We start from the raw sequence: 56131 nt of genomic DNA, 5'->3' as shown, positions 1-56131 counted from the left end.
GCTGCGCCGGGTCGGTGCCCTGCTGGCCACGGCCGGGGCGGCGGCCCGGGAGGGGCACAGCGTCGAGGAGGTGCTCTGGCGGGTCTGGCAGCAGTCCGGCCTGGCCGAGCGCTGGGCCTTGTCGAGCGGGCGCGGCGGGCCGGTCGGCGCCGCCGCCGACCGGGATCTCGACGCCGTCCTGGCCCTGTTCGACGCCGCCGCCCGCTACAGCGACCGGCTTCCGGGCGCCGATGTCGCCGGGTTCGCCGACTACCTCGCCGACCAGCAGCTCCCGGGCGACTCGATGGCCGCCCGCGCCCCCATGGGCGACGCCGTCTCGCTGCTCACCGCGCACGGCGCCCGCGGCCGGCAGTGGCAGGTCGTCGCCGTGCCCGGGGTGCAGGAGGGCTCGTGGCCCGACCTGCGGCTGCGCGGGAGCCTGCTCGGCACCGAGCGCCTCGTCGACCTGCTCGCGGGCATCGCCGAGCCCGACGCCCGCGTCTCGCGGGTCGCGCCGCTGCTCGCCGAGGAACGCAGGCTCTTCTACGTCGCGTGCACGCGCGCGGCGCACACGTTGCTGGTCAGCGCGGTGCAGGGGGAGGACGAGCAGCCGTCGCGCTTCCTCGACGAGCTCGACCCGCTGCCCGCCGGACCGGGTGAGGCGCGCACCGTGCACCGGCCGAGCCGGTCGCTCGTGCTGGCCGAGCTGGTCGGCGAGCTGCGCCGTGCGGTGTCGGCGCCAGGGGATCCCGGTCGCCGCGAGCGGGCCGCGGTCCAGCTGGCCCGGCTCGCCGCCGAGAACGTCCCCGGCGCGCATCCCGACGACTGGTACGGCCTCGCACCCGTCTCCACCGACGCGCCGCTTCGCGTGCCGGGCGAGGTCGTGCCGGTGTCGCCGTCCGACGTCGAACGGATCATGGCCTGCCCGCTGCGCTGGGTCCTCGAACGCCACGGCGGTGGCGACGTCGGCGCCCTCGCCGCGGTAACCGGGTCGCTGGTGCACGCGCTGGTGCAGTCGGCGTCCGCGGGCGCGCAGCCGGCCGAGCTGGAGCACGCGCTGCGCTCGGCCTGGGCCCGCCTCGACGCCGGCGCCCCCTGGTACGGGCGCCGCGAGCTCGACCGGGTCCGCGCGATGCTCGCGGCGTTCGACGAGTGGGTGCGCACCAGCCGGGCCGACGGGCTGCGGCTCGTCGCCGTCGAGGAGCCGGTGCGGCTCGACCTGCCCGTCGAGGGCGACGTGCCGGGGCAGCAGCCGGAGGTCGGCCGCGCGCAGGGGCCGTGGCTGCAGCTGCGCGGCCGGGTCGACAGGCTGGAGGTCGACGCGGAGGGGCGCCCGGTGGTCGTCGACGTGAAGACGGGCAAGACCGCGGTGAGCGCCCGCGTCGCCGCCGAGCATCCGCAGCTCGCGGTCTACCAGCTCGCGGCCGCGCTCGGCGCGTTCGGACGGCTGCTGGAGAAGGGTGTCACCCCGGGCGGTGCGCGGCTGGTCTACCTGGCCGACCGCAAGGCGAGCGGCCAGGCCAAGGAGCCCTCGCAGCCCCCGCTCGACGCGGCCGAGCTCGCGCGGTGGCGCGGGGTCGTCGCCACGTGCGCGCAGGACACGTCCGGGTCGGCGTTCGTCGCCCGGGTCAGCGCCGACTGCGACCGCTGCCCGGTCCGCACCAGCTGCCCCGCACGGGAGGCCGGCCGGCCGGTGACCGCGCCGTGACGCTCACCCCGGCAGCGCTGGCCGCGGCGCTCGGCCTGCACCCGCCCACCGACGAGCAGGCCGCCGTCATCGCCGCGCCGCCGCGTCCCGCCCTGGTCGTCGCCGGGGCCGGGGCGGGCAAGACCGAGACGATGGCCGCCCGCGTCGTGTGGCTGGTCGCCACCGGTCAGGTGCTGCCCGAGCAGGTCCTCGGGCTCACCTTCACCCGCAAGGCCGCGCAGCAGCTGGGCCAGCGGGTCCGGGCGCGGCTGCGTCGCCTCGCCGGGTCGCCGCTGCTCGACGAGCTCGACCCCACCGGTGTCCGACGCACCGCGGTCCTCGCCGGCGAACCGACGGTGTCGACCTACCACGCCTATGCCGGGCGGCTCGTCGCCGAGCACGCGCTGCGGCTGCCCGCCGAACCCGCCGCGCGGCTGCTCACCGAGACGGCGTCCTGGCAGCTGGCGCACCGCGTCGTGTCCACCTGGGCCGACGACCTCGAGATCGACCGCGTCCCCGCGACCGTCACGGGCTACCTGCTCGCGCTGGCGGGGGAGATCGGGGAGCACCTCGCCGACCCCGCCGACGTGCGCCGGCTGGCCGGTGAGATGGCCGACGTGCTGGAGAACGCGCCGCGGGCCAAGGGCCAGCGGGCGGAGCCGTCGCTGACCTACAAGCGCTGGATCGCGGCGCAGCGGATGCGGGTGGAGCTGTTGCCGCTGGTCGAGGCGTTCGCCGCGCGCAAGCGGGCCGAGCGCACGATCGACTTCGCCGACCAGATGGCCATCGCCGCGAGCGTCGCGGCCGACCATCCCGAGGTCGGCGCCGCCGAACGCACCACCTACCGCGCCGTGCTGCTCGACGAGTACCAGGACACCGGCCACGCCCAGCGCGTCCTGCTGCGCGCCCTGTTCGGGGGCATCCCCGGCGCCCCCGCCCGCGACGACGGCCTGTCGGTGACGGCCGTCGGCGACCCCTGCCAGTCGATCTACGGCTGGCGCGGCGCCAGCGCGGGCAACCTCGCCCGGTTCCGCACCGACTTCCCCGCGGGCGACGAGCCCGCCGACGAGTACGGCCTGCTCACCAGCTTCCGCAACCCGCCGGAGGTCCTCGCGCTGGCCAATGCCGTGTCCGAGCCGCTGCGCACCGGGCCCGGTGCCGTCGAGGTCGGGGAGCTGCGGGCCGGGCCGACCGCCGCCGACGGCGACGTCCGCGCGGCGCTGCTGCCCGACGTCGACGCCGAGGTCGCGTGGATGGCCGACGCCGTCGCCGCGCAGTGGGCCCTTTCGGAGGCGGAGGGGCGCCCCGCGCCGACGTCCGCCGTGCTGGTCCGCCGGCGCGCCGACATGGACGCCATCGCCGCCGCGCTGCGCGTCCGAGGGCTACCGGTCGAGGTGGTGGGTCTCGGCGGCCTGCTCGACACCCCCGAGGTGCGCGACCTGGTCAGCGCCCTGCGGCTCGTCGCCGACCCGCTGGCCGGGCCCGCCGCGATGCGGCTGCTCACCGGCGCGAGGTTCCGGCTCGGCGTCGCCGACCTCGCCGCGCTGTGGGCCCGCGCCCGGGAGCTCGCCCCACCCATGACCGGCACCGGACCCGGCCCGCTCAGCCCTGCCGAGCTCGCCCTCGGTGCGCTGCCCGGGGAGCAGGCCGAACAGGCCGGCATCGTCGACGCGCTCGACGACCCCGGCCCGCCCGAGCAGTACTCGCCCGCCGGCTTCGACCGCATCCGCCGCCTCGGGCGCGACCTGCTGTGGCTGCGGTCCCGGCTCTCGGCCCCGCTCACCGACCTCGTCGCCGACGCCGAACGCCTCCTGCTGCTCGACACCGAGGCCGCGTCGCGGCCCGGGCCGGTCGGACGGGCGCACCTCGACGCGTTCGCCGACGTCGTCGCCGAGTTCTCCGCCGGCGCCGAGGTCTCCTCGCTGACCGCCCTGCTCGACTACCTGGAGACGGCCGAGCAGGCCGAGGACGGCCTCACCCCCGGCGAGATAGAGGTCGTGCCCGACCGCGTGCAGGTGCTCACCGTGCACGCCGCCAAGGGTCTCGAATGGGAGGTCGTCGCCGTCCCGCACCTGGTCGCGCAGGTCTTCCCCGGCCGCAAGATCGGCGGCGACTGGCTCACCTCACCGGCCGACCTGCCCGTGCCGCTGCGCGGCGACGCCGCCGACCTCCCGTCGTTCGAGCTCCCCGCGGACGTCGACCGCAAGGAGGCGGAGCTGGCGGTCAAGGCGCACCAGGACGCGCTCGACGCCCGCCGGCTCGTCGAGGAACGCCGCCTGTTCTACGTCGCGCTCACCCGCGCCGAACGCGTCCTGCTGCTGTCCGGGCACCGCTGGGGCACCCTCGGCGACCGGCCGCGGGAGCCGTCGGAGTTCCTGCTGCAGGTGGCGGGCTCGATGCCGGCCGCGGGTGGGCGCGTCGAGGCGTGGGCGCAGGAGCCCGCCGAGGGGGAGACCAACCCCGCCAACGACCGCGTCGTCACCGCCGAGTGGCCGGCCGATCCGCTCGGCGCCCGCTCGGCCGACGTCCACGCCGGGGCCGACATGGTCCGGGCCGCGCTCCGCGGCCTCGCCGAGGCGCGGGAACACCATGCCGAGGCCCTCGCCGCCGCCGCGGATCCCGGGGCACAACTCGACCTGATGCCCCCGGACCCTCCCGAGGACCCCGGCGACGACCAGGGCGATCCCGAGGGCTGGGCCGCCGACGTCGACGTCCTGCTCGCCGAACGCGCCGCCGCCCGCGCCCGCCCCACCGTCGAGCTGCCCGCGCACTTCTCGGTCAGCCAGCTGGTGGAGCTCGCGGCCGACCCCGACGCCCTCGCCGCCCGGCTGCGCCGCCCGCTCCCGCTGCCGCCCAACCCGCACGCCCGCCGCGGCACGGCCTTCCACGCCTGGCTGGAGCAGCGGTTCGGCGCCGCGGGCCTGCTCGACCTCGACGACCTCCCCGGCGCCGCCGACGACGGCGCCGCCTCCGACGACGCGCTGGAGGACCTGCAGGCCGCGTTCCTCGGTTCGGAGTGGGCCGAGCGGCGGCCCGTCGAGGTCGAGGTGCCGTTCGAGACCGTGATCGCCGGGATCGCGGTGCGCGGACGGATGGACGCGGTGTTCCCCGACCCCGACGGTGGGTTCACCGTCGTCGACTGGAAGACGGGCCCGCCCCCCGACGAGGCGCGGCTGGGTCCGCTGGCCGTGCAGCTCGCGGCGTACCGGCTGGCCTGGGCCGCGCTCGCCGGGGTGGAGCCGGACCGGGTGCGGGCGGTGTTCCACTACGTCCGTTCGGGGCGAACCCTGCGCCCCGCCGACCTTCTCGACGCCGACGGCCTGCGTGCCCTCCTCGACGGTGTCCCGACGCCTGCCGGCTGACCCGCGCCCGGCCGAACAACCGCGCGCAACCCCACGGTCGCTGTCGGAGCCGTGGACAGCAGTGAGGTTGCGTGCGGCGAGGAGACGCCGGGGTCAGGCTGCCAGGTCGGCGAGGCAGGCTCCCCACGATCCATGCCGCGGCCGGTACGACAGCCGTCCTGTGCCGAGCGGCGAACCGGTGCGGAGCATTCCGACATTGAAATCTCAAGTAAAGAGATGCCTCGGTTACGCTCATCGAGTGGGCACGACCCCTGATCTCGATCCGGCCGCCGAGGCCGGCACCCGCTGGCTCGACGACGGCGAGCTGCAGAGCTGGCACTCGTTCAGCGGCATGCTGCTGACGTTGCCGGGCTTCCTCGATGCCCAGCTCCAGCGCGACGAGGACCTCTCGCTGTTCGGCTACCTCGTGATGGCGGGCCTGTCCGACGCACCGCAACGCACACTGCGGATGAGCGAACTGGCCGTCCTCACCCAGGGGTCGTTGTCGCGGCTCTCGCACGCCGTCGCGAAACTGGAACGCAACGGCTGGGTCGAGCGCCGCCCGTGCCCCGGCAACGGCCGGGTCACGATCGCGACACTCACCGACGACGGCGCGGCGAAGCTGGCCGCGGCGGCGCCCGGCCACGTCGCCGCGGTGCGCCGGCTGGTCACCGACCCGCTCGGTCCGGAGCTGTTCGCCCGGCTCGGGGAGGCGTCGCGCCGGATCCTCGACGTCACCGCCGGCCCCGGGTGCCCCGCGATCCCGCACCGGGCCGACGGCAGCGCCGACAACGCGGGCTGAAAGCCCCTAGGTTGCTGGCATGACCGGCAGGATCGTGCTCCTCGGCGCCACCGGATACACCGGCGGGCGCACCGCGCAGGCGATGGTCGACCGTGGCCTCGGCCCGGTCCTGGCTGGCCGCGACCCCGATCGGTTGGCCGGGATCGCGCACGGCCTCGGCGGCCTGCAGACAGCCCACGCCGACGTCACCGATCCCGCGTCGATCAGGGCGCTCGTCGAGAAGGGCGACGTGCTGGTCTCGACGGTCGGACCGTTCATGCGCCTCGGCGGCCCCGCGGTCGCGGCGGCGATCGAGGCGGGCGCGATCTACCTCGACTCGACAGGCGAGCCGCCGTTCATCCGCGCGGTCCACGAGACGCACGGCCCGGAGGCGGCGCGGACCGGCGCGGCCCTGCTCACCGCGTTCGGCAACGACTACGTCCCGGGTGTCCTCGCGGGTGCGCTGGCGCTGCGGGACGCGGGGGAGGCGGCGCGGCGGGTCGACGTCGGCTACTTCCTCAGCGGCGGCGGCCGGGGCCGCGCGTTCTCGCGCGGCACGCTCGACTCGGTCGCCGGGGTCATGGGCAGGCCCGCCTACGCGTTCCGCGACGGCGGCCTTCGCGAGGAACCTGCCGCGTCGCGGATGCGGACGTTCCACGTCGCGGGCCGGCCCCGGCCCGGGGTGACGATCGGGGCGTCGGAGCAGTTCGCGTTGCCGCGGCTGGCCCCGGGCCTGCGGACCGTCGACGTCTACCTCGGCTGGTTCGGCGGGGCGAGCGGGATGCTGCACGCGTCGAGCAGGGTGACCCCGGTGCTGGGCAGAGTCCCGTTGCTGACGGGCGGCGCGACCACGCTGCTGCAGAAGGCGATCTCCCGGATCCCGGCCGCCCCGGACGCGGCCACCCTGGAGCGGACGACGTCGCATTTCGTCGCCGAGGCCTTCGACGGGACCGGCACCCTGCTGGCCCGCACCCACCTGACCTCGCCCGACGGATACGCGATCACGGCCGGGCTGCTGGCGTGGGGTGCGGGGCACGCGGCGGAGCACGGCGTCGACGGCGTGGGCGCGCTCGACGCGGTCGGGGCCTTCGGGCTCGACACGCTCGTCGCCGGGGCCGCCGAGGCGGGCATCGTCGCTGATCGGTCGTCGCAGTGATCGTCGACGTCACGCATTGACGGCGGCGGCGGCGCGCTACCCTCCGCGGCGATGAACGAGCGGTTGCGGCGCAGGGTCCTCGACAAGGAGACCGCGGGGGCCCTGCGTATGCCGGACCCGACCGTCGGCCCGGTCGTGTCCCTGGTGCGGCGCCTGGCGATCGCGCTGGGCGCGCTGTTCGCGACCGCGCTGATCGTGTGGCTCTCGCGTGCGGGCTACGTCGACAACAACGACGACGGCAGCGGCATCTCGTTCCTCGACGCCCTCTACTACGCGACCGTGTCGCTCTCGACCACCGGCTACGGCGACATCGTGCCGGTCACCGACGCGACACGGCTGGTCACGACGGTCGTCATCACGCCGTTGCGGCTGCTCTTCCTCATCGTCCTGGTCGGCACCACCGTGGAACTGCTCACGGAGCGCTCGCGCCAGGCGTATCGCATCTCCCGCTGGAGGTCACGCGTGCGCGACCACACGATCGTCGTCGGCTACGGCACCAAGGGCCGGGCCGCGGTCGACACGCTGCTCGGGGACGGGGCGGACCCGTCCGAGATCGTCGTCGTCGACACCGACCGCACGCAGCTCGACGCCGCGTCCGCGCTCGGGTTGATCACGGTGAACGGCAACGCGACCCGGTCGAGCGTGCTGCGGGTCGCGGGCGTTCCGTACGCGTCGGCCATCGTGATCGCGACGAACCGCGACGACACCGCCGTCCTGGTCACGCTGACCGCCCGCGAGCTGGCACCGAGGATCACGATCGTGGTGGCGGTGCGGGAGTCGGAGAACGTGCACCTGCTGCGGCAGTCGGGCGCGAACTCGGTCATCGTCTCGGCGGAGACGGCGGGCCGGCTGCTCGGTGTGGCGACGACGGCCCCGAGCGTCGTCGAGGTCATCGAGGACCTGCTGACCCCGGACGCGGGCTTCGCGATCAGCGAGCGGCCCGTGGAGGAGACGGAGGTGGGCGGCTCCCCGCGGCACCTGCCCGACATCGTGCTGGGCGTGGTCCGCAACAACGAGCTGGTCCGGGTCGACCATTCGTCGGTCGACGCCCTCGAGCGCGGTGACCGCCTCCTCTACGTGCGTCGGGCGTCCCCGGCCGACGAGGACGACTGAACCCCTGCTCGTCGGAGCGGGACGCGGTCACGGCCCGACGAGGTCCCTGACGACGCCCAGCGCCGCGCCGTGCAGGGCGGCGTCGCGGGTGACCGCGGCGCGCAGCACCCGCACGGGCGGCCGGGCGACCACTCGTGACCGCAGGGCGTCGCGGACCCGCGTGCGCAGGGCGTCGCCGAGCCGGCCGTAGGTCCCGCCGAGGACGACGGCGGGCACGTCGAGCAGGTTGACCGCACCCGCGAGCGCGATGCCCAGCGCGGCACCGGCGACGTCGAGTGCCGCCCCCGGGCGGGCGACCAGGGCGTCGACGTCGGGGACGGCCGCCGCGCGCAGCAGGGCGGCGGTTCCGGCGACGGTCTCCAGGCAGCCCGTCCCACCGCAGGTGCAGTCACGCCCACCGGGATCGACGACGACGTGTCCCAGCTCCCCGGCGCGCCCGCCGGCGCCGCGGAACAGCCGGCCGTCGAGCACGATCCCGGCGCCGACGCCCACGCCGCCGGACACGAACAGCATGTCGCGCAGGCCCTGGCCGGTCCACAGCTCGGCGAGCGCGGCGAGGTCGGCCTCGTTGGCGGCGGTCACCGGGGCGTCGACGAGCGCGCCGAACAGCCCGGCCACCCCGACGTCCTGCCAGCGCGGCAGGTTGGGCGCGCGCTGCAGCACCCCGTCGGGGGTGACGACGCCCGGTAGCGCCACCCGCACGCCGGCGACGGCGAGCCCGGCTCCGGCCACGATCTCCGCGACGAGCGTGGCGGCCCGGCGCAGTCCTTCTTCCGGCGGGCGGCGGCGGTGGGAGGACGGCACGCGCCGCACCACGCGCACGGTCCCGGTGAGGTCGGCGATGCAGGCGGCGACCTCGTCGACACCGATCTCGACGCCGACCCCGCACGGCCCGGACGGGTTGAGCTGCAACGGGTTGGCCGGGCGGCCGCGGCCGCCGCGGCGAGCCTCCAGCTCGACGAGCATGCCGTCGGCGAGCAGGTCGTCGACGAGTGAGGAGACGGTGCCGCGGGTGAGGCCGGTCGCCGCGGCGACCGCGGCCCGTGACGCGGGCGCCGCCGCGACGGCGGCGAGCACCAGGCCCCGGTTGTGGCGCCGGACCGTCGGGGGCCCCGCCGGTGCCACCTGCGCAGCCGGCCCGACGGGGGACGGGCCGGCTGCGCCGAGGTCACCGGGGAGCGGTGTCATGTGAGCCGGACGGCGGTCATGTCGCGGACGGCGGCGTAGCGCTCGCGGACCGCGGGTGCCGGGTCGGCCTCGTGGACGACGGTGCCCGCGGCGTCCCACTCCGGCAGGTCGCCCGAGAGTGTCCACGCGGCCTGGCGGGCGGCGCCGTCGGCCACGTAGTCGCCGGGGGTGGGCACGACGACGGGTCTGCCGAACACCGCCGGCGCGATCCGCGCGACCGCCTCCGACCGTGCCGCCCCGCCGACCAGCAGGATCCGTTCGACGGGTACGCCCGCCTCGACCAGGGCGTCGAGGGCGTCGGCGAGCCCGCACAGCAGCCCCTCGACCGCGGCACGTGCGAGATGTGCAGGGTCGGCGGTGCCGAGGGTGAGGCCGTGCAGCGACCCTGTCGCGTCGGGGCGGTTGGGTGTCCGCTCGCCTTCCAGATAGGGGACGAGGACGAGCCCACCCGCACCCGCGGGGGCACTGAGTGCGAGGCCGGACAGCGACTCGTGGTCGACACGCAGCAGGGTCGCGGCCGCGTCGAGGACCCGCGCGGCGTTGAGCGTGCACACCAGCGGCAGGTGCTCCCCGGTCGCCGAGGCGAACCCGGCGATCACTCCCGTCGGGTCGGCGGTCGCGACCGGGCTGACCGCGCTCACGACGCCGGAGGTCCCCAGCGAGACGACGACGTCGCCGGGCCGCGCGCCCAGCCCGAGCGCGGCGGCGGCGTTGTCCCCGGCGCCGGGCCCGACGGCGACGCCGGCCGGGGTGCAGCCGACCCGCTCGGCAGGCGCCGCCACGCGCGGGACGAGCACGCCGGTCCGGCCGAGCGCCCGTTCCAGCAGGTCGAAGCGGTACTCGCCGGTCGCCGCCGAGAAGTAGCCGGTGCCGGAGGCGTCGCTGCGGTCGGTCACGAGGTCGTCCAGCGAGCCGGTGCCGCGCAGCCGCCAGCTCAGCCAGTCGTGGGGGAGCGCGACGGCCGCGGTCGCGGCGGCGTGGTCCGGTTCGTGCGTCGCCAGCCACCGCAGCTTCGTGACGGTGAACGACGCGACCGGCACGCTGCCCGTCGCGTCCGCCCACGCCTGGGCGCCGAGCTCGGCGACCAGCTCGTCGGCGGCCGCGGCGGAGCGGGTGTCGTTCCACAGCAGGGCGGGCCGGACCACCTCGCCCGCCGCGTCGAGGCACACCATCCCGTGCTGCTGCGCGCCGACCGAGATCGCGGAGACGTCGTCGATCCCGCCGGCGTCCTCGAGCGCGGCCTGCAGGGCGGACCACCACGCCGACGGGTCGATCGACGTCCCGGCCGGGTGCGGCGCCGCCCCACGCCGCACCGGCTCACCGGTCGATGCGTCCCGGATCACGACGGTGCACGACTGCGTCGACGAGTCCACCCCGGCGACGAGCACCCGCGTCACGCCGCGGCTCCCGGCCCGCCCGGTTGCAGGAACGGGGTGCTCACCTGGCCCCCAGGACGTGCTCGAGTGCCAGCTGGGCCAGCTTCGCGTAGCCGTAGCCGCGCTCGGCCTCCTTGTCGGCGTCGTAGTCCTCGAACGCGGTCCGGTCGGCGAGCAGGTCGGCGGCGGTCTCGCCGGGGTTGAGGGTCGGCTTGCCGAGGTCCGCGACACCCGAGACCTCGAGCGCCTCGACTACCGCGGGATCGGCGCGGAAGGCGGCGGCGCGCTCGCGCAGCAGCAGGTAGGTGCGCATGTTCGCGGCGGCGGAGGCCCACACGCCGTCGACGTCCTCGGTGCGCAGCGGCTTGTAGTCGAAGTGGCGCGGCCCGTCGTACACCGGGCCGCCCCCGGGGGCGCCGTTCTCCAGCAGGTCGACCAGGGAGAAGGCGTTGAGCAGGTCGCCGTGGCCGAAGATCAGGTCCTGGTCGTACTTGATGCCGCGCTGGCCGTTGAGGTCGAGGTGGAACAGCTTGCCCGCCCACAGCGCCTGCGCGATGCCGGCGGTGTAGTTGAGCCCGGCCATCTGCTCGTGCCCGACCTCGGGGTTCACCCCGACGATGTCGCCGTGCTCCAGCTCGGCGATGAACGCGAGGGCGTGCCCGAGGGTGGGCAGCAGGATGTCGCCGCGGGGCTCGTTGGGCTTGGGCTCGATGGCGAACCGGATGCCGTAGCCCTGCTCCTTGACGTAGGCGGCGAGCAGGTCGATGCCCTCGCGGTAGCGGTCGAGCGCGGCGCGGATGTCCTTGCCCTGGTCGACCTCGGCGCCCTCGCGGCCGCCCCAGAACACGTAGGTCGAGGCGCCGAGCTCGGCGGCGAGGTCGAGGTGGCGCAGCACCTTGCGCAGCGCGAACCGGCGGACGCCGCGGTCGTTACTGGTGAACGCGCCGTCCTTGAAGACGGGGTGGGTGAACAGGTTCGTCGTCATCATCGGGACGACGAGGCCGGTCTCGTCGAGCGCGCCGCGGAAACGGGCGATGATCCGGTCGCGCTCGCCCGCGTCGGTGCCGAAGGGGACGAGGTCGTCGTCGTGGAAGGTGACGCCCCATGCGCCCAGGTCGGAGAGGCGGCGCACGGACTCGACGGGGTCGAGGGCGGGGCGGGTGGCGTCGCCGAAGGGGTCGCGGGCGGGCCAGCCCACGGTCCACAGCCCGAAGCTGAACCTGTCCTCACGCGTCGGCTGTGTCGCCATGATCGCCCCTTTTGTTCGGCGTCCGAACTAATAGGGGAACGGTAGCGTGCCGTCCGTGCGTCTGGCCACATGGAACGTGAACTCCGCCAAGATCCGGCTCCCGCGGCTGCTGCCGTGGCTCGACCAGCGCGCGCCCGACGTCGTGTGCCTGCAGGAGACGAAGGCCTCCGACGCCGAGTGGTCCGAGTCCTACGACGCCGAGCTGCGCGACCGCGGCTACGAGGTCGCGCACTACGGGCAGGGCCGCTGGAACGGGGTCGCGCTGCTCTCCCGCGTCGGCCTCGACGACGTCGAGCGCGGCCTGCCCGGCGAGCCCCGCTTCCCCGACGAGGACTCCGCCCCGGAGGCCCGCGCCATCTCGGCGACGTGCGGGGGCCTGCGCGTGACGTCGGTCTACGTGCCCAACGGCCGCACTCCCGACGACCCGCACTACGCCTACAAGCTGCGCTGGCTCGACGCGTTGCAGGCCATGGTCTCCGACGGGCCGACGGCCAGCAGCGTCGTCGCCGGGGACATGAACATCGCCCCCACCGACGCCGACGTCTGGGACCCGTCGCTGTTCGTCGATGCCACCCACGTGACCCCGGCCGAGCGCAAGGCACTCGAAGGGCTGACCGGGCTGGGCCTGCACGACGTGGTGCGCGACCGCTGGCCCGGCGAGCGCGTCTTCTCCTACTGGGACTACCGCGCCGGACGGTTCCACCAGGACAAGGGCATGCGCATCGACCTCGTCCTCGTCGGCGACGACGCCGTCGGCCGGGTGCAGGCGGCGTGGATCGACCGCCAGGCGCGCAAGGGCTCCGGGCCCAGTGACCACGCCCCGGTGATGGTCGACCTCGACGAGGCCCCCGACGGTGACATCGGCCCGGTCGTCCCGCCGCCCACGACCCCCGCGAAGCTCCCGCACCTCAAGTGACCGTGAGCGCGACCGGCCCGATCGGTCGCACCGCTGGTCCGGGGCCTGCGACGTTTCGTCTGAAATATCCATTGTCAAGATCTGGTACGGGGCCGCGAGGTAGGGCAGGATTCGGTCCTGCCTGGTGGGGACACCGTGGTCCCCCTGCGCAGCACCGAGGGGGACGACGATGGTCGGAGCGCACCGCGAGTCCAAGCCGAGGCGACGCAGCGGGCGGTTCGCGCTCGCGAACATCGGGGTGGCGGCCGCCGCTGCGGTCCTCGTCGCGCCTTTCGTCGGACCCGCGACGCCGGCATCCGCTGCGCCCTCCGCCGCGCCCACGAGCCAGCAGTTCCCCTGCAACACGACCGACGGACAGCCCTACGCCTTCACCGTTCCCGACGGCGTGACCTCGCTGACGGTGTCGGCGGTCGGCGGTGCGGGACAGGGCCGTAGCGGGGCACGCGGGGGCGGGCTCGGCGGCACCGTGACCGCGACCGTGCCGGTGACGCCCGCGGAGGGCCTCACCGTCTACGTGGGATGTCAGGGCGACGTGTACCACAGCACCGGCTTCGGCCACGGCGGCGACCACGGCAGCGCGGACTCCTCCGACGCGCAGGACGGCGGGTACGGCGGAGGCGGGAGCGCGGTCGTCCGTTCGACCGGCGCCGAGCAGCTGGTCGTCGCCGGCGGCGGTGGTGGTGGCGGCGGCAACAGCGCCGGCGGCGGTGTCGCGGGCCAGGGTGGACTCGGCGGCGACGGCGGGATCGCCCCACAGGCCGGTGGCCGGGGCGGGGTCGGAACCTTCGGGGGCGGGACCGGGCCCGAAGGGGGCTGTGCCGCGTGCTCACACAGCTACACCTCCATCGACGGGGCCTCCGGTGAGGGCTCTTCCACCGCGGCGGGCGGTGGCGGTGGCGGCGGTGGCGGCGGCGGACACATCGGCGGCGGCGGCGGCCACGCCGGCAGCGCCTTCGCATCGCTCCAAGGTGGTGGCGGCGGAGGTGGTGGGTCGTCGTACGTGACCTCGGGTGCGACCGACGTCCGCCACGGCACGAACAACGCGGGTGGCAACGGCAGCGTCGTGCTCAGCTGGACACCCGCTCCCGCCTGCACGATCACCGGCACCGAGGGCGATGACGTCCTGACCGGTACGAACGGCTCCGACGTCATCTGCGGGCTCGGCGGAGACGACACGATCTCCGGCGGCAACGGCGACGACACGCTCATCGGGGGGGACGGCAACGACACGCTGCTCGGCGGCAACGGCGACGACACACTCCTCGGCGGTGACGGCAACGACACGCTCCGGGGTGGCAACGGCGACGACCAGCTGCGCGGGGGCGACGGGAACGACGTGCTCCACGGCGACAACGGGGACGACACGATGCTCGCCGGGCCGGGGAGCGACACCCTCCACGGGGGCAACGGCAACGACCTGCTCGACGCCCAGGACGGCGCGAGCGGGGACGTCCTGGACGGCGGGAACGGACGCGACGACTGCCGCCACGGGCCCGGTGACACGGCGCGAAGCTGCTGACGACCGGACGCAGGTCGACCCGATCGGGCTGATCATGGCCGGTCCGGGCGGTTCCGGCGTGCGCGGGCGTTAGGCCGGATGGAGTATTGCCGCGACGCACCATCCGCCGACCCGAACATGGAGCCCGCTCATGAGCCACCGTCGCGGCCGCAACGCCGCCGGAACCCTGATCGCAGGCCTCGCCCTCGTCGGTGCCGCGGCCTGTTCCTCGGGCACCGACGCCGACGCCCCCGCCCCCGGCGCCACCCCGCCGCCGGCCGCGTCGGCCCAGCCCGGTGCCGGCGGCCAGGCCACCGAGGCGCAGCGCGCCGCGTTCGGCCAGGCCCACCAGGGCGCGCTCGCCCTCATCGCGCTCGGCGGCCTCGGCACCAGCCAGGGCGACGGCGACCAGGTCAAGGGCCTCGCCCCCGACGTGACGTCCAACGGTCAGGCCCTCGACCAGGCGATCCGCGACCAGGCGACCGCTCAGGGCGTCGCGCTCACCGACGGGCTCACCGCCCAGCAGCAGCAGGTCATCAACGACCTGCAGGCCCGCAACGGCCAGCCGTTCGACCAGGCCTGGCTGCGCGCCGCGCTCGACATGGAGCAGCAGGCCCGCGACGCCGCGAACGCGATCCTCAACGACCCCGACGCCTCCCCGGAGGCCAAGGCTGCCGCCCAGGACGCGCTCGCCAAGCTGGACGCGCTCAAGACCAAGCTGACCTCGGCGTCGACCTCCTCCGGTTCGGCCGACCCGGGCTCGGTCAACGCGGGCACCGGCGGCCAGGCCGCCGCGTCCGACGACGTCCTGCCCGTCGCCCTCGTCGGCGGCGGCGCGATCCTCCTCGTCGGCGCCGGTCTCTGGCGTCGTCGCCAGGTCTGATGACGTCCCCTGCCGCCGGGCTCGGCTCCCGCCGGGCCTGGCGGTGGGTGGCGTTGCTCGGGGCGGTCAGCGTGCTCGTCGGGACGGTCATGCTGATCGCGCGCCCGGCGCACGACCTCGGCACGGTCCCCGTGGCCGCGGCCCCGCAGCTCGCCCCTGTCGCAGCCGGGGTCGTCCCTGCGACGGTGACGATCCGCGACGTCGCCGCCCCCGTCGTCCCCGTGTCGACGGCCCCCGACGGCTCGCTCACCCTCCCCGAGGAACCGAAGACCGTCGGCTGGTGGTCGCCCGGCGCGCTGCCCGGGTCCGGAGCGGGCTCGGTCGTGCTGGCCGGGCACGTCGACTCCCGGGTCGCCGGCCTCGGCACGTTCGCGGTGCTGCGCGAGCTGGGCGTCGGCGAGCAGATCACCGTGCGCGGCACCGACGGCCGCGACGTCCCGTACGACGTCGTCGCCCGCCGCGAATACCACAAGGCAGAGCTGCCACCCGACCTGTTCGCCCGCGACGGCGCCGCCCGCCTCGTCCTGATCACCTGCGGTGGCCGCTTCGACCCCGCCGCCCGCAGCTACGACGACAACGTGGTGGTGTTCGCACGTCCCGCGTGAGCCCGTGAGTGGCGGTGGCCGCGACGGCGACCGTCGCCACTCACGAGCGCGTCGCACCGAGCCGGGTACGGTTTTCGACCGTGAGCACCAGTCCCGCCGCCGATCAGCAGGCCCCCGAGTTCGCCGCCGTCCGCGCCGCCGCCGAGCGTGCCGCCGCGGCCGCCCCCGGAGTCCGCGCGGCCGGCGGCCCGGCCATCGACGCCGCCCTGCGTGAGGCGGCCGCCCTGCTGCGCGACCGTGCCGGGGTCCTGCTGGCCGCCAACGGCGCCGACGTCGATGCCGCCCGCCGGGGCGGGATGGCCGCGGGCCTGCTCGACCGGCTCACCCTCACCCCGGAGCGCCTGGCCGACATGGCCGTCCAGCTCGAGGTCCTCGCCGACACCCCGGAGCCGCCCACCGAGCGCGAGGTCCGCACGCTGCCGTCGGGCGAGCGGGTGTTCGAGCGGCGCATCCCCGTCGGCGTCATCGGCGCGGTGTTCGAGGCCCGCCCCAACGTGACCGTCGACGTCGCCTCCCAGGTCCTCAAGGCGCGCAGCGCGGCCGTCCTGCGCACCGGTGCCGCGGCACTGGGCAGCGCGACCGCGCTCGTCGAGCAGGTGATCGCGCCCGCGCTGGAGGCCAACGGCGTCCCCGCCGCCGCCGTGCAGCTGGTCCCGACGCCCGGGCATGCGGGTGCCGACGCCCTCGTCGGTCTCCCGGACCTCGTGCCGCTGGTCGTCGTGCGCGGCAGCGGCGAGGTCACCCGCCGGCTGTCGGCGCTGGGTGCCACCGCGGGCACCCGGATCCTCGCCCACGCCGACGGTGGTGGCGTGCTGTACCTCGACGCCAGCGCCGACCCCGAGCAGGTCATCCGGCTGGTCGAGGCGAGCACCGACCGGCTCGGCGTCTGCAACCGGCTCAACCTCCTGCTCATCGACCGCCCGGTCTACGACGCGCTGCTCCCCGTCGCCGAGAAGGTGTTGTCGGGCAAGGGCATCGAGCTGAGCCTGCCGCCGCACACCCACCGCCTGGGTCACGAGTGGGCGCTCGACTCGGGCAACGAGTCGCACGTGACGGTGCAGCCCGTCGACGGCGCGGTCGACGCCGCGCACACCGCCGCCCGCGAGACCAGCGGTCTCGCCGCGACCGTCTGCGCGCGCGACGAGGGGGCGGCCACCGCGTTCATCGACGCCTACACCGGCACCGGTGTCTTCTGGAACACCACGACGCGGCTGCTCGACGGCTACAAGCTCCTCGGCCTGCCGGAGACGGGGATCAACGTCGACCGCACCCCCGGCCCCCGCGGCCCGGTCACCTATCCCGACCTGGCGCTGCGCCAGTTCGTCGTCCTCCCGCCGGCCTGACGGCGTCCCCGCGGGTCCCACCCGGGCATGGCGCGCTCCCGGCGACGGGTGTCCGAGGTGGACCGCGTGCGCCGGGGCGCGACGTCCTCGTCGCGCGGACGGGCCCGTGACGACCGCTCGATCCTCCGGTGTCGCCGGGCCGACGGCACCGGACCCGCGGATCTCGTCGACGTCGTCGCCGTGTGACGGCACGCGGCGGGGCCGGGGGTTAGTGTCACCCCCGTGTCGATCGAACTCCACCGCACGACGCTGTCCAACGGGTTGCGCGTGCTGCTCGTCCCCGATCCCGCGACGCCGGTCGTCGGTGTCGCCGTGCACGTCGACGTCGGGTTCCGCTCGGAGCCGGAGGGGCGCACCGGGTTCGCGCACCTGTTCGAGCACCTGATGTTCCAGGGCAGCGAGAGCCTGGAGAAGCTGGCGCACTTCCGCCACGTCCAGGGCTCCGGCGGTGTCTTCAACGGCTCGACCCACCAGGACTACACCGACTACTTCGAGGTCCTCCCCGCGGCGGCGCTGGAGCGGGCGCTGTTCCTCGAGGCCGACCGGTTGCGCGCTCCCAAGCTCACCGAGGAGAACCTGCGCAACCAGGTCGACGTCGTCAAGGAGGAGATCCGGCTCAACGTGCTGAACCGGCCCTACGGCGGGTTCCCGTGGATCCTGCTTCCGCCGGTCCTCTACGACACGTTCCCCAACGCGCACAACGGCTACGGCGACTTCTCCGAGCTGGAGCAGGCGAGCCTGGACGACGCTGCGGCGTTCTTCGACACCTACTACGCGCCCGGCAACGCCCAGCTCACGGTCGCGGGACCGCTCGACGTCGACACGACGATGGCGTTGGTGGAGAAGCACTTCGGCGACATCCCGGCCCGGCCGACGCCGGTGCGGCCGAGCTTCGCCGAGCCGGTCCCGGGTGCGGAGCGCCGCCAGGCGGTGCCGGACGCGCACGCGCCGCTGCCCGCGCTGGCGATGGGCTTCCGGATGCCCGACCCCGCAACAGATCTCGACGGCTACCTGGCGCACGTCCTGCTGGCGTCGGTGCTGGGCGACGGCGAGGCGGCCCGGCTGGAGCGCCGGCTGGTGCACGCCGACGGGCTGGTCACCGACGTGTCGGCGAGCGCAGGCCTGATGGGCTCGCTCGATGCGCGTGACCCCGACACGTTCACCGTGACCGCGGTGCACCCGGGCTCGGTCGAGCCCGACCGGGTCGTCGCGGCGGTCGACGAGGAGCTGGAGAAGCTGGCGGCGACGCCGCCGGACCCCGACGAGCTGGCCCGTCAGGTGGCGCGCTGGTCGGCGGCGCTGCACCAGGAGAACGACCGCGTGATGTACCGGATGCTCGGCCTCGGCGCCCGGGAGCTGCTCTACGGCCGTGCCGAGATCACCCTCGAGCTGACCGACCGGCTCGCCGCACTCACCCCGGCCCAGGTCGCGGGCGCCGCGGGTGCGCTGCGCGGCGCCGGCCGCGGGGTGCTGCTCGTCGAACCGGCGCAGGACGCGCAGGGAGAACAGGACGCACCGCAGGGGGACGACGCGTGACCGCCGTGACGACGCACCGCACCGCCGAGGAGATCGGCCGCACCGCCGCCGGCCCGCGGGCGCTGCCCGCGCTGGGGGAGACACGTGAGGTGCCGCTGCCCGACGTCGTCGAGCGGACGCTGCCGTCGGGCCTGCGAATTCTCGCCGCGCACCGGCCGAACGTGCCGATGGTCGAGCTGCGCATGCGCGTCCCGTTCGCCGGGCGCACCCCGCAGCACCCGGCGGTCGCCGAGCTGCTGTCGTCGACGCTGCTCACCGGCACCGCGAGCCGCGACCGGGTGGAGATCGACGACGAGCTGGCCGCTGTGGGCGCCGACCTGGGCGTGAGCGTCGACCCCGAGCGGCTGTCCGTCGGTGGCTCCGGCCTGGCCGAGGGGCTGCCGCGGGTGCTGGGCGTCCTGGCCGACGTCCTGACCGCGGCCTCACATCCCGACACGGAGGTCGCGCGCGAGCGGGACCGGTTGGCCGAGCGGATCGCGGTGGCCCGCGCCCAGCCGCGGACGATCGCGCGCGAGGCACTGCAGCGCAAGCGGTTCGGCGACCACCCGATCACGCGTGAGATGCCGACGGCCGACGAGGTCGCCGCCGTCACCGCCGAGCAGGTCCGGGCGTTGCAGGCCGCGTCGCTGGTGCCGGGCGGGGCGATCCTGACCCTGGTCGGCGACATCGACCCGGAGGTGGCGATCGGGCAGGTCGGCGACGCGCTGGCCGGCTGGACGGCCGACCACGACGCCCACGAGCTCGACGCGCCGCCGCTGCCCGCGGCGGGAGACCTGCTGCTGGTGCACCGGCCCGGGTCGGTGCAGTCGCAGCTGCGGCTCTCGGGCCGGGCGCTGCGCCGTGACGACGACGGCTACGCCGCGCTGCAGCTGGCCAACCTCGTGTTCGGCGGCTACTTCTCCTCGCGCTGGATGGAGAACATCCGCGAGGACAAGGGCTACACCTACGGAGCGCACTCGGGGATGGAGTTCGTGCCGGGCGGGTCGCTGCTGGGGGTGGAGACCGACGTGGCGAGCGACGTCACCGCCGCCGCGCTCCTGGAGACCCGCTACGAGCTGGGCCGGATGGTGGCGGTGCCGCCGACGCCCGAGGAGGTCGAGGCGGCGCGCGCGTACGCGATCGGCTCCCTGCTGATCTCGCTCGACAGCCAGGGCGGGCTCGCCGGGATGCTCACCTCGCTGGCCGCCGACGGCCTCGACGTCGGCTGGCTGCGGGCCCATCCCGGCAGGCTCACGTCGGTGACTGCCGACGAGGTGGCCGCGGCGGCGCTGCGGTTCTTCGCGCCGTCGACGCTCACCGGTGTGGTGGTGGGCGACGCCGACGTGATCGGCGACAGTGTCCGTGCCCTCGGCGGGATCACCGGCTCGTGAGCACCGGGTTCGAGCTCCTGCACCCGCCGGTCCTGTCCCGCGCCGCGGCGCTGCGCGACGAGCCGTTGCGCACCGACACGGCACGCCAGCTGGCGGGCTGGGAGTCGGCCCGGATCGTGGTCGTCGACGACAAGGGCCGTACCCCGGTCGACTGGGATGCCGCTCCGCAGGCCGTGTTCCGTGAGGGCGACGCAGCGGCGTGGGATGCCGCGGCGGGCTCGGGTGTCACGCTGCGGACGCGACCGTCGACGGGTGCGGCCCCGCCGGAGGGTGCGGTCCTGCTCGGCGAGGCCGAGGGGGTCGCCTACTGGGCCGTGCGCGGGCAGCCCGACCTCGTGGCGGGTGACGACCCGGCCGAGTGGGCCGACCTGCGCGCCGTGGGCGCGGAGCTCGACGCGCTCGGCGCCGGCCTGCTCACCACGGCGGTGGCGGCGCTGAGCTGGCACGACAACGCCCGCTTCTGCGCGCGCGACGGCTCACCGACGCGCACCCACAACGGCGGCTGGGTCCGGCGCTGCGAGGCCAACGGTCACGAGGAGTACCCGCGCACCGACCCGGCGGTGATCTGCCTGGTGCACGACGGCGCCGACCGCGTGCTGCTGGCGCGCCAGCCGGTGTGGCCGCCCGGACGGTTCTCGGTGCTGGCGGGGTTCGTGGAGGCGGGGGAGTCGCTGGAGGCGTGCGTGGCCCGCGAGATCGCCGAGGAGGTGGGTGTCGACGTCACCGACATCGGCTACCTGGGCAGCCAGGCGTGGCCGTTCCCGCGGTCGCTGATGGTGGGGTTCCAGGCGGTCGCCGATCCGGCGCAGCCGCTGGTCCCGGCCGACGGTGAGATCGAGGACGCCGTGTGGATCACCCGTGCCGAGCTGCGCGAGGGCCTGTCGCGGGGCGACTGGGCGGGCAGCCCCGACGTCGGGGGCCGCAGGGTCGTGCTGTTGCCGGGCAGGGTGTCGATCGCCCGGTCGATGCTGGAGGCCTGGGCGGCGCGGGGCTGAGCGCCCCGCGCCGGCCGGTGCCCTCACACGACAGGGACGTCCAGCTTGGCCTTGACCTGGGCGAACGACGGGTTGGTCGCCGTCGTCTCGTCGGGGAACAGGACGGTGGGGACGGTCTGGTTGCCGCCGTTGACACCTTCGACGAAGCGCGCCGCGTCGGCGTTGCGCTCGATGTCGATCTCCTTGTACTGGATGCCCGCCTCGTCGAGCTGGAGCTTGAGGCGGCGGCAGTAGCCGCACCACGTGGTGGAGTACATCGTCAGCTGCTGGGCCATGTCCTGGTCAACGGCGCCGGCCGGGCTTTGCTTCCGCGTGTGTCGTGTGCCCCGTCTCACCCGCCCCGCGGGGGCTGTCGGGGGTCTTTGCGAGGATGGCGGGCGTGACCGCTGATCCGTTGCACGCACTCGACGAGGAGCAGCTGGCGGCGGTCACCGCGCCGCGCGGCCCGGTGTGCGTGCTCGCCGGCGCGGGCACGGGCAAGACCCGGACGATCACGCGGCGGATCGCGCACCTCGTCGGCACCGGGCACGTGGCGCCCGGCCAGGTCCTGGCCGTCACGTTCACCGCGCGGGCGGCGGGGGAGCTGCGCACCCGGCTGCGCGCGCTGGGCGCGGGCGGGGTGCAGGCGCGCACGTTCCACGCGGCGGCGCTGCGGCAGCTGCGCTACTTCTGGCCGCAGGTGGTGGGCGACCGGCAGTGGCAGCTGATCGAGCACAAGCTCCGGGCCGTCGGGCAGGCCGCGGTGCGGGCGAAGGCGGGCACCGACCAGGACTCGGTGCGCGACCTGACCACCGAGATCGAGTGGGCCAAGTCGAGCCTGATCACCCCGGCCGAGTACCCGGCCGCGGTGGCGAAGCTGCGGCGCGACACCCCGGGCCCGGCCGAGCAGGTCGCCGCGGTCTACGCGCAGTACGAGGAGCTGAAGAACCGGGCCGAGATGCTCGACTTCGACGACCTGCTGCTGCACACCGCGGCGGCGCTGGAGGAGCACTCCGCGGTCGCCGACGAGTTCCACGACCGGTACCGCTGCTTCGTCGTCGACGAGTACCAGGACGTCACGGCCCTGCAGCAGCGGGTGCTCGACGCATGGCTGGGCGACCGCGACGACCTCACCGTGGTCGGTGACGCCAACCAGACGATCTACACGTTCGCGGGGGCGACGCCGAAGCACCTGCTGGAGTTCCCGCGCCGCTTCCCCGAGGCCGTCGTGGTGCGGCTGCAGCGCGACTACCGGTCGACGCCGCAGGTCGTCGCCGCCGCGAACACGCTGATCTCGGCGGCCCGCGGGCGCGTCGCCGGGTCGCGGCTGCGGCTGGAGGGACAGCTACCGCCCGGCCCGGATCCCGACTTCACCGAGCACGACGACGAGCCCGCCGAGGCCGCCGCCGTCGCCCGCCGCATCCGCAGGCTCATCGCCGACGGCACCCCCGCCGCCGAGATCGCCGTCCTGTTCCGGATCAACGCCCAGTCCGAGGCCTACGAGCAGGCGCTGGCCGACGCGGGCATCCCGTTCCAGGTCCGCGGCGGCGAGCGGTTCTTCAACCGGCCCGAGATCCGGCGCGCCGTGAGCGTGCTGCGGATGGCGGGTGGCCGGGGTGGCGACGACCTGGTCGCCGACGTCCGCACACTGCTGGCCTCGGTGGGCCTGACCGACGAGCCGCCCGCCGGTGCGGCCGCCCGCACCCAGTGGGAGTCGCTGCTCGCACTGGTGGGGCTGGCCGAGGAGCTCGTCGCCGTCCGCGACGGGATCGACCTGACGGGGTTCGTCGCCGAGCTCGAGGCCCGTGCCGACGCCGCGCACCCGCCGACCGTCCAGGGCGTCACCCTCGCCTCGTTGCACGCGGCGAAGGGTCTGGAGTGGGACGTGGTGTTCCTCGTCGGCCTCGTCGACGGCACGCTGCCGATCCAGCACGCCGAGGGCGACGACGACGCGATCGAGGAGGAGCGCCGGCTCCTCTACGTCGGGATCACCCGGGCTCGTCGGGTGCTGGCGATGTCGTGGGCGCTCACCCGTGCCCCGGGCAAGGGTCGTCGGCGGCGTCGCAGCCGGTTCCTGCACGGACTCGTCCCCGACCACCACCCGGCGTCGCGGATCGCGGCCGACCGGTCGAGCGGCAACAAGCCGCGCTGCCGTGTGTGCGGCTCGCCGCTGCTGGGCGCGGAGGCGATGAAGATGCGCCGCTGCGGCGAGTGTCCGTCCGATGTGGACATGGAGCTGCTCGACCGGCTGCGCACCTGGCGCGCGGCCGCGGCCAAGGAACAGCAGGTCCCGGCCTATGTCGTGTTCACCGACGCGACGCTCGCGGCCATCGCCGAGCATCGCCCGTCCGACGTCGCCGCGCTCGTCGGCATCCCCGGGATCGGGGCACGCAAGCTCGACCGCTACGGCCCGGACGTCCTCGCCCTGGTCGCCGATCGCCGATGATTCTCGACGCAAGCGTTTAAATAGGTTGTGCGCCCCGCGGGGGCGCTTCTAAAGTCGATGGCACCGGTCGGGACAACTCCCGTCGGACCGCCTGGACGCGCGAAGGAGGTGCCCCGTGAACACGATCATGACGATCGGCGGCCTCGGCACCTCCGCTTGCACCGGCACCCGCATCAGCGGTGTCCGTCTGCGTATCGCGGAGCAGGGCGTCGTCGCGCGAGCGTACCCGCAGCACGTGCTGCCGGTCGTGGCTCGTGTCGCGCTGCCGAAGCTCGTCGACAACAGCACAGGTGTGTCCGCATCCGGGCGTCGCTACCGAACGTAGGTACCGACTCCTCAAGGCCGAGTCTCGTCGACAAGGGCCGCGGAACCCACCACCTGGGCTCCGCGGCCCTTTTCGTGTGTTCATCTCGATTTTTCGACACCGATCACATCTCTCACCAGGAGGTAGTGGTGCTAGTGAGATCAGCTCCGTTGGACGCCGGAGCGGTCACCCCCGACCTGGCAGGCGGCGACACCGCCGCCGGCGTCGGGACGTTGCTGGACGCGGCCCCGGCCGCGGGTCTGGACCTGCCCTGCCGTTCCGGCGACGCGGACCTCTGGTTCGCGGAGTCGCCGCTGCAGCTGGAGCAGGCCAAGGCGTTGTGCGGCGGCTGCCCGATCCGGACCGAGTGTCTGGCGGGAGCCAAGAGCCGCGAGGAGCCCTGGGGGGTCTGGGGTGGGGAGATCTTCGAGCGTGGCGCGGTGGTCCCGCGCAAGCGCCCGAGGGGCCGCCCCCGCAAGACCGACCTGGAGCGCGACCGCCGGTACTACGCGGCCGTCGGCGCCTGACCGAACACCCCGCACGTCCCCCGCACACCCCGATCACAGAGGAGAGCCGAGATGAACGACCTCCAGCCGGCAGTCGCCGTGTCCCCCCAGCAGCCCGTGACCGAGACCCGGCGACCGGCCGGCACCACCGAGGGAACCACGATGCTGATCCACGAAGCCCTGGCCCGATCGCGAAGGCAAGAGGCAGAGGAGCAAGCCCGCCGCTACCGGCTGGTGCGTTCCGTCGCCGCGGGCCGACGCTGGGCGAAGCTCGCTCGATACGCCGAGCAGCGCGCCCGGCGCAGCGCAGAGCGCGCCCGCGCCGCCGCCTGCTGACCCGCGGGCCCACGGCGCTCCTGCTACCGGCGCCGTGACGCGACGACGCCCGCCCCCACGACCACGCCGGTCGGGGGCGGGCGTCGACACGTCTCCGGGTCCGGTCCCCCGGCCCCCGGGTCGGCTGGAACGGCACCGACCCGGGCGCGGAACTCCGGAGCTCAGCCCCCGGCGGCAGGAGTGTCGTCGTCGGCGAACAGCTCTGGCTGCCAGTGCGAGACGATCCCGCGCAGCGGCACCTCGGCGCCCAGCTGGCAGAGAATCCCCAGCGTGCCGAGCGTGACCCGGTGCACCAGCAGGTACTGCGGCGGCAGGTTGAGCAGCCGGCCGGTGTCGAACTCGGGGCTGCGCAGGTCGCCGACGCGCTCGGCCTGGCTGCGCAGCCACTCCCGGCTGAACCGGAACGTGGGCGTGTCGAGCGGGTCGGTGAACGGCGACAGGTACGCCATCGCCTCCTCGGCGGTCACGGCCGTGTTCGACCGGACGAAGCCCTCCTCGACCATCAGCTCCATGAGGTCGGCGGGTCGCCGCTGCAGCGCGTAACGCGTCATGATCGTCAGCGGCCGGGGCAGTCCCTCGGGCAGCCGCGCGACGGCACCGAAGTCGAGCACGAGCAGCCGGCCGTCGTCGATGACCTGGAAGTTGCCCGGGTGCGGGTCGGCGTGCAGCAGACCCAGCCGTGCCGGCGCGGAGTAGTGGAACTCGGCGAGCAGGACCCCCGCCTGGTCGCGGCGTTCCTGCGTGCCACCCCGGATGATCGACGACATCGGGGTGCCGGTCACCCACTCCGTCACCATCGCCCGCGGCGCGGACGCGACGACCTTGGGCACCCGCACCTTGTCGTCGCCGTCGAACTCGGCGGCGAACCTCCGCTGGTTGTCGGCCTCGTCGCGGTAGTCGAGCTCCTCGACCATCCGCTCGCGCATCTCCTCGATGAGCGGCTTGATCTCCATGCCCGGCGCGAGCGGCTGCAGCAACCGGCTCATGCGGGAGAGCTGCCGCAGGTCCGACAGCACGGCCTCCTCGGCCCCCGGGTACTGGACCTTGACGGCGACGTCGCGCCCGTCGTGCCACACCGCCCGGTGCACCTGGCCGATGCTGGCGGCGGCGGCGGGAGTCTCGTCGAACTCCTGGAACCGGCTGGGCCAGTTGCGCCCGAACTGCTCGGCCAGCATCCGCTGCACCTCGCCGAACGGCATCGGCGGCGCCGCCGACTGCAGCTTCGTCAGCGCCTCCCGGTAGGGCTCGGCGAACTCCTCCGGGACGGCCGCCTCGAACACGCTCAGTGCCTGGCCGAACTTCATCGCGCCGCCCTTGAGCTCGCCGAGGACGGCGAACAGCTGCTCGGCGCTCTTGGCCATGAGCTGCGCGGAGATCTGGTCGGCGTCGCCACCCACGAGCCGGCGGCCCCAGCCCGCGGCGGCCCGCCCGGCGACGCCGAGCGGCAGCCCGGCCAGCTTGGCAGTCCGGGACACGGTCCGTCGGGGGATGTCGGTCACGCCTCGATTGTCCCCCGAGCAGGCCCCGGCGCGCATTCAACGGCCCGGTGCGCCCGGTGACCGGCGTCCGGGACGCGGTGGGCGCCGCCCGCCGAGCACGGGCAGCCAGGATGCCGTGACCAGCGCCGACGTGCGACGACAGCGGCGGCGACGTCGATCTCGACGGTCGCGCCGAGCGCCGCGGGCGGGTCCAGCGTGCCGTCCGTCACGGCCAGCGCCTGCGCGGTGGCCATCCCGATCGTGGCGACGACGGTCGGGGCGTCGGCGGCCGCGCGCAGCCGGGCGAGGCGCGGCGCCAGGCGTCCCCACTCCGGGTCGCGGTCGGCGCGGTGGCGGTCCAGACACTCCAGGCAGGCGCTGCGACCCGGCAGCACCAGCGGCCCGACGACGCCGTGCCCGTCGCGGGTCCGCGCCTGCAGGTGCGCGACACCCGCCGCGACCAGGCCACGGACGGTGACGGGATCGGAGGCCGCGGCGTCGGCGAGCACCACGAGGTCCGGGGTGGACCGGACGGGCAGCCGCGTCCGCACGCCCGGTGCGACCCGCCGCGAGGCGTCCGCGGCGGCGGCTGCGCGGGACCGGCCGCGGTCCCGGTCGACGTAGCCGGTGCCGACGTCGGCGCGTTCGACGACGCCCGCGGCGGCGACCTCGACCGTCCCGACCCCGGCCGCCGCCAGCCCGCACGCCACCCCGACGGCGATCGCGCCGTCGCCCTGCACCCGCACCGCCGCCCCCGCGCGCCTCCGCGCCGTCCGCTCGGTCCCGTCGGCGTCGACGACGGCCCCGCACGCCAGCAGGTCGACGACCATCGCGACGGCCTCGGCCGGGTCGGCCCCCGCCGCGACCGCGCGGGCCAGCACCCGGTCGCGGCGCGCCGGGCGGGTCAGCTCGTCGAGCAGCGCCGCCAGGGGAGGGGACAGCTCGTCGACGACGACCGCCGTCCCGGGCGCGAGCCCCACGACGCGGGTGCCGGGGCCGCGCTCGAGCAGCGGCCTGTGGGGGTCGACGACGAGCACCGTGGGCAGCTCCGATGAGGTCACGGCCACGATGGTGGCGCCACGAACCGTCCACGCGGGGCAGATCCGCGCAGCTCGTTGCGGGTGCGACCCGCGCGGCGCGGCCGACGTGCGGCCGACCGGCGGCGTCGGGCTTAGACTTCCGACATGGCGGGACCCTCAGCCGTCGAGGTCCGGAGGAGCGACCGGCGTCGGCGGATGGTGAGTGCCCGGCGAGAAGGCGACACAGTCATCGTCTTCATCCCGGGTTGGATGAGCGAGTCCGAGGAACGACGCTGGGTGGACGAGATGGTCCGCCGCCTCGAACGTAGCGAGGCCAGACGTCGCTCACCGGCGCGCACGGGCAACGACGCGTTGCTGCGGCGCAGCCTGGAGCTGTCCCGTCGCTACCTCGGTCCCGACGCGGTGCCGACGTCGGTGCGCTGGGTCGCGCCGATGCGCACCCGGTGGGCGTCGTGCACACCTGTCGACGGCACGATCCGCGTCAGCGAGCGGTTGCGCGACGTGCCGGGCTGGGTGGTCGACTACGTGCTCGTCCACGAGCTGGCGCACCTGCTCGTGCCCGGGCACGACGACCAGTTCTGGGAGCTGGTGCGCCGCTACCCGCGCACCGAGCGCGCCATCGGCTACCTGGAGGGGCTCTCGGCCGCGGCGGGGCTCGGGTTCGTCGGTACCGACGGTGACGACGCGCCCGGCGACACCGAACCGGACGCCGAGCTCGACGGGGACGTCGGTGGGCTCGAGGGCATCGCGGCGATCGACGACGAGGGGGAGTCCGCGGCGGGCTGACCCCGCCGCGGCAATGCCGGTCGGTGCCGCCGGACAGTACTGCCGGTCAGTCCTTCGCCGGCCCGTCGTCGTCCTGCTCGGCGTCGTCCTGCTCGGCGTCCCCGCCGGCGGTGTCCTGCTCCCGCTGGGCCGCCTCGCGCCGCTCGGCAGCCTCCTTGGCCGCGTCCATCGCCGCGTCGTTCTCACGGTCGCGCTGGAACTGACGCTCGATCTCGGCGATGGGGTCGGTGTCGTCGGAGCCGGCGACGAACCCGGCCGGGTCGTCGAGGTCGTCGGCCGTGGGGACGAGGTCGGGGTGCGCCCACAGCGCGTCGCGCCCCTCGGTGCCGCGCTGCTCACCGAGCAGCTTCCACAGCTCCGCCGCCGCGCGCAGCCGGCGTGGCCGCAGCTCCAGCCCGACGACCGTGGCGAACGCCTGCTCGGCCGGGCCACCCGACGCGCGCCGGCGGCGCAGCGTCTCGCGCAGCGCCTCCGCGCCGGGCAGCCGCTCGCCGACCGCCTGCGCGACGACGGCGTCGACCCAGCCCTCGACGAGCGCGAGCAGCGTCTCCAGCCGCGCCAGCGCGGCCTTCTGCTCCGGCGTCGTCTGCGGCTCGAACATGCCGCCCTGCATGGCCTCCTGGATCGACTCCGGGTTGGAGGGGTCGATCGACGAAGCCAGCTCCTCGATGCGCGAGGTGTCGACCGAGATGCCCTGCGCGTACTGCTCCACCGCGCCGAGCAGCCGCTCCTGCAGCCACGGCACGTGCGTGAACAGCCGCTGGTGGGCCGCCTCGCGGGCGGCCAGGAAGATCATGACCTCGTTGGCCGGGCGGTCGAGGCCCTCGGTGAACTTCTCGATCGCCTCGGGCAGGAGTGCCGCCGCGCCCGCCGGGCCGACCGGGAAGCCGATGTCGGTGGAGGTGAGCACCTCCGCGGCCAGCTCGCCGAGGCCGTTGCCGAGCTGGCTGCCGAAGGCGAGCCCGCCCATCTGGCCGACCATCGCGAGCATCGGGCCCGCCGCCTGCTTGGCCTGCTCGGGCAGACCCTCCACCCACGCGCTCGACACCCGTCGCGCGACGGGATCGCACATGCGCTTCCACGTCGGCATGCTCGACGTCACCCAGTCGGTGGGCGTCCACGCCACGGCCTCCGACGAGGCGGCCGGGAACTCCGTGGCCTCGTCGAGCCACAGCTGGGCCAGCGCCACCGCGTCGCGGACGGCGCTGCGCTGGCCGTCGGTGAGCGAGGACGTCTTCTGCGCCAACGCCTGCGTCGCGATCTGGGCGGCGAGGTCGTAGTTGACCGGGCCGTCACCGCCGGCGCCGCTCTGGGCATGGCTCAGCATCTGCCCGAGCTGGGTGAGCATCTGGCCGAGCTGGCTCATGTCGAAGCCGCCGGCGCCACCGGCCCCGGGCATCCCCGGGAAGCCACCGGGCATGCCGGGGAACCCGCCGGGCGGCATGCCCGGCAGGTTGCCGAAGCCGAACGGGTCCTGGGGCCCCTTGGGCTCGGAGCCCTCGCCGTCGCCCGGCCGGTCGCGGTCCTTGTCGCGGTCGTTCGGTCCGAAGCCGAAGGGGACGTCGCTCATGTCACCACGGTACGCGGACCCGGCGCCCCCGGTGATGTGGATCGTCGCTGTTCGCGCACAGCGTTGCCGATCCGGGCGGGTCCCGGGACGAGAACACCTCGCTTCGGCCACAGATCCGAATTGTCACGATTTGCCAACGCGCCCCGGGAAACGGGAACCACACGCCCCTTCCGTAGAGTTGGCACGTCAGGGCGCGCCGTCCATGCGGCTGCCGGCGACTCTCGCGTTGTCGCGGCCATCGGGCCGGCGCGCGCCCGCGGCAGTTCGCCTTTCGACGTCAGGAGCGTGACCCGTGGCCATACGGCCCCCAGCGGCGGTGCCATCGATACCTCGCCGCCCCCGGATCCTGCTCATCATCGCGGCGATCGTGGTCGTGCTGTTCCTGGGCGGTTCCCGACTGATCGACTTCTACGTCAACTGGCTGTGGTACGGCGAGGTCGGCTTCCGCTCGGTGTTCTCGACGGTGCTGTTCACCCGCACCGTCCAGTTCGTGCTGGGAGGCCTGCTGATCGGCGGGCTCGTCTGGCTGTCGATGTGGCTCGCCTACCGGTTCCGGCCGGTGTTCGTACCCGTGTCCGGCCCCGAGGACCCGATCGCCCGCTACCGCACGGTGATCATCCAGCGGCTGCGGCTGTTCGCCATCGCCATCCCGGTCGCCGTCGGCCTCATCGCGGGCCTCGCCGCGCAGACCGACTGGCAGACCGTGCAGATGTTCCTGCACGGCACGTCGTTCGGGATCACCGACCCGCAGTTCGGCAAGGACGTCAGCTTCTACACGTTCGACCTGCCGTTCTACCGCCTCCTGCTCGACTGGGTCATGGTCGGCGTCGCCCTCTCGTTCGTCGCCGCGCTGATCACCCACTACCTGTTCGGCGGCATCCGCCTCGCCGGCCGCTCCGGCCAGATCTCCTCGGCCGCGCGCGCCCACCTCGCGTCGCTCGCCGGTGTGTTCGTGCTGCTCAAGGCGCTCGCGTACTTCTTCGACCGCTACGAGCTGCTGTTCTCCGACCGCAACCCGAACTTCAACGGCGCCACCTACACCGACCTCAACGCGGTGATGCCGGCCAAGCTCATCCTGCTGTTCATCTCGCTCATCTGCGCCATCGCGTTCTTCGTGTCGATCTTCCGGCGCAACCTGCAGCTGCCCGCCATCGCGCTCGTGCTGCTCGTGCTGTCCAGCGTCCTGGTCGGTGCGGCGTGGCCCGCGATCCTGCAGCAGTTCGTGGTCGGCCCGAACGCCAACGAGCGCGAGGCGCCGTCGATCTCGCGCAACATCGAGGCGACGAGACAGGCCTTCGGCCTCACCGACGACAAGGTCACCGTCGAGGCGTACTCGGGGACGTCGACGGCCACCCCGGCCGCGGTGCGCGCCGACACCTCGACCATCCCGAACATCCGGCTGCTCGACCCGGCGAAGCTGACCAAGACGTTCACGCAGCTCCAGCAGCGCCGTAACTTCTACGGCTTCCCGGACAAGCTCGACATCGACCGGTACACCGTCAACAACGAGCGCCAGGACTACGTCGTCGCGGCTCGCGAGCTCGACAGCAGCGGCCTCGTCGGCAACCAGACCGACTGGATCAACCGCCACCTCGTCTACACCCACGGCAACGGGTTCGTCGCCGCGCCGGCCAACAAGGTCAACGCCGCGCTGGAGGACACCGGTGGCCGCGGCGGCCTGCCCGAGTTCACCGTCAGTGACACCTCGACCAAGGGCGCGATCGACGTCACCCAGCCGCGCATCTACTACGGCGAGCTGATCAAGGACTACTCGATCGTCGGCGCCGAACCCGGTGCCGCCCCCCGCGAGTACGACTCGGACAGCCAGCAGTACACCTACACCGGCAAGGGCGGCGTCTCCCTCGGGAACTTCTTCAACCGCCTCGTGTTCTCCATCGACAACGGCGAGATCCGGATCCTGTTCAACGACTCGATCAACGACGAGTCGAAGATCATCTTCAACCGGGACCCGCTCGACCGCGTCAAGAACGTCGCGCCGTGGCTCACCGTCGACGGCGACCCCTACCCGGCAGTCGTCGACGGCAAGATCCAGTGGATCGTCGACGGCTACACGACGCTCAAGCAGTACCCCTACGCCCAGCAGGTCCCGCTCGGCGACGCCACGCGCGACAGCCTGCAGGGCGGCGTCCAGCGTCTGCCCGACACGAACGTCAGCTACCTGCGCAACTCGGTGAAGGCCACCGTCGACGCCTACGACGGCACCGTCACGCTCTACGCGTTCGACGAGACCGACCCGGTGCTCAAGACGTGGGAGAAGGTCTTCCCCGGCACCGTGCAGCCCGGCTCGGCCATCAGCCCGGCCCTGCGTGAGCACTTCCGGTACCCCGAGGACCAGTTCAAGGTCCAGCGCCAGCTGCTGACCCGCTACCACGTCACCAACCCGGGCGAGTTCTTCTCGACGGTGTCGTTCTGGGACGTTCCCTCCGACCCGACCGTGCAGGGCAACACCGGCTCCGGTCAGGAACCGCAGCCGCCGTACTACCTGCTCGCGGGCCTGCCCAACCAGGAGGGCGCGTCGTTCCAGCTCACCAGCGCGCTCGTGAGCCTGCAGCGACAGTTCCTGGCGGCCTACATGACGGCCGACTCCGATCCGGAGAACTACGGCAAGATCACGATCCTGCAGCTACCCGCCGACACGCAGACACTCGGCCCGCAGCAGGTGCAGGCGCAGTTCCTCGGCTCACCGACCGTGTCGCAGGAGCTCAACCTGTTGAGGCAGAACCAGACCACGATCGACTACGGCAACCTGCTGACGTTGCCCGTCGCCGGCGGCCTGCTCTACGTCGAACCGGTCTACATCGAGAGAGCCGGGCAGGACTCCTCCTACCCGCAGCTGGCCAGAGTGCTGGTGAGCTACGGGGGCAGGGTGGGTTACGACGCCAACCTCGCGACGGCGCTCGACCAGGTGTTCGGCGCCGGGGCCGGTGGCGGCGTGACGCAGGGTGGCCAGGGCACCCCGCCGCCGACCGACACGGGGACCAACCCGCCGCCCAACCCGGGCGCGGGCGGAGGCAGCAACCCGGCTGCCGCCGCTGCCGCGGCGGAGATCTCGCAGGCGCTGGCCCAGCTCAAGTCGGCCCAGCAGTCCGGTGACTTCGCGGCCCAGGGCCAGGCACTCGCCGCGCTCGACGCCGCCGTGAAGAAGTTCCAGGCGGCCCAGGGCGGCTGACGCCCCACCGACCGACGCCCCGTCCGGCTCCACGCCGGGCGGGGCGTCGTCGTCTCCGGCGCGGCCGGATCGGGTGTGACCGGAGACACCGGAGCCGGATTCGGGGTGCCGAGAGCCCGGCAGACGCTCGCGCGGCGGATCGCCGCAGATCAGAGGCCGGAAGGTGGAGTTGCACCCCGGGTGCGGGAACGTTTCCGGCGGGTGTACTGTTCTACCTACAAGAGCAACACGGCAGTACAAAAGAACAGCAACACAGTGGTTCAAACACCACAGCGGCGCGGGGTGGAGCAGCTCGGTAGCTCGCTGGGCTCATAACCCAGAGGTCGTAGGTTCGAATCCTACCCCCGCTACAACGTCGAAAGGCCCTCAGGACATCGTCCTGAGGGCCTTTCGCATGTGGTCAGTAGCGCGGCGGCAGGGCGAGGTGCGGCGGCGGTCGGTCCCGGGCCGCGCCCGGTGCGACCCGCCTGCGTCGAGGGGTCGCGGACGCAGTCGTCCGGTCAGGACACCCGGTCCAGCCGGCGGACGGCGAGGGCCCCGCAGGCCACCGCGACCACCGCCAGCGAGGTGACGGCGACGACGTCCGTCCCGGCGCCGATCCAGGGTGAGCGAACGGCGTCGACGAGCAGGCCCGTGGGGGTCCGGCCCGGTGCTCTCGATGACCCGCAGCGCCTCGGCGGCCTCGGCAGGGCGGGAGTCCAGCAGGTGCGCACCCACTCCGGCCCGCACGGTGATCACGCTCATCGCGTGGGCGACGACGTCGTGCAGCTCGCGGGCGATGCGGACCCGTTCGTCGGCCACCGCGCGGTCGGCCAGCTCGTGTCGCGCCCGCTCCAGCGCCACCGTCCTGGCTTCCAGCTCCTCGGCGCGGGACCGCCGGTCGGTGAGTGCCACCCCGAGGGCCCACACCACCACGAAGACCGTTGCGGCGTAGCCGATCTCCGACTCCGGCGCCTGCCAGAGGAGCGCGGCGACGATCATCCACATCGGTGCGAGGAGCCCGAGCGCGCGCAGCCACAGCGGCCGGTCCCACGCGCCCACCGCGAACATCGCGGCGACCGCAGGCAGCGACTGCAGCAGGTGCGGTTCGTGTCCGAGGCCGATCCACGCCGGGTAGGCGATGGCGAGGACGAGAAGGACGACGAGGGGGTTGCGGCGCAGCAGGAGCAGCGGCAACGTGTTGAGCGCCAGCAGCGGCAGTCCCTGCGCGTCGAGATCGCCCAGGCGCCACGCGGTGAGCGCGAAGACCGCGGTGAGGGCGGCGGCCGCCACCACCAGGGGCCGGGACAGACCTCTCATGGCGGCTGACCCTAGCCCGGATTCCGTCGCCGGTTCCGCCTGTCGTGCTCCGCGCCGGGTGCCGACCGTCCCGGATCGTGTCCCTGTCGGTGCCTGCACGCCGCGGGGTGTGGCGGCGCGGTCAGGAGCCGTTCGACGCCCCGGTGGTGCCGTCCCGGCGCACTGTCAGGTACGGGCGGAGGAGGCGGCCGAGCAGCGCGAGCGCGGCGTCGCCGCCGTCGGCGCCGATGTCCTGGCAGGCCCGCAGGATGGTGGCGTTGATCAGTTCGGCCATCCGCTCGGGTTCCGGTTCGCCGAGCAGCCGCAGCGAGTCGAGCAGGGGTTCGCGGAGCCGGGCGTGGTGCTGCGAGCTGTGCTCGCGCAGCACTGCCGGCTCGATGAGGGTGCGCAGGGCCTTCGCGACCGTCTGCTCGGGACCGGTGAACAGCGCGACGTTGGCCTCCACGTAGGCCCACACCCGGTCGGCGGGGGTCGCTGCCGCGTCGACGTGGTCGAGCACCCGGGCGGTCCAGGCGGGGAAGACGTCGGCGACCACGCCGAGCAGCAGCGCGTCCCGTGACGGGAAGTACTGGTAGACGCTGGGCCTGGCCAGTCCGATGCGTGCGCCGGCGGCGGCCAGTGACGGCGCTTCTCCGGTCTCCTCGAGAAGTGCCCGTGCCGCATCCAGGATCGCCCGTTGCCGGCGTTCGCGGTGTTCAGCGACGGTCGGGGCCTGGATGCGGGGCACGGGTACCTTCCCGTCAGGAGGAGGGCCGGGTCACGTCAGGGCGGGGTTCTCCTCGGTCAGCTTGCCGTCGACCATCTCGAACACGCGGTCGCAGTGGCGCAGCACGTCGTGGTCGTGCGTGACGACAACTGTAGCCATTCGGGACCGGTGGGTCTCGTCGGCCAGCAGGGCGAGAACCTCGTGGCTGCGCCGGCGGTCGAGCGCGGCGGTCGGTTCGTCGACGAGCAGCACCCGGGGCCGGGTGACGAGGGCGCGGGCGATGCCGATCCGCTGCCGTTCCCCACCGGAGAGCTGGTGGGGCCTGCGGTTCGCCCTGTGCTCCATGCCGACCTCGGCGAGCAGCTCGCCCGGGTCGCGGGGGTCCTCGACCCGGCCGAAGGTCAGCGGCAGGCGCACCTGATCGATCGCGGTCAGCGAGGGGATCAGGTTGTTGCTCTGGAAGACGTAGCCGATCCGCTCGCGCCGCACGCGCGCCCGCACCCGCTCCGGCCCGGCCAGGTCGACGCCGTCGATCAGTACCCGGCCCTCGTCGGGAACGGTGAGCCCGCCCGCGACCGCGAGCAGGCTCGACTTGCCCGCGCCGGACGGGCCGACGACGGCGATGATCTCGCCCGGCTCGACGTGCACCGACACGCGATCCAGCGCGGTGGTCTCGTCCTCCCCGTCTCCGTGGCGCAGCGTGACCTGCTCCACCAGCAGTCCGGTGTTCATCGGTTGCCTCCGAGGGCGGTGAGGGGGTCGACCTTGGTGATGCGCAGCACGGCGACGGTCGCTCCGATCATGCCGAGCAGTACCAGGAGGAAGGAGGCGACGGCGATCGCGCCCGCGTCGAGCGCGAACGGCATCGGCGTGGCCGACAGGGCGGCTCCTGCGGCGACGCCCACGCCGACGCCGACGCCGGTGGAGACGACGAGCAGGACCAGGGACTGGAGCAGGCTGTCGCGGAGCACGTACCGGGTGCTGGCACCCATCGCGCGCAGCACCGCGATCTCCGGTTTGCGCTGGATGACGAGCACGGTGAAGAACGCGCCCACGACCAGCGCGGAGATCGCGTACAGGAACCACTGGATCATCCCGAGCGTCGCGGTCTCGGCGGTGTAGCCGGGCGAGGCCGCGAAGGACTCCTCCAGCGTCCACGAGGTCGTCCCCGCTGCCTCGTCGCCGGCGGCGAGGTCGGTGTCGGAGTCGGCGCGGACGGCGACGGCGGTGATCTCGCCGTACGCGTGGGCGGGGACCTGGGCGTCGGGGCCGGCTCCGACCCGAATCTCCTGCCAGGTGCGCAGCGGGACGTAGGCGACGTCGACGTGACCGAAGGTGTGCTGGCCGTCCAGCACACCCACGACGGTCAGCCGGGTCCCGATGCGGTCGAGGGTGACGGTGTCGCCGAGTCGGACACCTGCGTCGATCGCGGTGGCGCTGACGACGATCTGGTACGGGTCCGTGCCGAGCCGGGTGCCTTCTGCGGCGTCGGGAGCGATGAACGACCCGGGTTCCACCCCGAACAGGGCGAGGTCGATCTCGGTCCCGTTGCTGGACTTGGCGTTGACCAGTGCGTTTCCGAAGGGCGCGGCGTCGGTGACGCCGTCACGGTCCGCCCACTTGTCGGCGGCGTCGAGATCGACCACGCTGCGTGAGAAGGCGGAGTCGGTGGCCACGTCGCGCTCGAAGGCCAGCGAGGTGACGGGCAGCTTCTGCAGCCCGGAGACGCCGTCGTTGACCAGGCCCACCGACAACCCGGACAGCAGCACCATGAGGACCGCGATGAGCCCGACGACCGCTCCCATCAGGGCGAATCGGCTTCGGGCGAAGACCAGCTCTCGTACGGTCAGGAACATCGGCTGCACCACGGACTTTTTCTCGACACCATGTCGGCAACTTTAGCCATGGTGGCCGGGGGGCTCGACGAGAGGTTCGACACCGGACATTTCGGACTCGTGAACGCGCGCGTCCGGACTGCGGCACCATGGGCGCGGGGCAGTTCCCGACGTCCTGTTGGTATCCTACCTGCAGCGACCGAAATGTTCGGTTCGTGTCGTTCGGCGGGACACCGTGATCCGGCGGTGGCGCGCGGCGGCGAGCAGTGCTCGCACGGTCGCGGCGATCCACCGGGCCGAGGCGGCGACGCCATCGGTCGAGCCGGACGGCTACCTCTGCCCGATCCGGGCAATCCGACGTGGAGGAGTGGGCAGCAACATGGAGTTCCTGAGGCTTCTGCTGGTCTTCGTGCACTTCATCGGACTGGCGGTGCTGATCGGATCCTTCCTGGCTCAGCTCCGGCAGCCGGCGGTGGAGGGTCGCCGCAGCCCGGGAACGGGCATGCTGCACGGAGCCCTGGTCCAGCTGGTGACCGGTATCGCATTGGTCGGCATCCGCGAGGGGGTGCTGGACCTGCCCGTCGACAACATCAAGATCACCGTCAAGCTGCTCATCCTGCTCGTGATCCTGGGGCTGGTCCTGTTCGGCCGGCGCAAGCCCCTCAACCAGGTCCTGTTCTCGGCGATCGGTGTGCTGGCCGTCGTCAACGTGGGCCTCGCCGTCTTCTGGGTGTGACCCTGCCGGGGGCGCGGGCACTGCCCGTTCCCCCGACCGTCGCGGCCGGTGCGCGGCGCCGCCCGCCGGCGCGTGATGGCCCGGCCCGCGCCGGTGTCACCGGCCGGGCGTCGATCGACCGTGGGGTCCGTCGGCCTGCCGGGAGCGGCGGCGCGACCCGGGCGACGCGACCGGCCCGGCCGGCTCGCGGCCCTCGACGGCGGCGGGCGGGGTCCCGTCGGTCGCGCGCGCCGGTCCGGGTGCGACGTCCGCGGCAGTCCCGGGCAGCGGTTCGCTGCTCGCGACGGCCCGGAACAGCAGCACGATCCCGACGATCTGCCCGAGATGGTAGGCGGAGTCGGGGTCGAGCCACAGCAGGGCCGCCGCGCCCGGCACCAGCCGGAACATCGCGGCCGCGATGCTCGCCCCGATGGCCACCAGCATCGCGGGGGCCGTCGGATGCCGGCGCCGCCACGCCCACACCCACAGGCCGATGACGCAGGCCATCGTGATGCTCTCGCACAGCATGATCGCCGTGATGCTGGGATTGCCCGTCGCGGCGATGATCACGTAGGCCGCGACGCCCAGCAGGCGCAGCGGCCAGAACCAGACGGCGCGGCTCGGGCCGAGGACCTGCACCACGGTCGCCGCCAGCATGAACGACATGACGACGACGACCGTCGTGCTCATGACGGCCCAGGTGATCCCGCCGATCCGGGGGAGCTCGACGAGGAAGCCGTGGTAGACCGCGCCGGCCAGCGCGGTGGCCGCCGCCCAGGCGAACGTGGCACGCCAGTACCGCGCCCCGTCGACGTCCCGGGGCAGCCGGGGGACGAGGTAGAGCGTGACCAGCCCCAGTGCGAGGTCGGTCAGCGATGCCATCGGCTGGACGAGCACACCGCACGATAAGGCCGGTGGTGCCCGGTGCGGCAGGGTCGAGCGGTCCGCATCCCCGGGTGGCGCATTGACATGCAAGCCATCGCTTGCGTATAAATCCTGTGTGACCGCCGACCTGTTCAAGGCGCTCGGCGACGCGACGCGCAGGACGATCCTGGACGAGCTGGTCGAGCGGGACGGCCAGACGCTGTTCGAGCTCTGTGGCCGGCTGGTCATGAAGCACGGGCTCACCTCGTCACGCCAGGCGATCTCCCAGCACCTCGCCGTCCTCGAGGCGGCCGGTCTGGTGCACACCAGGCGCCAGGGTCGCTACAAGTTCCACCACGTCGACACAGGACCGTTGCGGTCGATCGTCGAGCGGTGGCCCATCGACACGGAGGAAGCCGACTCGTGATCCGGATCAATGTCGCCAGTGTGTGGGTCGACGACCAGGCGAAGGCCCTGGACTTCTACACCGGGAAACTCGGCTTCGTGAAGAAGACCGACGTCCCGGCGGGCGAGGCCCGGTGGTTGACCGTCGTGTCGCCCGCGGCCCCCGACGGGGTGGAACTGCTGCTGGAGCCGGACGGGCACCCGGCGTCGAAGCAGCTCAAGGAGGCCCTGATGGCCGACGGCATCCCCTTCACCCAGTTCGCCGTGGACGACGTGTACGCCGAGCACGAACGGCTCACCGCCCTGGGGGTGGTGTTCACCCAGGCGCCGACCGACTTCGGCCCCGTCGTCACCGCGGTCCTCGACGACACCTGCGGCAACCTCATCCAGCTCGCGACGATGAAATGACCGGGCGGCCGGGTCGGAGTCGCGTCGCGCGTCGGTCCGGCCCGATCACGGTCTGGGCGTGGCTCGGACGGGGGTCTCCCAGTCGATGTGGTGGCCGAACAGCCACTCGCTCGGGCTCGCACCGGTCCTCGCGGCGCGGGAGGCGACCATCGGCATGATCACCCGGTCGCGGATGACCCGGGCGATCGGGCCGGCGGTCTTGCCCGTGCCGTTGCGCCTGCCCTGCTCGACGACCTTCTCGACACGCGCGCGGCGCAGGGACTCGTAGCCGGCGAACGCGGCCGGCACCGACGTGCTGTCGCGCAGGCAGCGGGCCAGGGTGACGGCGTCCTCGATCGCCATGGACGCGCCCTGGCCGGAGGCGGGGGAGGCGGCGTGCGCGGCGTCGCCGACGATGATCATGTCGTCGCGGTGCCAGGTGCGCACGGTGGGGAAGTCGTAGGTGTTCCAGCCTGCGAAGATGTGGGCGCTGCCGTCGACGAGCGTGGCGGCGGGCAGCTCGTCGCCGGCGAAGAGGGCGTGCAGCCGGCGGCGCCAGTCGTCCTCGCTGATCGCGGCGAGCTCGGCGCGGCCGAGCTTCTGGCGGGCGGCGGGGTTGGCGAACCACCAGATGCTGCTGTCGGGGGCGAGCGTGTAGCCGAGGAAGCAGTTGCGCCCGAAGCAGAACTCGATGACGCCGGGGTCGGCGCGGAAGCGCGGGGGCAGGGTGGCACCCGTGGCGTAGCCGCCGGTGTTGAGCAGGCCGGTGTAGCGGGCGGCGGGTGCCGCGGGGTCGATGATCGTTCGGACGGCCGAGCGCAGACCGTCGGCGCCGACGAGCAGGTCGGCCTCGACGTGGTCGCCGTCGGCGAAGCGCGCGATCACTCCGCCGCCGGGCCTTGGTGTGGCGTCGACCAGGCGTTTCCCGAATCGGACGGGGATCGCGCGGGCGGTCGCGGCGGCGCGCAGGACGCGGTGGAGGTCGCAGCGGCGGACGGTGTGGACCTTCAGCCCGTCGGGCCGCTCGGGGGCCATGGGGAACTCGGCGAGGACGCGGCCGGTGTGGTTGGACAGCCGCATCGTGCGCGTGGGGTGGCCGTGGGCGGTGACCTCGGCGCCGAGGCCGAGGGTGGCGAGGGCGTCGATGCCGTTGGAGGCCAGCGTGAGCCAGCCGCCGACGCCCTCGGAGTCGCGGTCGTGGGCCTCGTGGACGGTCGCGTCGATGCCGGCCTTGGCGAGGGCGATCGCGGTGGTGGTGCCGGCGATGCCGCCGCCGACGACGAGTGCGTGCACGGTGACCTCCGGAAACTATTTCGTTCGAACGAACGAAATAGTTGCGGATACACTGCCGCGGTGTCAAGCGAGCACGAACGGGCCGTCGACGAGGTCCTGGCGGCCGGGCGCCTGCTCTCGACGGCCGCCGTCATGTTCCACACGGCCATCGCCGAGCACTCCGGGCTGACCGCGACCGAGAGCAAGGCCCTCGAGGTGATCCAGCGCCTCGGGCCCATCACCCCGGGCGAGCTGGCCGCCGAGTCGGGACTGGCCCCCGCGTCGGTCACCGGGCTGCTCGACCGGCTCACCCGCAAGGGCGTCGCCCGCCGTACACCGCACCCCCGTGACGGCAGGCGGTTCCTCGTCGAGATCGAACCGGACCTGGTGCGGCGCAACGAGATTCTCTTCGCCCGCTTCGTGGCGGGCCTGCGCGAGCTGTGCGCGCGCCACACCACGGCCGAGCTCGCCGTCGTCAGCCGCTTCATGACCGCGGCCGCCGCGGTCCAGCAGGAGGCAACCGTGGAACTGGTGGGGGACAGCCCCCTCCCCGGCAGGAGGAACGCATGACCGACGAGTCGACCGACGTGGCCGGACCCGACCTGCCCCGCGGCATCGGCAGCCCCGCGACGAGGGCGCTGACGGCGGCCGGATACACGCGGCTCGGACAGCTCGACGGCGTCCCGGCAGCCGAACTGCTGGCGCTGCACGGCGTGGGACCCAGAGCGGTCCGGGTCCTGCAGGAGGCGCTGGCCGAGCAGGGAAGGACGCTGGGCTGACGGACCGCAGTGCGATGCTGTGACCCGGCCGCGGCGACCCACGCCGCGCCTGCGAGGAGGACCGCGTGAGCGACTACAACCCGGCGATGCAGAAGGCACACCTGGCCGACATCGACAGCGACGTCCACGGCCTGATCTCCAAGCGCACCGCCGAGCTCGACGGCGTCGCCGTCACCGAGGTGACCTTCGACGTCGGCGCCAAGTGGTCCAACGACCTGAAGGACTACGCAGGCACCGACCTCTGTGAGCTCCCGCACGTCGCGCTCGTCCTCAGGGGCACGCTCGCCGTCCGGATGACCGACGGGGCGGAGGAACGCTTCTCCGCGGGCGACGTCATGCTGCTCCCGCCCGGGCACGACGCCTGGACCGAGGGCGACGAGGCGTGCACGTTCGTCGAGTTCTCGCGGGGCAACGACTACTACGGCTCCTGACCCACCGCGGCGCCGGTCCCCGCCGCAGCAGCGGCACCGCGGCGGGGGCCTCAGCCGGCCGCGGCCTGCGAGGCGTGGCCACCACGGCGGCCGGGAACCGGGTTCTCGCCGTCGCGGGGCGCGGGCGCCGACCGGCCCAGCTCCGTGGCCAGCACACCGGCGAGCCGGCTCAGCTCACCACGGACGTCGTCCTGCAGCGACGTCAGGCGCATGAGCTCCTGCGTCGCCTTCTCCTCGCGACGCTGCGCCGCCTGCTCGGCGCGCGTGCGGGCCTCCGCCGCCGCCTCCTCCGACTCCTGGCGCAGCCGCTCGGCCGCGCGGGTCGCGGTGGCGTGCAGCTCGAGCCGCAGCTTGCGCTGACCCTCCGCGACCTCGGGGCTGCCCTGTTCCCGGAAGATGTGGAGACTTCGCGCCGTAACGTCAACCACTCGGAGCCCGGCGACCACCAGGTCCGTTCGGCGGAATCGGTAGGGCGAACGGCGGCGGCACCGGCGCCGTGTCGGTGAACGGAGCAGCCTGTTGTCGACGGGCGGTTGCCAGGAAGGGGAACAGCGGTGGCTGATCGACGGGTCCGGCTCGCGTACGGCAGCAACGGGCTGGAGGTGGACCTGCCGGCGGACCGCACGACGGTCGTCGAGCCCCGCCACCTGAGCGTGCCGACCCCGCCACGACGGCTGGTCCGCGACGCCCTGCGCAACCCGGTCGCGGGACCGCCGCTGCGCGAGGTCGTGCAGCCGGGGCAGCGCGTCGCCATCTCGATCTGCGACGGCACCCGTCCACAGCCGCGCGAGCTGATGCTCGGGGAGGTGTTCGCGGAGCTCGACGGGATCGTGCGCCCCGACGACGTCACGATCATGGTCGCCACCGGCACCCACCGCGGCAACACCCGCGACGAGCTGCTCGCCATGCTGGGCGCGGACATCCTCGGGACCTACCGGGTGGTCAACCACGACGCCCGCGACGACTCCACGCTCGTCTGGCGCGGCCGTCACGGCAACGACGTGCCCGTCCGGCTCGCCCGCGACTGGGTCGAGGCCGACGTCCGGATCACCACCGGCTTCGTCGAGCCGCACTTCTTCGCCGGGTTCAGCGGCGGCCCCAAGCTCGTCGCCCCCGGGCTCGCGGCGCTGGAGACCGTCCTGACGCTGCACGACGCCCGCCGCATCGGCGACCCCAGGGCCACCTGGGGGATCTGCGAGGGCAACCCCGTCCACGACGACGTCCGTGCCATCGCCGCGGCCACCGGCGTCGACTTCGCCTGCGACGTCATCCTCGATCGCGACCAGCGCGTGGTCGCGGCGTTCGGGGGTGAGGTCCTCGCGATGCACGCCGTCGCGCGGGAGGAGGCGCGGCGTGTCGCGATGGTGCCCGTCGACGGGCTGTTCGACGTCGTCGTCACCACCAACGCCGGGCACCCGCTCGACCAGAACCTCTACCAGGCGGTCAAGGGGATGTCGGCGGCCGCGACGATCGTGCGGCCGGGTGGGCGGATCGTCTGCGCCGCGGAGTGCCGCGACGGGTTCCCCGACCACGGCTCGTTCCGGGAGGTGCTCGCCTCGGCCGACTCGCCACGGGCGCTGCTCGACTCGATCGCGGCCCGCGAGCAGACGGTGCCCGACCAGTGGCAGGTCCAGGTGCTCGCCCGGGTTCTCGACCGGGCCCAGGTCGCGGTCCACACCGACTTCCTGGACGCCGACGACCTGCGCTCGGCCCACCTGCTCCCGTGCGTCGACGTCCGTGCCGGCGTCGACGAGGCCCTGGCCGCCGCGGGACCCGAGGCCCGCGTCTGTGTGCTCCCGGAAGGCCCGCTGACCCTGCCCTACGTCGCAGCCTGACCGGCCCCGCACACGGGCTCAGCCCGGGACGACCTCGATCCAGCCCCGCACGACCTCGGGGGTGACCGCGCCCTCGAGGTCCGGGTGGTCGGCGCGGACGTGGTCGAGCACGGCCGTCACCACCGGTCCCTCCTCGGAGTCACGGGTCTGGAATCCGCACTCGCAGGTCACCTGGTTCACGACTGCTCCATTCGTCGGAGTCCGGTCCGCCGGGCCGGCGTCCCGTTCGGTCCCGAGTATTGACACCGACCTTGCCGTATCCCTGCAATTGGGCATCGTGGTCCGGATCCAGCTGCACGGGCGCTTCGCGCTCTCGGTCGACGGCAGGCCCGTCGAGCAGGCGCTGCCGGGTAGGCGCGGGCGGTTGCTGATCGCACTGCTGGCCGACTCCCGGCACAGCCCCGTCGACCGGTCCACCGTCGTCGAACGGCTGTGGGAACCGGTTGCGCCGGGGAGCGGGGCGGCGGCGACGTTCGCGGCGTTGCTGTCGAAGGTCCGGGCACTCGTGGCACCTGTGGAGATCCGGGGCCGGTCCGGGCTGCAGCTGGTGCTGCCGGAGAACTCGATCGTCGACGGTGCGGTCGCCGGTGCGGCGCTGCACGCCGCCGAGGCCGCGACGGCCCAGCAGGACTGGCGGCGCGCCTGGACACAGGCGTTGAGCGCGCTGTTCGTGCTGCAGCGGACGTTCCTCGCCGAGTTCGACGAGCCGTGGGTGCAGCGGCGCCGGGCCGAGCTGGGCCACGACCGTCGACGTGCCCTGAGCTGCTACGCAGAGGCATGCCTGCAGCTCGGGCCCACCGAGCTCGCGAGCGCCGAGCGCAGCGCCCGCGCGCTCGTCGACGACGACCCGCTGGCCGAGACGGGCTACCGGCTGCTGATGCGGGCGCTGGACCGGCGCGGTGACCGTGGTGCGGCGCTGGAGGTCTACGCCCGGCTGACCCGGGCGCTGCGCGAGGACCTCGGCGCCGTTCCGGGACCGGCGAGCCGTGCCCTGCACGCGGAGCTGTTGGAGGTGCCGCCGGCGTACCGGGGATGATGGGGCCCATGTCCGTCAGGTCGCCGATCCGTGCCGTGCCCATCCGCGAGGAGCCGATCCGGCTCGGTCAGTTCCTCAAGCTCGCGGGGCTCGCCGAGGACGGGGTGCACGCCCGCGAGCTGGTCGAGGCCGGTGAGGTGCAGGTCAACGGCCGTCCGGAGACCCGGCGGGGTGCACAGCTGCGGGCGGGCGACGTCGTCGCCGTCGGCGCGGAGCGGGCCCGGCCGGTCCTCGACGAGATGTAGCTACCAGCCCATCGCGGACATGATCCGCTGTTCGACGACCGGCGCCATCGACGCGGTGAACGTCGCGCTCAGGTGGTTGTCGTCCATGTAGACCCACACGTTGCCGATCTCGGCGGGGCACTGCCCGTCCGGGGCGCACATGAGGTCGCTGAAGTCGAGGAACCGCACGCTCGACGGGACGCCCGGGGCGCCGACCCACGACGGGACCTCGGGGTACCAGGCGTTGCGCTCGGCGCCGCACTGCGGGGCGCCGCGGCCGTTCTCCTGGACGCAGTCGGGCGGGCGGAAGTCGAACCGCGGGTTGTCGCGCACGGCGAGGACGGCGATGCCGGCGTCGGAGAGCCGGGTCCACGCCTCGACGAAGCCGGCCGGGGTGGACTCGGTGAGCCCGGAGCGGACCTCACGGCTGGCCATGGTGAACACGGCGTCGGGGTGGAGGTCGATCACGGCGGGTACCAGCGCGGTGTTCCAGGCGATGCACTCGGCCGAGTCCGGCTCGGTCTCCGAGGCCGTCGAGAACGGGCAGGCGCCCTTGAGGAACGCCGTGACCTCCCACCGGTTGCGTTCCGCGATCGGCTGCAGCGCACCGAGATACTGCTGGGAGTGCGAGTCGCCGACGACGACGACGCGCCGCTCGGGGGTGCCGTCGACGGCCAGCGTGCACGACTCGAGCGGCGGCCGGGCCGGATCGGCCCTGCACGTCCACGGGCCGGACGCCCGGCCCCAGTCCTCACCGAGGGAGACCATGGGCGGCAAGGGGTCGACGGCCACGTCGGTGGCGCTGACCGAGGTGTAGCCAGGGACGAGGGCCATCGCGCCGGGGTGGGTCGAGTCGCCGATCTGGGCGCCGTGGTCGGCCCGCACCAGGGAGACGGCCTGCCAACCGGCCGTCGCGAGCAGGACGACGGCCACCGAGAGGGCACCGAGCCGGTACTGGGCGCGCCGGCTCTTGTGCCGCAGGCGCATCGGTTCCTCGACGAGGTGGTAGGTGATCACTGCCAGCAGCACCGACAGGACGATGACCGACGAGCCGCCCTCGAGGTCGGCCGACGGCTCCCCGGTGAGGACGAGGTAGAACAGCAGGACCGGCCAGTGCCACAGGTAGAGCGAGTAGCTGATGTCGCCGAGGTAGCGCATCGGTGCCGACGACAGCAGCCGGTCGGCGCCGCGCCTGCTCCCGGTGGCGCCGGCGAGCAGGACGAGCGCCGCCGCGCACGTCGGCCACAGCGCGGCGAAGCCGGGGAAGACGCTTCCGACCTGCAGCACCGCCCCGCACGCGACGAGGCCGATCACGCCGAGCCAGCCGAGGAGCACACGGAACCGGGCGGGCAGGTCGACCTTGTCGATCCACAGCGCGAGCAGGCCGCCGAGTGCGAACTCCCACACCCGGGTGAGCGAGTGGAAGTAGGCGAGCGGCTGGTCGGTCGCCGTGAGCACCACCGAGTAGGCGAGCGAGGCGACGAACAGGGCGGCGATGACGCGGGTGAGCGTGCGGTCGAGGTGTGCCCGCCCGGCGACGAGCACGACCCCCGCGAAGAGCAGCGGCCACACCACGTAGAACTGCACCTGGATCGACAGCGACCAGAAGTGCTGCACGACGCTGGCGGTGTTGTGCTGTGCCGAGTAGTCGACGGAGTCGGCCGCGAGGCGCCAGTTCTCCAGGAAGAACGCCGAGGCCACGACCTCGCGGACCGTCTGCACCCAGCGGGCCTCCGGCAGGATCGCGAGCCCGGCGACGACCGTCGCGACCAGGACGACCGCCGCCGCGGGCACCAGCCGGGCGATCTGGCGTCCCCAGTTCCTCGACAGCGGCACGGCGCCGCGTTGCGCGGACCGGTACAGCTGCCCGGTGATCAGGAAGCCGGAGACGAGGAAGAAGACGTCGACACCACCGGAGATCCGGCCGAACCACACGTGGTAGACGACGACGAGCGCGACGGCGAGCGCCCGCAGGCCCTGCAGTTCCGGCCGGTAGCGCCGCTCGCTCCCGACAGTCGTCGTGCTGACGGGTGGGGCGGGCATGGCGGTCATCGCCGCCGATTCTCTCATCAGGTCCGGTGACCCCGCGTGCCGGAGGTGTCAGGCGCAGGTCGCGGGTGCGCGTCGGACCCGTCGGCGCTGTGCGGGACCGAACGGAGGGGCCGGGCGCCCGGCGACGGATCCCGCAGCGGGGCCGGGCGGGAGGACGGCCGGATGCCGCGGCGCCGACACGAACGAACGGCACAGTCGCGCAACCCGGTTGCGCCACTGTGCCGTTCGTCCGGAACGAGACCGGGTGGAGCTCAGTAGCCGATGTACTGGCCGAGGTGGTTGCTGCGACCGCCGTTGGCGAGGGTTCCGATGCCGTAGGTGGCGACCATGTAGCGGACGCCCGCTGTGATGTTCGCGACCGGGTCGGTGATCGACCGGCCCGCCAGGCTCGGGTGCACGAACTTGCGGAACGTCGACGGGATCGTCTGCATGAGGCCCTCGGAGGGCGTCCCACGGGCCGCGTTGACGTCCCAGTTGTTGATGGCGCGGGGGTTGCCGCCCGACTCCGCCATGATGATCTTCTTGACGCTCGGCGCGTACGACTGCGGCATGTCCATGATCCGCAGCGCCTCGGCGATCCAGCCGTCGAGCCCGCCCTTGGCGACGATCTCGTCGATCCGCGCGTTCTCCGCGGCCTCGCGGGCGGCCTGCGCGTGCATCTCGGCGAGCTGGTCGGCGAGCTTGCCGCCCTTGTCGAGTGCGGCGATGTCGGGGTCGGCCGGGGTGTCGAGGTCGGTGTCGCCGGTGTTGATGACGAACGCGACCGGGGACAGCGTGCCGAGTGTCGAGGAGGACGCGCGGACCGGGGCGGTGTCGACCGGTAGCGCCGTGGAGTTCGCGGCCAGCGACGTGGGGATCTCGGTGGCGTCGGCGGTGGGCTGCAGCGAGCCCGTCGTCGTGGGCATGACGAGGGCGAACGCGCCCGTGCTGATGACGCCGACGGCCGCGCCGAGGGCGGCGGTCGTGTGCGCAGCAGTGCGCCTGGCCGACTCGGTGACGAGTGGCCTGCGGGCAGCCTGGTGCCGTGTGGAGGTCCGGTTCGGGGCCGGAACCACGGGCACCTGCCTGCCGCCTGGGGAGCGGTGGCTGGGCAAGTCATGTCCTTCCGCGATCAGCCGACCAGCGGGGCGGACGTCCGGTTCGGGGGCCCGGGGAGCCGGTGGGGAGTCCGGCTCGGTGTCCGCTCGTGATCGGATCGTGACTGCGCGACGGACACTACGGAAGGTGACCAGGCGGAGACAAGGCGCTGAGCTGCCTGTCGGCGCTCGTCACCCGCCGCTCGCCCGGACCGCGGAGCGACGGCCGGTCGCCCATGATCCGCGACGAACGGTCACCGAGCGCGTTCGGCGGTCGTTTCCGCTGCAACCGTCGGGTCCATGTCGATCACCGACGGCGCCGTTCGGCGCCGACAGTCCGCAATGGCCGGACGGCCGCCGGTGATCGTCGAGGTCCCGGCTCACGCGAGCAGCAGACAGCTGTCGCCGAACTCGTGCCACAGATACCCCTCCGCGAGCGCAGCCGCGTAGGCGGCGGCGACGGTCTCGGGGCCCGCGACGGCCTCGAGCAGCAGCAGATGGGAGGCCTGCGGCTCGTGCCAGCCCGTCACCAGCCCGTCGACGGTCCGCGCCGGCCGGTCCGGGCCGAGCACGAGCCCGGTCCAGCCGCTGCCCGCGCGGACGGACCCGTCGTCCGCGGCCACCGTCTCCAACGCGCGGGTCACCGTCGTGCCGACGGCGACGACCCGCCGCCCCGCGGCCCGGGCGGTGTTGACGGCATCGGCGGTCCGGGCCGGGACCCGGTACCGCTCGGGCAGCGGCGTCTCGCCCGCCTCCACCGAGGAGACGCCGGTGTGCAGGACCACCTCGGCCACGCCCACGCCGCGGGCGGCGAGCCGGGCCAGCACGTCGCGGGTGAGCGGGCGTGCGGCCGACGGCATCTCGGCGCTCGGGAACTCCCGGCCCGGCCTCGCCACGACGGTGCGGAAGTCGTCGATCCCCGGGGTGTCGCGCAGGTAGGAGTAGGTGATCGGCCGCCCGACGCGCTCCAGCCAGCGGGTCAGCGCCGTCGCGCCGGTGTCGAGCACGGCCCGCCACAACCTGCTCCGGACGGCCGCCGGATCGGGATGGGCGGCGACCAGCACGGCATGCGCACCACCGGGCAACGTGACGACCTCGCCGGACCGGCCGTCGTGCACCCGCTCCCGCGCCGGTGTGCGCAGCTCGACGACCCAGCGGTCGGGCACGCCGGGGACCGGGCCGCTGACGTGGACGGTGACCGGTCGGCCGTCGGAACGGGTGCCGTCGACGGCTGCGGGCGCCGTCGACGAGGTGTTCACGACGAGCAGGTCGCCCGGTGCGAGTGCCGAGGGCAGGTCGCGGAAGCGGCGGTGCCGGACGGGCCTGCCGGGGCGGGCGACGAGCAGCCGCACGCCGTCGCGGGGCGTCCCGCGCGCCTCGGGTGGCTCGGCGGCCGAGAGCCGGTCGGGCAGGACGAAGGAGAGGCTCATCGTGAGCTCTCCAGGAGGTCGGCGGCCCGGTGGCGTCCCGACGGCGGCCGCCGGTCGAGCAGGGTCAGCAGGGCGGGGACGACCGTCGCGGGCTCGGGGCGGTCGGAGATGTCCTCGCCGGGGAAGGCCCGCTGGTGCATGGCGGTGCGCATGTCACCGGGGTCGAAGGCGTACACGCGCACCGCGGGTTCCTCGACGCCGAGGACCGCGGCGAGCTGGTCGAGCGCGGCCTTGGTTGCCCCGTAGCCGCCCCAGCCCTCGTAGGCCTCGACGGCGGCGTCGGAGCTGAGCGTGACGATCGCGGCGCCGGGGGAGGTGCGCAGGAACGGCAGCAGCAGCCGGGTCAGCGCCAGCGGCGCGGCGACGTTGGTGTCCCAGAGCGCGTCGAACGCGTGCGGGGCGAGGTCGGCGAGGCGGGGCAGCGGGCTCGGCCCGAGCGCCCCCGCGTTGTGGACGAGCAGCTCCAGCCCGCCCGCCCGGCGGACCGCGGAGTGGAGGGCGCCGCGGTGTGCGGCGTCGGTGAGGTCCCCGGCGACGGTGACGACACGGCCCGGGCCGGGCAGGTCGGCGGTGGCGGCGGCGAGTGCGGCGGCGTCGCGGCCGTCGACGATGACGGTGGTGCCGCGGGCGACGAGGCCCGCGGTGAGGGCGAGGCCGAAGCCGCGGGCGGCTCCGGTGACGAGCGCGGTGGATGTCACGCGACTAGGGTGAGAGCTGAAGTCAGCTCGAGGTCAAGGAGTGTCATGGACAGCCACGACCTGCTCACGATCGGCGAGGTCGTCGACCGCAGCGGGTTCCCGCACTCCGCGCTGCGCTACTACGAGCGCGAGGGCCTGGTCTCGGCCACGCGCACGTCGGGCGGGCAGCGGCGCTACGAGCGCGGGGTGCTGCGCCGGCTGGCGTTCATCCGCGCCGCCCGCGCCATCGGCATCGGCCTCGACGAGGTGCGCGACGCCCTCGGCCGGTTGCCCGCGGGCCGCACCCCGACCAAGGCCGACTGGACACGGCTGTCCCGGTCCTGGCGCGGCCGCCTCGACGAGCAGATCGAGGCGCTCGTCGCCCTGCGCGACGGGCTCGACTCCTGCATCGGCTGCGGCTGCCTGTCGCTGGCCCGGTGCCGGCTGTGGAACCCGGGGGACCGCATCGGCGCCCAGGGCGACGGCGCCCGGCTGCTGCCGCCCGCGCTGCGCCGACCTCCCGTCGGCTGAGCCGCGCGACCTACGATCGTGGGCGACGCCGCCGTCCCGAGGAGTGTTGATGATCTACGAGATCCGCGAGTACACGACCGTCCCGGGCCGGATGCCCGCACTCGTGAAGCGGTTCAACGAGGTCACCAAGGCACAGTTCGCCAAGCACGACATGGACTGCGTGTTCCTGTCGCTGACCGCGGTCGGTGACAACACCAACAACGAGCTCGTCTACGTCATGAGGTTCGACTCCCTGGCCGACATGGACGCCAAGTGGTCGGCGTTCATGGCCGACCCCGACTGGATCGAGGCGCGCGCCGCCAGCGAGGCCGACGGGCCGATCGTCGCGAAGCTGCACCGGCGCATCCTGAACCCGGCACCGTTCACCGGCTGAGGGCGTACCCGTACGGCCATGCACCGGGGTGCTGCCACCCCTGACCCGGCGGCCCGCACGGCGAACACTCGTCGGCATGAAGAAGCTCGCCGCGCTGGCAACGGCGGCCGTCGCGCTGGTCGCGGTCGCGGGCTGCGGACAGTCCACCCCCGGGACGGCCGAACCCGTCGCCCGCACCGTCGTCGCGGCGCCCGTCGTGCCGCCGCCCGCCGCGGCCGCCGGTGAGGCGCCGCCCGCCTCCACCGGGACCCCCGACGTCCGCGACATCGAGACCGCGGCCGACGGGCTGCGCCCCTTCCTGCTCACCGAGGCCGAGCTCGGGCCCGGGTTCGTCTCCATCGCCGAACCGAAGCCCGATCCGGCGGCCCCCGCGGTGTGCGGCGGTCCCGGCGTCGTCGCCCGGTTCCCCGACGCCGTCCGGGTGGGCGTCGCGTTCGAGAGCGCGTCCGCCCGGGTCCAGGAGGCCGTCTCGGTCTACCCGGACAAGGCCACCGCGCAGGCCGCGTACGACCACTCCGTCGCCGGGCTCGACTGCGGGCAGGGCAGCGTCAGCGGCAGACCCGTCGTCGTCACCCCCGGTGAGGACCTCCGCGTCGACGTCGGCGGGGCACAGGCCACCGGCTGGCGCGTCGGCGGGGAGGGCTTCGACATCCTGCTGATCACCGTTCACAGCGACGAGGTCGTCATGACCTTCACCTGGCTGACCCCCGAGGGCGGTGCGCCGGGACCTCCCGACCCGCTCGTCGTGACGCGGGGCGCAGTCCAGAAGCTGGCCGGCTGAACCCGGTTACCGTGCAGGGGTGACCGTCGTCGATCGCTGGCTGCAGCTCGAAGGACTCGACAACGTCCGCGACATCGGCGGACTGCCGGTCGTGGGCGGCGGGACCACCCGTCCCGGCGTGCTGCTGCGCAGCGCGTCCTTGCACTACGTCACCCCCGCCGACGTGCGCCACCTCGTCGAGACGTTCGGCCTCTCGCTCGTGCTGGACCTGCGCACCGCCCGGGAGATCGACCGCGACGGGCCGACGTCCGTCGCCGCGGCGGGCGTGGAGACCGTCGCCCTGTCCTTCATCCCCGAGGAGGGCCGGGCGCTGCCCGAGACGGGCGCGGACACCGACCCGCTGACCCGCAACTACCTCGGCTACCTCGCCGACCGGCCCGCCAACGTCGTCGAGGCCGTCCGCAGGCTCGCCGCCCCGCAGGCCGGACCGGCGCTCGTGCACTGTGCGGCGGGCAAGGACCGCACCGGTGTCCTCGTCGCGCTGGTGCTGGACACGGTCGGGGTGGAGCGTGCCGCCGTCGTCGACGACTACGCGCTCTCGGCGACCAGGGTCGAGGAGATGTTCCGGCGCTGGACCACGGCCGAGGGCGGCGAGATGCCCGCCGACCTGACCCCGCACCTGCCCCGCGCCGAGGCCATGGCCCAGGTGCTGGCCACCCTCGACCGCGAGCACGGCGGCGCCGCGGGCTGGTTGCGCGCCAACGGTCTCGACGACTCCTCGATGGCCCGGCTGCGGGAGCGCTTCACCGTCGGGTGAGGCGCCTCCGCGCGCAGCCGCCCGCTACGGGAGTTCCTCGATGGCGACGGTCCCGTCCATCTTGCGCAGCGCGCCCGGGTCCCCGGTGACGGCGGGCCAGCCGCGGCGCCGCGAGGCGGCGACGACCTGACCGGTGACGAGGTCGTCCTGCCCGGACGCGGCCATCAGCAGGCCCGACTCCTGGGCCATCGCAGGGCTCAGCTCGTCGATGACCGTGTTGGGCAGACCGAGCAGGACCTGAAGGGCGGCATGGTGTTCCGGGCCGACGAGTGACCAGGCCCGGCCGAGCGCGGCGCTCGGGACGGCCAGCACGATGTTCTCCTCGACCGCGGCCCACACCAGCGCGCGGACGTACACCGGGCGCCCGATCGCGAACGCGGCCAGCGCCGAGGCGTCGAGAATCCGTCCGCCGATCACCGCGGTCGGCCGAGGGGGGCGGGCGGCGGGACGAGGCGCAGCGACCGGCGGGCCGCGTCGAGCTCGTCCGGCGGGGGCGGCCCGCCGTAGAGGTCGGCCAGCACCGCGAGGGAGCGGTCGCGCGTCTGTCGCGCCGTCACCGCCTCCGCGACGTAGGCCGACAGGCTCGACGAGTGACCGGCGCGGACCGCCTCGCGCGCCACGGCCACCAGCTCGGCCGGAAGGGTCACCGTCACCCGCTCGCTGCGCATACTCCGACGCTACGGGGCGCATACCGGCGGCGCCCACGGCGCGCGGCAAGTTACCGACGAGTATGGAAGGCTGCGTGACGACCGGACCGGCGCGCGAGGAGGCCGCATGGACCTGACCTACACCGAGGCCGAGGAGGAGTTCCGTCGGGAGCTCCGCACCTGGCTCGGCGCGAACATCCCCGACGAGTGGACCCGCCCCGGCTTCTGGGAGTCCCTCGGCGACGACGAGAGCTTCCGCGTGCGCCGCGACTGGGAGCGCGACAAGGCACTCGCCGGGTTCGCCGGCATCGAGTGGCCGGCGGAGTTCGGCGGGCGCGGCGGCACACCCGGCATGAAGGCGATCTACGACGAGGAGACGGTCCGCGCCCACGCCCCACGCACCGTCAACCCGCTGGGCCTGGCGTTCCTCGCGCCGACGGTCATGGCGATCGGCACCGACGCCCAGAAGAAGGAGATCGTCGGGCCGCTGCTGCGCAACGAGGTCATCTGGTGCCAGGGCTTCTCCGAGCCCGGCGCCGGGTCCGACCTCGCCGCGCTGGCCACCAAGGGTGTGCGCGACGGCGACGACTTCGTCGTCAACGGCCAGAAGGTGTGGACCACCAACGCCGTCCACGGCGACAAGATCTTCACCCTCGTCCGCACCGAGCCGGGGTCGCAGCGCCACCGCGGCATCTCGATGCTGCTCATCGACATGCACCAGGACGGCGTCGACGCGCGCCCGCTCAAGCAGATGAGCGGCGCCAGCGAGTTCGGCGAGGTGTTCTTCGACGACGCCCGCGTCGCCGCCACCGACGTCCTCGGCGAGATCGGCGACGGGTGGCGCACCGCGATGCTGCTGCTCTCGTTCGAGCGCGGCGCGTCGGGGATCGGGCAGTACACCGAGTTCCGACGGCAGTACGACGAGATCGTCGAGGTCGCCCGCAGGCTGGGCCGCGACACCGACCCGGTGATCCGCGGCCGGCTCGCCGGGGTGCTCACCGAGCTCGAATGCCTGCGGCTGCACGCGATGCACGTGCTCACCCAGGTCGAACAGGGCCGTGATCTCGGGTTCGAGGCGTCGATGACCAAGCTGCAGTGGTCGGAGACGTTCCAGGACCTCTGGGAGGTCTACGACGACGTCCTCGGCGAGGACGCCACCCTCGACTCGCTGGGCGAGCTCGACCTGCGCCCGCTGCACGCGCAGGCGATGTGGTCCCGGTCGGTCACGATCTGGGGCGGGTCCTCGCAGGTCCAGCGCACGATCACCGCCGAGCGCGTGCTCGGCCTGCCGCGGTAGGAGGCCCGATGTTCTTCGCACTCACCGACGACCAGCGCGAGTTCGGCACCGCGGTCACGGCGTACCTGGCCGAGCGCTTCGACCTCGACGCCGTGCGCGGCGTCGTCGAGGACACGGGTGGCGACGGCCACCCCGACACGTTGTGGAAGGCCGCCGCCGAGCAGGGCTGGCTCGCCGTCACCGTCCCCGAGGAGCACGACGGGCTCGGGCTCGGCCTGGTCGAGGCGCAGGTCATCGCCCGGTCGCTGGGCGCGGGCGCGGCGCCCGGGCCGTGGCGGGGCACCGTCCTCGCCGCCGACGCCGTCCGGCTCGCCGGCTCGGCCGAGCAGCGGGCGACGTGGCTGCCGCGACTGGCGTCGGGCGAGGCCGTGGGTGCCTTCTCGCTGCGCGCCGACCGCAGCGCGGTCGAGTACGCGGCGGTCGCCGACGTGGTCGTCCTGCGTGACGGCGAGGGGCTCGTCCTCGTCGGCCGCGGCGGGTTCACCGCCGAGCCCGTCGGCTCCTACGACGGCACGACGCGCCTCGCGACCGTCACCGTGGACGGTGCGGGGGACGCGCTCCCGGGCGCCGACGCCGCCACGATCGCGGCCCTGACCGCCCGCGCGACCGTCCTCGTCGCGTCCGATCTGGCCGGTGTCGCCCGCGAGGCGATCACCCGGACCGTCGCCTACGACCGCGAACGTGAGCAGTTCGGGGTGCCCGTCGGGTCCTTCCAGGCGATCAAGCACGCGCTGGCCGACCTCCACGTCGGCGTCACGATGGCCGAGCACGCCGTCCTGTACGCCGCGCACGTCGTCGAGACCGGAGCCGACGGGGCCGACCTCGCCGTCGCCGTCGCGAAGGCGAAGGCGTCCGACGCCGCGGTGGCCGCGACCGCGGCGATGATCCAGTACCACGGTGGCATCGGCTACACCTGGGAACACGAGGCGCACCTGTTCTACAAGCGGGCCAAGCGCCTCGCCGGGCAGTACGGCGACGCGGACGCCCACCGTGCGCGGATCGCCACGCTGACGATGGGCTGACCGGGCCGACCGGGCGGGGTCCGTCCGCTGTGGATGCGGACCTCGCCCGGGCGTGTCACTGTAAGAGCCATGCCAGCGTCCACTGCCGTGAATGCGACCGCTGCCGCGCTGCTCGGACTGCTGCACAGCGGGCCGATGACCGGCGGTCAGCTCGTCGCTGCGGCGGCCGACCGCTTCGGGGCCTTCTTCTCCGTGACGCGCAGCCAGGTGTACCGGGAGCTGCCCGCCCTCACCGAGGCCGGCCTGCTCAAGCTGGGCAAGCAGGGGCCGCGGGCGTCGCAGCAGTACGTGATCACGCAGCCGGGGCGGCGGGCGTTCAAGTCCTGGCTGATGGCGGGCGGTGGGGCCGACTCGTTGCGCAGCCCGCTGGTGCTGCGGCTGCTGCACTCGCGTTCACTCACCGTCCGTCAGCGCGCCGAGCTCGTGCGCACCGCCCGCGTCGCCTACGCGGTGCGTCTCGACGGCGCCCGCTCGGCCGCCCGCACCGAGTCGGACCCGTACGAGAAGGCCGTGGCCGACTTCGCCGTCGCCCACACCCGCGCGATGGTCAAGCTCCTGGACGCCATCCCGACCGACTAGCGGCGGTGCGTAGGCTGGTCTGTCGTGAACCCCGATGTTGCAGCCGACCTCAAGGACATGTCCGGCACCCTCGACAACATCGAGGCGGTCGTCGACCTGCCCGCGCTGCGCGTCGAGATCGCCGACCTCGAGGAGCAGGCGGGCCAACCCGACCTGTGGAACGACACCGAGGTCGCGCAGAAGGTGACCAGCCGGCTCGCGCACGCGGGCGGTGACCTGCGCCGCGTCGAGGACCTGCGCCGCCGCCTCGAGGACCTGCCGGTGCTCTACGAGCTGGCCGAGGACGAGAACGACGAGTCCGCGATCGCCGACGCCGACAGCGAGCGGGCGTCGCTGCGCTCCGACATCGAGTCCCTCGAGGTCCGCACCCTGCTGTCGGGGGAGTACGACGAGCGCGAGGCGCTGGTGACGATCCGTTCCGAGGCGGGCGGCGTCGACGCGGCCGACTTCGCGGAGATGCTCATGCGCAT

The 56131-nt window shown here is 73.9% G+C and carries 57 protein-coding genes and 1 tRNA gene (2 of these 58 running past the window's edge); 37 read left to right on the top strand and 21 right to left on the bottom strand.

The window, feature by feature from the left end; genetic code table 11:
• The 5 genes from AB7F12_RS04640 to AB7F12_RS04620 form a co-directional block, all read left to right on the top strand.
• Positions 1-1687: the 3' portion of an ATP-dependent helicase gene (locus tag AB7F12_RS04640; protein ID WP_428516790.1), read on the top strand. It extends 1619 nt beyond the left edge of the window; 1687 of the gene's 3306 nt are visible here — the last part of the coding sequence; its start codon lies beyond the left edge, outside the window; it ends in the stop codon at positions 1685-1687.
• Positions 1684-5028: an ATP-dependent helicase gene (locus AB7F12_RS04635; protein ID WP_428498049.1), complete on the top strand. Its 3345-nt coding sequence runs from the start codon at positions 1684-1686 to the stop codon at positions 5026-5028. Before AB7F12_RS04640 ends, AB7F12_RS04635 begins: the two co-directional genes overlap by 4 nt.
• Positions 5029-5266: 238 nt before the next feature.
• The gene (locus tag AB7F12_RS04630; RefSeq protein WP_428498050.1) at positions 5267-5809 is read left to right on the top strand and encodes a MarR family winged helix-turn-helix transcriptional regulator; all 543 of its coding nucleotides are present in this window, start codon (positions 5267-5269) and stop codon (positions 5807-5809) included.
• 19 nt (positions 5810-5828) lie between these two features.
• Positions 5829-6944, top strand: a complete 1116-nt coding sequence (locus tag AB7F12_RS04625; protein WP_428498051.1) for a saccharopine dehydrogenase family protein — start codon at positions 5829-5831, stop codon at positions 6942-6944.
• Positions 6945-6995: 51 nt separating this feature from the next.
• Complete coding sequence (locus AB7F12_RS04620; protein ID WP_428498052.1) at positions 6996-8057, top strand: potassium channel family protein; 1062 nt, start codon at positions 6996-6998, stop codon at positions 8055-8057.
• 27 nt (positions 8058-8084) lie between these two features.
• Here AB7F12_RS04620 and AB7F12_RS04615 read toward each other — a convergent pair whose 3' ends face one another.
• Genes AB7F12_RS04615 through xylA form a run of 3 tightly spaced genes read right to left on the bottom strand, consistent with a single transcriptional unit; the run spans position 8085 to position 11870 of the window.
• On the bottom strand, positions 8085-9245 hold the full coding sequence (locus tag AB7F12_RS04615; RefSeq protein WP_428517871.1) for an ROK family protein: 1161 nt from the start codon (positions 9243-9245) through the stop codon (positions 8085-8087).
• Positions 9242-10642: a xylulokinase gene (xylB, locus tag AB7F12_RS04610; RefSeq protein ID WP_428499442.1), complete on the bottom strand. Its 1401-nt coding sequence runs from the start codon at positions 10640-10642 to the stop codon at positions 9242-9244. The genes AB7F12_RS04615 and xylB overlap by 4 nt, the downstream gene beginning before the upstream one ends.
• A 40-nt stretch (positions 10643-10682) precedes the next feature.
• The gene (gene xylA / locus AB7F12_RS04605) at positions 10683-11870 is read right to left on the bottom strand and encodes a xylose isomerase (protein WP_428499441.1); all 1188 of its coding nucleotides are present in this window, start codon (positions 11868-11870) and stop codon (positions 10683-10685) included.
• 55 nt (positions 11871-11925) lie between these two features.
• Here xylA and AB7F12_RS04600 point away from each other — a divergent pair, with 55 nt between their 5' ends.
• The 8 genes from AB7F12_RS04600 to nudC all read left to right on the top strand — a co-directional run bounded on the left by AB7F12_RS04600 (position 11926) and on the right by nudC (position 21016).
• Positions 11926-12786, top strand: coding sequence for an exodeoxyribonuclease III (locus tag AB7F12_RS04600; RefSeq protein WP_428499440.1), 861 nt, complete (start codon positions 11926-11928; stop codon positions 12784-12786).
• A 169-nt stretch (positions 12787-12955) separates the two neighbouring features.
• Positions 12956-14305: a calcium-binding protein gene (locus AB7F12_RS04595; RefSeq protein WP_428499439.1), complete on the top strand. Its 1350-nt coding sequence runs from the start codon at positions 12956-12958 to the stop codon at positions 14303-14305.
• Positions 14306-14435: 130 nt separating this feature from the next.
• On the top strand, positions 14436-15167 hold the full coding sequence (locus AB7F12_RS04590) for a DUF4142 domain-containing protein (RefSeq protein WP_428499438.1): 732 nt from the start codon (positions 14436-14438) through the stop codon (positions 15165-15167).
• Complete coding sequence (locus AB7F12_RS04585; protein ID WP_428499437.1) at positions 15167-15772, top strand: class F sortase; 606 nt, start codon at positions 15167-15169, stop codon at positions 15770-15772. Before AB7F12_RS04590 ends, AB7F12_RS04585 begins: the two co-directional genes overlap by 1 nt.
• 80 nt (positions 15773-15852) lie before the next feature.
• Positions 15853-17115 (top strand): aldehyde dehydrogenase family protein, encoded by a 1263-nt coding sequence (locus AB7F12_RS04580; protein ID WP_428499436.1) that lies wholly within the window; start codon positions 15853-15855, stop codon positions 17113-17115.
• A gap of 222 nt (positions 17116-17337) precedes the next feature.
• A complete protein-coding gene (locus AB7F12_RS04575) occupies positions 17338-18651 on the top strand; it encodes a M16 family metallopeptidase (protein ID WP_428499435.1) in 1314 nt (437 codons plus the stop codon).
• Positions 18648-20021, top strand: coding sequence for a M16 family metallopeptidase (locus tag AB7F12_RS04570; RefSeq protein ID WP_428499434.1), 1374 nt, complete (start codon positions 18648-18650; stop codon positions 20019-20021). Before AB7F12_RS04575 ends, AB7F12_RS04570 begins: the two co-directional genes overlap by 4 nt.
• The gene (gene nudC / locus AB7F12_RS04565) at positions 20018-21016 is read left to right on the top strand and encodes an NAD(+) diphosphatase (RefSeq protein WP_428499433.1); all 999 of its coding nucleotides are present in this window, start codon (positions 20018-20020) and stop codon (positions 21014-21016) included. Before AB7F12_RS04570 ends, nudC begins: the two co-directional genes overlap by 4 nt.
• Positions 21017-21039: 23 nt before the next feature.
• On the opposite strand, the gene AB7F12_RS04560 is transcribed toward nudC, so the two are convergent.
• Positions 21040-21291, bottom strand: a complete 252-nt coding sequence (locus tag AB7F12_RS04560) for a mycoredoxin (protein WP_428499432.1) — start codon at positions 21289-21291, stop codon at positions 21040-21042.
• Positions 21292-21386: 95 nt separating this feature from the next.
• Between AB7F12_RS04560 and AB7F12_RS04555 the strand changes: the two genes are divergently transcribed.
• From AB7F12_RS04555 to AB7F12_RS04540, 4 genes are all read left to right on the top strand, one after another.
• On the top strand, positions 21387-23441 hold the full coding sequence (locus AB7F12_RS04555; RefSeq protein ID WP_428499431.1) for an ATP-dependent DNA helicase UvrD2: 2055 nt from the start codon (positions 21387-21389) through the stop codon (positions 23439-23441).
• Between the two features lie 115 nt (positions 23442-23556).
• Positions 23557-23766: a hypothetical protein gene (locus AB7F12_RS04550; RefSeq protein WP_428499430.1), complete on the top strand. Its 210-nt coding sequence runs from the start codon at positions 23557-23559 to the stop codon at positions 23764-23766.
• Between the two features lie 149 nt (positions 23767-23915).
• Complete coding sequence (locus AB7F12_RS04545; RefSeq protein WP_428499429.1) at positions 23916-24272, top strand: WhiB family transcriptional regulator; 357 nt, start codon at positions 23916-23918, stop codon at positions 24270-24272.
• A 51-nt stretch (positions 24273-24323) separates the two neighbouring features.
• The gene (locus tag AB7F12_RS04540; protein ID WP_428499428.1) at positions 24324-24587 is read left to right on the top strand and encodes a hypothetical protein; all 264 of its coding nucleotides are present in this window, start codon (positions 24324-24326) and stop codon (positions 24585-24587) included.
• A gap of 161 nt (positions 24588-24748) precedes the next feature.
• On the opposite strand, the gene AB7F12_RS04535 is transcribed toward AB7F12_RS04540, so the two are convergent.
• Both AB7F12_RS04535 and AB7F12_RS04530 read right to left on the bottom strand, forming a co-directional pair.
• Positions 24749-26122 (bottom strand): ABC1 kinase family protein, encoded by a 1374-nt coding sequence (locus AB7F12_RS04535; protein ID WP_428499427.1) that lies wholly within the window; start codon positions 26120-26122, stop codon positions 24749-24751.
• Complete coding sequence (locus AB7F12_RS04530) at positions 26083-27126, bottom strand: hypothetical protein (protein ID WP_428499426.1); 1044 nt, start codon at positions 27124-27126, stop codon at positions 26083-26085. Before AB7F12_RS04530 ends, AB7F12_RS04535 begins: the two co-directional genes overlap by 40 nt.
• A gap of 228 nt (positions 27127-27354) precedes the next feature.
• On the opposite strand from AB7F12_RS04530, the gene AB7F12_RS04525 reads away from it, so the two are divergent.
• Positions 27355-27891: a M48 metallopeptidase family protein gene (locus AB7F12_RS04525; protein WP_428499425.1), complete on the top strand. Its 537-nt coding sequence runs from the start codon at positions 27355-27357 to the stop codon at positions 27889-27891.
• Between the two features lie 46 nt (positions 27892-27937).
• Here the strand turns inward: AB7F12_RS04525 and AB7F12_RS04520 are convergent, their stop codons facing one another.
• Complete coding sequence (locus tag AB7F12_RS04520) at positions 27938-29461, bottom strand: zinc-dependent metalloprotease (RefSeq protein ID WP_428499424.1); 1524 nt, start codon at positions 29459-29461, stop codon at positions 27938-27940.
• A 292-nt stretch (positions 29462-29753) separates the two neighbouring features.
• Between AB7F12_RS04520 and AB7F12_RS04515 the strand changes: the two genes are divergently transcribed.
• Positions 29754-32651 (top strand): UPF0182 family protein, encoded by a 2898-nt coding sequence (locus AB7F12_RS04515; protein WP_428499423.1) that lies wholly within the window; start codon positions 29754-29756, stop codon positions 32649-32651.
• Between the two features lie 276 nt (positions 32652-32927).
• Positions 32928-33001 (top strand) — tRNA-Met (locus AB7F12_RS04510).
• Positions 33002-33017: 16 nt separating this feature from the next.
• Here the strand turns inward: AB7F12_RS04510 and AB7F12_RS04505 are convergent.
• The 4 genes from AB7F12_RS04505 to AB7F12_RS04490 form a co-directional block, all read right to left on the bottom strand.
• On the bottom strand, positions 33018-33950 hold the full coding sequence (locus AB7F12_RS04505) for a histidine kinase (protein WP_428499422.1): 933 nt from the start codon (positions 33948-33950) through the stop codon (positions 33018-33020).
• A gap of 121 nt (positions 33951-34071) precedes the next feature.
• A complete protein-coding gene (locus AB7F12_RS04500; protein WP_428499421.1) occupies positions 34072-34677 on the bottom strand; it encodes a TetR/AcrR family transcriptional regulator in 606 nt (201 codons plus the stop codon).
• A 30-nt stretch (positions 34678-34707) separates the two neighbouring features.
• Positions 34708-35388, bottom strand: a complete 681-nt coding sequence (locus tag AB7F12_RS04495; protein WP_428499420.1) for an ABC transporter ATP-binding protein — start codon at positions 35386-35388, stop codon at positions 34708-34710.
• A complete protein-coding gene (locus AB7F12_RS04490) occupies positions 35385-36512 on the bottom strand; it encodes an ABC transporter permease (RefSeq protein WP_428499419.1) in 1128 nt (375 codons plus the stop codon). Before AB7F12_RS04490 ends, AB7F12_RS04495 begins: the two co-directional genes overlap by 4 nt.
• Positions 36513-36870: 358 nt before the next feature.
• On the opposite strand from AB7F12_RS04490, the gene AB7F12_RS04485 reads away from it, so the two are divergent.
• Positions 36871-37227 (top strand): hypothetical protein, encoded by a 357-nt coding sequence (locus AB7F12_RS04485; protein ID WP_428499418.1) that lies wholly within the window; start codon positions 36871-36873, stop codon positions 37225-37227.
• Positions 37228-37323: 96 nt separating this feature from the next.
• On the opposite strand, the gene AB7F12_RS04480 is transcribed toward AB7F12_RS04485, so the two are convergent.
• Complete coding sequence (locus AB7F12_RS04480; protein WP_428499417.1) at positions 37324-38088, bottom strand: DUF6962 family protein; 765 nt, start codon at positions 38086-38088, stop codon at positions 37324-37326.
• Between the two features lie 118 nt (positions 38089-38206).
• On the opposite strand from AB7F12_RS04480, the gene AB7F12_RS04475 reads away from it, so the two are divergent.
• Positions 38207-38497, top strand: coding sequence for an ArsR/SmtB family transcription factor (locus AB7F12_RS04475; protein WP_428499416.1), 291 nt, complete (start codon positions 38207-38209; stop codon positions 38495-38497).
• Positions 38494-38883 (top strand): VOC family protein, encoded by a 390-nt coding sequence (locus AB7F12_RS04470; RefSeq protein ID WP_428499415.1) that lies wholly within the window; start codon positions 38494-38496, stop codon positions 38881-38883. The genes AB7F12_RS04475 and AB7F12_RS04470 overlap by 4 nt, the downstream gene beginning before the upstream one ends.
• 45 nt (positions 38884-38928) lie before the next feature.
• On the opposite strand, the gene AB7F12_RS04465 is transcribed toward AB7F12_RS04470, so the two are convergent.
• Entirely contained in the window at positions 38929-40155 is a 1227-nt protein-coding gene (locus AB7F12_RS04465; protein WP_428499414.1) for an FAD-dependent oxidoreductase, read from the bottom strand.
• A gap of 60 nt (positions 40156-40215) precedes the next feature.
• On the opposite strand from AB7F12_RS04465, the gene AB7F12_RS04460 reads away from it, so the two are divergent.
• The 3 genes from AB7F12_RS04460 to AB7F12_RS04450 all read left to right on the top strand — a co-directional run bounded on the left by AB7F12_RS04460 (position 40216) and on the right by AB7F12_RS04450 (position 41344).
• Positions 40216-40704, top strand: coding sequence for a MarR family winged helix-turn-helix transcriptional regulator (locus AB7F12_RS04460; protein WP_428499413.1), 489 nt, complete (start codon positions 40216-40218; stop codon positions 40702-40704).
• On the top strand, positions 40701-40913 hold the full coding sequence (locus AB7F12_RS04455) for a DNA-binding protein (RefSeq protein ID WP_428499412.1): 213 nt from the start codon (positions 40701-40703) through the stop codon (positions 40911-40913). The genes AB7F12_RS04460 and AB7F12_RS04455 overlap by 4 nt, the downstream gene beginning before the upstream one ends.
• Positions 40914-40978: 65 nt before the next feature.
• Positions 40979-41344 carry a cupin domain-containing protein gene (locus AB7F12_RS04450; protein WP_428499411.1) on the top strand — a complete coding sequence of 122 codons (366 nt, stop codon included), beginning with the start codon at positions 40979-40981 and terminating at the stop codon, positions 41342-41344.
• Between the two features lie 50 nt (positions 41345-41394).
• Here the strand turns inward: AB7F12_RS04450 and AB7F12_RS04445 are convergent, their stop codons facing one another.
• A complete protein-coding gene (locus tag AB7F12_RS04445) occupies positions 41395-41772 on the bottom strand; it encodes a hypothetical protein (protein ID WP_428499410.1) in 378 nt (125 codons plus the stop codon).
• A gap of 126 nt (positions 41773-41898) precedes the next feature.
• Between AB7F12_RS04445 and larA the strand changes: the two genes are divergently transcribed.
• Positions 41899-43179 carry a nickel-dependent lactate racemase gene (gene larA / locus AB7F12_RS04440; RefSeq protein WP_428499409.1) on the top strand — a complete coding sequence of 427 codons (1281 nt, stop codon included), beginning with the start codon at positions 41899-41901 and terminating at the stop codon, positions 43177-43179.
• An 18-nt stretch (positions 43180-43197) separates the two neighbouring features.
• Here the strand turns inward: larA and AB7F12_RS04435 are convergent, their stop codons facing one another.
• On the bottom strand, positions 43198-43359 hold the full coding sequence (locus AB7F12_RS04435; RefSeq protein WP_428499408.1) for a hypothetical protein: 162 nt from the start codon (positions 43357-43359) through the stop codon (positions 43198-43200).
• 97 nt (positions 43360-43456) lie between these two features.
• Between AB7F12_RS04435 and AB7F12_RS04430 the strand changes: the two genes are divergently transcribed.
• Positions 43457-44215: an AfsR/SARP family transcriptional regulator gene (locus tag AB7F12_RS04430; protein WP_428499407.1), complete on the top strand. Its 759-nt coding sequence runs from the start codon at positions 43457-43459 to the stop codon at positions 44213-44215.
• Between the two features lie 8 nt (positions 44216-44223).
• A complete protein-coding gene (locus AB7F12_RS04425) occupies positions 44224-44460 on the top strand; it encodes an RNA-binding S4 domain-containing protein (protein ID WP_428499406.1) in 237 nt (78 codons plus the stop codon).
• Here AB7F12_RS04425 and AB7F12_RS04420 read toward each other — a convergent pair whose 3' ends face one another.
• From AB7F12_RS04420 to AB7F12_RS04405, 4 genes are all read right to left on the bottom strand, one after another.
• The gene (locus AB7F12_RS04420) at positions 44461-46491 is read right to left on the bottom strand and encodes an acyltransferase family protein (RefSeq protein ID WP_428499404.1); all 2031 of its coding nucleotides are present in this window, start codon (positions 46489-46491) and stop codon (positions 44461-44463) included.
• A gap of 251 nt (positions 46492-46742) precedes the next feature.
• On the bottom strand, positions 46743-47552 hold the full coding sequence (locus AB7F12_RS04415; RefSeq protein WP_428517869.1) for a transglycosylase SLT domain-containing protein: 810 nt from the start codon (positions 47550-47552) through the stop codon (positions 46743-46745).
• Between the two features lie 395 nt (positions 47553-47947).
• Positions 47948-48997, bottom strand: coding sequence for an S-adenosylmethionine:tRNA ribosyltransferase-isomerase (locus AB7F12_RS04410; RefSeq protein WP_428499402.1), 1050 nt, complete (start codon positions 48995-48997; stop codon positions 47948-47950).
• Entirely contained in the window at positions 48994-49695 is a 702-nt protein-coding gene (locus AB7F12_RS04405; RefSeq protein ID WP_428499401.1) for an SDR family NAD(P)-dependent oxidoreductase, read from the bottom strand. Before AB7F12_RS04405 ends, AB7F12_RS04410 begins: the two co-directional genes overlap by 4 nt.
• 45 nt (positions 49696-49740) lie before the next feature.
• Here AB7F12_RS04405 and soxR point away from each other — a divergent pair, with 45 nt between their 5' ends.
• The 4 genes from soxR (at position 49741) to AB7F12_RS04385 (ending at position 52116) form a co-directional block, all read left to right on the top strand.
• On the top strand, positions 49741-50205 hold the full coding sequence (gene soxR / locus AB7F12_RS04400) for a redox-sensitive transcriptional activator SoxR (protein ID WP_428499400.1): 465 nt from the start codon (positions 49741-49743) through the stop codon (positions 50203-50205).
• A 49-nt stretch (positions 50206-50254) separates the two neighbouring features.
• Positions 50255-50578: an NIPSNAP family protein gene (locus AB7F12_RS04395; protein ID WP_428499399.1), complete on the top strand. Its 324-nt coding sequence runs from the start codon at positions 50255-50257 to the stop codon at positions 50576-50578.
• Positions 50579-50654: 76 nt separating this feature from the next.
• Positions 50655-51359 (top strand): hypothetical protein, encoded by a 705-nt coding sequence (locus AB7F12_RS04390; protein ID WP_428499398.1) that lies wholly within the window; start codon positions 50655-50657, stop codon positions 51357-51359.
• Positions 51360-51378: 19 nt separating this feature from the next.
• Positions 51379-52116: a tyrosine-protein phosphatase gene (locus AB7F12_RS04385; RefSeq protein ID WP_428516529.1), complete on the top strand. Its 738-nt coding sequence runs from the start codon at positions 51379-51381 to the stop codon at positions 52114-52116.
• 24 nt (positions 52117-52140) lie between these two features.
• On the opposite strand, the gene AB7F12_RS04380 is transcribed toward AB7F12_RS04385, so the two are convergent.
• The gene (locus AB7F12_RS04380; RefSeq protein WP_428499930.1) at positions 52141-52533 is read right to left on the bottom strand and encodes a hypothetical protein; all 393 of its coding nucleotides are present in this window, start codon (positions 52531-52533) and stop codon (positions 52141-52143) included.
• Positions 52530-52784 carry a hypothetical protein gene (locus AB7F12_RS04375; RefSeq protein WP_428499929.1) on the bottom strand — a complete coding sequence of 85 codons (255 nt, stop codon included), beginning with the start codon at positions 52782-52784 and terminating at the stop codon, positions 52530-52532. Before AB7F12_RS04375 ends, AB7F12_RS04380 begins: the two co-directional genes overlap by 4 nt.
• 106 nt (positions 52785-52890) lie before the next feature.
• Here AB7F12_RS04375 and AB7F12_RS04370 point away from each other — a divergent pair, with 106 nt between their 5' ends.
• The 4 genes from AB7F12_RS04370 to prfB form a co-directional block, all read left to right on the top strand.
• The gene (locus AB7F12_RS04370) at positions 52891-54060 is read left to right on the top strand and encodes an acyl-CoA dehydrogenase family protein (RefSeq protein ID WP_428499928.1); all 1170 of its coding nucleotides are present in this window, start codon (positions 52891-52893) and stop codon (positions 54058-54060) included.
• 8 nt (positions 54061-54068) lie between these two features.
• Positions 54069-55082: an acyl-CoA dehydrogenase family protein gene (locus AB7F12_RS04365; protein ID WP_428499927.1), complete on the top strand. Its 1014-nt coding sequence runs from the start codon at positions 54069-54071 to the stop codon at positions 55080-55082.
• Positions 55083-55151: 69 nt separating this feature from the next.
• Positions 55152-55661 (top strand): PadR family transcriptional regulator, encoded by a 510-nt coding sequence (locus AB7F12_RS04360; RefSeq protein WP_428499926.1) that lies wholly within the window; start codon positions 55152-55154, stop codon positions 55659-55661.
• A 24-nt stretch (positions 55662-55685) separates the two neighbouring features.
• Positions 55686-56131, top strand: partial view of a peptide chain release factor 2 gene (prfB, locus tag AB7F12_RS04355; protein ID WP_428499924.1) — the 5' end (the start) only. 664 nt of this gene lie beyond the right edge of the window; only the first 446 of its 1110 coding nucleotides appear in the window; its start codon is at positions 55686-55688; the stop codon falls past the right edge of the window.

The organism is Pseudonocardia sp. (genome assembly GCF_050250275.1).
In the GTDB taxonomy this organism is placed as follows: Bacteria; Actinomycetota; Actinomycetes; order Mycobacteriales; family Pseudonocardiaceae; genus Pseudonocardia.
Note: the sequence above shows the minus strand (reverse complement) of the source record. Positions and strands in the feature narration are given on the sequence as shown.

What these genes read in the sequence shown, in the direction of transcription:
- AB7F12_RS04625 (WP_428498051.1), top strand. Translation starts at nt 5,829, where the DNA reads ATGACCGGCAGGATCGTGCTCCTCGGCGCCACCGGATACACCGGCGGG.
- AB7F12_RS04620 (WP_428498052.1), top strand. Translation starts at nt 6,996, where the DNA reads ATGAACGAGCGGTTGCGGCGCAGGGTCCTCGACAAGGAGACCGCGGGG.
- AB7F12_RS04615 (WP_428517871.1), bottom strand. Translation starts at nt 9,245, where the DNA reads ATGACACCGCTCCCCGGTGACCTCGGCGCAGCCGGCCCGTCCCCCGTC.
- xylA (WP_428499441.1), bottom strand. Translation starts at nt 11,870, where the DNA reads ATGGCGACACAGCCGACGCGTGAGGACAGGTTCAGCTTCGGGCTGTGG.
- AB7F12_RS04595 (WP_428499439.1), top strand. Translation starts at nt 12,956, where the DNA reads ATGGTCGGAGCGCACCGCGAGTCCAAGCCGAGGCGACGCAGCGGGCGG.
- AB7F12_RS04590 (WP_428499438.1), top strand. Translation starts at nt 14,436, where the DNA reads ATGAGCCACCGTCGCGGCCGCAACGCCGCCGGAACCCTGATCGCAGGC.
- AB7F12_RS04585 (WP_428499437.1), top strand. Translation starts at nt 15,167, where the DNA reads ATGACGTCCCCTGCCGCCGGGCTCGGCTCCCGCCGGGCCTGGCGGTGG.
- AB7F12_RS04560 (WP_428499432.1), bottom strand. Translation starts at nt 21,291, where the DNA reads ATGGCCCAGCAGCTGACGATGTACTCCACCACGTGGTGCGGCTACTGC.
- AB7F12_RS04555 (WP_428499431.1), top strand. Translation starts at nt 21,387, where the DNA reads ATGGCGGGCGTGACCGCTGATCCGTTGCACGCACTCGACGAGGAGCAG.
- AB7F12_RS04540 (WP_428499428.1), top strand. Translation starts at nt 24,324, where the DNA reads ATGAACGACCTCCAGCCGGCAGTCGCCGTGTCCCCCCAGCAGCCCGTG.
- AB7F12_RS04535 (WP_428499427.1), bottom strand. Translation starts at nt 26,122, where the DNA reads ATGCGCGCCGGGGCCTGCTCGGGGGACAATCGAGGCGTGACCGACATC.
- AB7F12_RS04525 (WP_428499425.1), top strand. Translation starts at nt 27,355, where the DNA reads ATGAGCGAGTCCGAGGAACGACGCTGGGTGGACGAGATGGTCCGCCGC.
- AB7F12_RS04520 (WP_428499424.1), bottom strand. Translation starts at nt 29,461, where the DNA reads ATGAGCGACGTCCCCTTCGGCTTCGGACCGAACGACCGCGACAAGGAC.
- AB7F12_RS04505 (WP_428499422.1), bottom strand. Translation starts at nt 33,950, where the DNA reads ATGAGAGGTCTGTCCCGGCCCCTGGTGGTGGCGGCCGCCGCCCTCACC.
- AB7F12_RS04495 (WP_428499420.1), bottom strand. Translation starts at nt 35,388, where the DNA reads ATGAACACCGGACTGCTGGTGGAGCAGGTCACGCTGCGCCACGGAGAC.
- AB7F12_RS04490 (WP_428499419.1), bottom strand. Translation starts at nt 36,512, where the DNA reads ATGTTCCTGACCGTACGAGAGCTGGTCTTCGCCCGAAGCCGATTCGCC.
- AB7F12_RS04485 (WP_428499418.1), top strand. Translation starts at nt 36,871, where the DNA reads ATGGAGTTCCTGAGGCTTCTGCTGGTCTTCGTGCACTTCATCGGACTG.
- AB7F12_RS04480 (WP_428499417.1), bottom strand. Translation starts at nt 38,088, where the DNA reads ATGGCATCGCTGACCGACCTCGCACTGGGGCTGGTCACGCTCTACCTC.
- AB7F12_RS04455 (WP_428499412.1), top strand. Translation starts at nt 40,701, where the DNA reads ATGACCGACGAGTCGACCGACGTGGCCGGACCCGACCTGCCCCGCGGC.
- AB7F12_RS04425 (WP_428499406.1), top strand. Translation starts at nt 44,224, where the DNA reads ATGTCCGTCAGGTCGCCGATCCGTGCCGTGCCCATCCGCGAGGAGCCG.
- AB7F12_RS04420 (WP_428499404.1), bottom strand. Translation starts at nt 46,491, where the DNA reads ATGACCGCCATGCCCGCCCCACCCGTCAGCACGACGACTGTCGGGAGC.
- AB7F12_RS04410 (WP_428499402.1), bottom strand. Translation starts at nt 48,997, where the DNA reads ATGAGCCTCTCCTTCGTCCTGCCCGACCGGCTCTCGGCCGCCGAGCCA.
- soxR (WP_428499400.1), top strand. Translation starts at nt 49,741, where the DNA reads ATGGACAGCCACGACCTGCTCACGATCGGCGAGGTCGTCGACCGCAGC.
- AB7F12_RS04395 (WP_428499399.1), top strand. Translation starts at nt 50,255, where the DNA reads ATGATCTACGAGATCCGCGAGTACACGACCGTCCCGGGCCGGATGCCC.
- AB7F12_RS04390 (WP_428499398.1), top strand. Translation starts at nt 50,655, where the DNA reads ATGAAGAAGCTCGCCGCGCTGGCAACGGCGGCCGTCGCGCTGGTCGCG.
- AB7F12_RS04375 (WP_428499929.1), bottom strand. Translation starts at nt 52,784, where the DNA reads ATGCGCAGCGAGCGGGTGACGGTGACCCTTCCGGCCGAGCTGGTGGCC.
- AB7F12_RS04370 (WP_428499928.1), top strand. Translation starts at nt 52,891, where the DNA reads ATGGACCTGACCTACACCGAGGCCGAGGAGGAGTTCCGTCGGGAGCTC.
- AB7F12_RS04365 (WP_428499927.1), top strand. Translation starts at nt 54,069, where the DNA reads ATGTTCTTCGCACTCACCGACGACCAGCGCGAGTTCGGCACCGCGGTC.
- AB7F12_RS04360 (WP_428499926.1), top strand. Translation starts at nt 55,152, where the DNA reads ATGCCAGCGTCCACTGCCGTGAATGCGACCGCTGCCGCGCTGCTCGGA.